The sequence below is a fragment of the Sphingomonas sp. Tas61C01 genome (assembly GCF_052567495.1).
Genome location: NZ_CP199583.1, coordinates 575,393 through 630,980, shown reverse-complemented (window position 1 = coordinate 630,980; position 55,588 = coordinate 575,393). Strand labels below are relative to the sequence as shown.

General features: G+C 68.3%; 57 protein-coding genes (2 of these 57 cut by a window edge). 21 read left to right on the top strand and 36 right to left on the bottom strand.

The annotated features are described in order from the left end of the window. On the top strand, positions 1 to 631 hold the 3' portion of the coding sequence (locus ACT009_RS02910; protein ID WP_445192892.1) for a Gfo/Idh/MocA family protein. It extends 302 nt beyond the left edge of the window; the window shows 631 of its 933 coding nt (coding positions 303-933); its start codon lies off the left edge, out of view; its stop codon occupies positions 629 to 631. Further along, entirely contained in the window at positions 624 to 2,204 is a 1,581-nt protein-coding gene (locus tag ACT009_RS02905; RefSeq protein WP_445192891.1) for an alpha-N-arabinofuranosidase, read from the top strand. Before ACT009_RS02910 ends, ACT009_RS02905 begins: the two co-directional genes overlap by 8 nt. Positions 2,205 to 2,376: 172 nt before the next feature. Here ACT009_RS02905 and treY read toward each other — a convergent pair whose 3' ends face one another. The 8 genes from treY to ACT009_RS02865 all read right to left on the bottom strand — a co-directional run bounded on the left by treY (position 2,377) and on the right by ACT009_RS02865 (position 13,019). Beyond that, positions 2,377 to 4,731 carry a malto-oligosyltrehalose synthase gene (treY, locus tag ACT009_RS02900; protein WP_445192890.1) on the bottom strand — a complete coding sequence of 785 codons (2,355 nt, stop codon included), beginning with the start codon at positions 4,729 to 4,731 and terminating at the stop codon, positions 2,377 to 2,379. Beyond that, positions 4,728 to 6,677, bottom strand: coding sequence for a 4-alpha-glucanotransferase (gene malQ / locus ACT009_RS02895; RefSeq protein WP_445192889.1), 1,950 nt, complete (start codon positions 6,675 to 6,677; stop codon positions 4,728 to 4,730). Before malQ ends, treY begins: the two co-directional genes overlap by 4 nt. Then, positions 6,674 to 8,374, bottom strand: coding sequence for a malto-oligosyltrehalose trehalohydrolase (gene treZ, locus ACT009_RS02890; RefSeq protein ID WP_445192888.1), 1,701 nt, complete (start codon positions 8,372 to 8,374; stop codon positions 6,674 to 6,676). The genes malQ and treZ overlap by 4 nt, the downstream gene beginning before the upstream one ends. Then, entirely contained in the window at positions 8,374 to 10,479 is a 2,106-nt protein-coding gene (glgX, locus tag ACT009_RS02885; RefSeq protein WP_445192887.1) for a glycogen debranching protein GlgX, read from the bottom strand. Before glgX ends, treZ begins: the two co-directional genes overlap by 1 nt. Positions 10,480 to 10,564: 85 nt before the next feature. Next, entirely contained in the window at positions 10,565 to 10,831 is a 267-nt protein-coding gene (locus tag ACT009_RS02880) for a DUF2934 domain-containing protein (RefSeq protein WP_445192886.1), read from the bottom strand. A 90-nt stretch (positions 10,832 to 10,921) separates the two neighbouring features. Then, entirely contained in the window at positions 10,922 to 11,161 is a 240-nt protein-coding gene (locus tag ACT009_RS02875) for a hypothetical protein (protein ID WP_445192885.1), read from the bottom strand. Between the two features lie 69 nt (positions 11,162 to 11,230). After that, a complete protein-coding gene (locus ACT009_RS02870) occupies positions 11,231 to 12,265 on the bottom strand; it encodes an ATP-dependent DNA ligase (RefSeq protein ID WP_445192884.1) in 1,035 nt (344 codons plus the stop codon). A 1-nt stretch (position 12,266) separates the two neighbouring features. Then, positions 12,267 to 13,019 (bottom strand): ZIP family metal transporter, encoded by a 753-nt coding sequence (locus tag ACT009_RS02865; protein ID WP_445192883.1) that lies wholly within the window; start codon positions 13,017 to 13,019, stop codon positions 12,267 to 12,269. Positions 13,020 to 13,128: 109 nt separating this feature from the next. Here ACT009_RS02865 and ACT009_RS02860 point away from each other — a divergent pair, with 109 nt between their 5' ends. Beyond that, the gene (locus ACT009_RS02860) at positions 13,129 to 13,404 is read left to right on the top strand and encodes a hypothetical protein (protein WP_445192882.1); all 276 of its coding nucleotides are present in this window, start codon (positions 13,129 to 13,131) and stop codon (positions 13,402 to 13,404) included. A gap of 102 nt (positions 13,405 to 13,506) precedes the next feature. Here the strand turns inward: ACT009_RS02860 and ACT009_RS02855 are convergent, their stop codons facing one another. The 4 genes from ACT009_RS02855 to ACT009_RS02840 all read right to left on the bottom strand — a co-directional run bounded on the left by ACT009_RS02855 (position 13,507) and on the right by ACT009_RS02840 (position 16,351). Beyond that, entirely contained in the window at positions 13,507 to 14,058 is a 552-nt protein-coding gene (locus tag ACT009_RS02855; RefSeq protein ID WP_445192881.1) for a DNA-3-methyladenine glycosylase, read from the bottom strand. A gap of 217 nt (positions 14,059 to 14,275) precedes the next feature. Continuing rightward, positions 14,276 to 15,040, bottom strand: a complete 765-nt coding sequence (locus tag ACT009_RS02850; protein ID WP_445192880.1) for a metallophosphoesterase family protein — start codon at positions 15,038 to 15,040, stop codon at positions 14,276 to 14,278. Positions 15,041 to 15,053: 13 nt separating this feature from the next. Then, positions 15,054 to 15,755: a hypothetical protein gene (locus ACT009_RS02845; protein WP_445192879.1), complete on the bottom strand. Its 702-nt coding sequence runs from the start codon at positions 15,753 to 15,755 to the stop codon at positions 15,054 to 15,056. 185 nt (positions 15,756 to 15,940) lie between these two features. Beyond that, positions 15,941 to 16,351, bottom strand: a complete 411-nt coding sequence (locus tag ACT009_RS02840) for a BLUF domain-containing protein (protein WP_445192878.1) — start codon at positions 16,349 to 16,351, stop codon at positions 15,941 to 15,943. 204 nt (positions 16,352 to 16,555) lie between these two features. Here ACT009_RS02840 and ACT009_RS02835 point away from each other — a divergent pair, with 204 nt between their 5' ends. Beyond that, entirely contained in the window at positions 16,556 to 17,080 is a 525-nt protein-coding gene (locus ACT009_RS02835) for a gamma carbonic anhydrase family protein (protein WP_445192877.1), read from the top strand. On the opposite strand, the gene ACT009_RS02830 is transcribed toward ACT009_RS02835, so the two are convergent. Continuing rightward, on the bottom strand, positions 17,081 to 19,657 hold the full coding sequence (locus tag ACT009_RS02830; protein ID WP_445192876.1) for a M1 family metallopeptidase: 2,577 nt from the start codon (positions 19,655 to 19,657) through the stop codon (positions 17,081 to 17,083). Between the two features lie 127 nt (positions 19,658 to 19,784). Here ACT009_RS02830 and ACT009_RS02825 point away from each other — a divergent pair, with 127 nt between their 5' ends. Continuing rightward, positions 19,785 to 20,753: an NAD(P)H-dependent flavin oxidoreductase gene (locus ACT009_RS02825; protein ID WP_445192875.1), complete on the top strand. Its 969-nt coding sequence runs from the start codon at positions 19,785 to 19,787 to the stop codon at positions 20,751 to 20,753. 97 nt (positions 20,754 to 20,850) lie between these two features. On the opposite strand, the gene ACT009_RS02820 is transcribed toward ACT009_RS02825, so the two are convergent. Then, positions 20,851 to 21,309: a DUF1465 family protein gene (locus tag ACT009_RS02820; protein ID WP_445192874.1), complete on the bottom strand. Its 459-nt coding sequence runs from the start codon at positions 21,307 to 21,309 to the stop codon at positions 20,851 to 20,853. Between the two features lie 91 nt (positions 21,310 to 21,400). After that, on the bottom strand, positions 21,401 to 21,598 hold the full coding sequence (locus ACT009_RS02815; RefSeq protein ID WP_445192873.1) for a YdcH family protein: 198 nt from the start codon (positions 21,596 to 21,598) through the stop codon (positions 21,401 to 21,403). Between the two features lie 173 nt (positions 21,599 to 21,771). Between ACT009_RS02815 and ACT009_RS02810 the strand changes: the two genes are divergently transcribed. Beyond that, positions 21,772 to 21,927 carry a YdcH family protein gene (locus ACT009_RS02810; protein ID WP_445192872.1) on the top strand — a complete coding sequence of 52 codons (156 nt, stop codon included), beginning with the start codon at positions 21,772 to 21,774 and terminating at the stop codon, positions 21,925 to 21,927. 11 nt (positions 21,928 to 21,938) lie between these two features. Here the strand turns inward: ACT009_RS02810 and ACT009_RS02805 are convergent, their stop codons facing one another. The 3 genes from ACT009_RS02805 to ACT009_RS02795 all read right to left on the bottom strand — a co-directional run bounded on the left by ACT009_RS02805 (position 21,939) and on the right by ACT009_RS02795 (position 23,970). Further along, positions 21,939 to 22,340, bottom strand: coding sequence for a PilZ domain-containing protein (locus ACT009_RS02805; protein WP_445192871.1), 402 nt, complete (start codon positions 22,338 to 22,340; stop codon positions 21,939 to 21,941). Between the two features lie 68 nt (positions 22,341 to 22,408). Beyond that, the gene (dksA, locus tag ACT009_RS02800) at positions 22,409 to 22,873 is read right to left on the bottom strand and encodes an RNA polymerase-binding protein DksA (RefSeq protein WP_445192870.1); all 465 of its coding nucleotides are present in this window, start codon (positions 22,871 to 22,873) and stop codon (positions 22,409 to 22,411) included. 518 nt (positions 22,874 to 23,391) lie between these two features. Next, positions 23,392 to 23,970 (bottom strand): hypothetical protein, encoded by a 579-nt coding sequence (locus ACT009_RS02795; protein ID WP_445192869.1) that lies wholly within the window; start codon positions 23,968 to 23,970, stop codon positions 23,392 to 23,394. Here ACT009_RS02795 and ACT009_RS02790 point away from each other — a divergent pair. Next, the gene (locus ACT009_RS02790) at positions 23,936 to 24,202 is read left to right on the top strand and encodes a PEP-CTERM sorting domain-containing protein (protein WP_445192868.1); all 267 of its coding nucleotides are present in this window, start codon (positions 23,936 to 23,938) and stop codon (positions 24,200 to 24,202) included. The genes ACT009_RS02795 and ACT009_RS02790 overlap by 35 nt on opposite strands. On the opposite strand, the gene ACT009_RS02785 is transcribed toward ACT009_RS02790, so the two are convergent. Beyond that, a complete protein-coding gene (locus tag ACT009_RS02785; protein ID WP_445192867.1) occupies positions 24,203 to 24,664 on the bottom strand; it encodes a host attachment family protein in 462 nt (153 codons plus the stop codon). It lies immediately after the preceding gene. A gap of 95 nt (positions 24,665 to 24,759) precedes the next feature. Between ACT009_RS02785 and serS the strand changes: the two genes are divergently transcribed. The 4 genes from serS to ACT009_RS02765 all read left to right on the top strand — a co-directional run bounded on the left by serS (position 24,760) and on the right by ACT009_RS02765 (position 28,950). Continuing rightward, on the top strand, positions 24,760 to 26,040 hold the full coding sequence (gene serS, locus ACT009_RS02780; RefSeq protein WP_445192866.1) for a serine--tRNA ligase: 1,281 nt from the start codon (positions 24,760 to 24,762) through the stop codon (positions 26,038 to 26,040). A 26-nt stretch (positions 26,041 to 26,066) separates the two neighbouring features. Next, positions 26,067 to 27,134 carry a peptidoglycan DD-metalloendopeptidase family protein gene (locus tag ACT009_RS02775; protein WP_445192865.1) on the top strand — a complete coding sequence of 356 codons (1,068 nt, stop codon included), beginning with the start codon at positions 26,067 to 26,069 and terminating at the stop codon, positions 27,132 to 27,134. 174 nt (positions 27,135 to 27,308) lie between these two features. Further along, positions 27,309 to 28,559 (top strand): tyrosine--tRNA ligase, encoded by a 1,251-nt coding sequence (tyrS, locus tag ACT009_RS02770; RefSeq protein WP_445192864.1) that lies wholly within the window; start codon positions 27,309 to 27,311, stop codon positions 28,557 to 28,559. Between the two features lie 76 nt (positions 28,560 to 28,635). Next, positions 28,636 to 28,950, top strand: coding sequence for a PilZ domain-containing protein (locus ACT009_RS02765; protein WP_445192863.1), 315 nt, complete (start codon positions 28,636 to 28,638; stop codon positions 28,948 to 28,950). Here the strand turns inward: ACT009_RS02765 and recG are convergent, their stop codons facing one another. Then, a complete protein-coding gene (gene recG, locus ACT009_RS02760) occupies positions 28,951 to 31,011 on the bottom strand; it encodes an ATP-dependent DNA helicase RecG (RefSeq protein WP_445192862.1) in 2,061 nt (686 codons plus the stop codon). 73 nt (positions 31,012 to 31,084) lie between these two features. Between recG and ACT009_RS02755 the strand changes: the two genes are divergently transcribed. Together ACT009_RS02755 and mfd are read left to right on the top strand one after the other, a co-directional pair. Next, a complete protein-coding gene (locus ACT009_RS02755) occupies positions 31,085 to 31,351 on the top strand; it encodes an FAD assembly factor SdhE (RefSeq protein WP_445192861.1) in 267 nt (88 codons plus the stop codon). Between the two features lie 343 nt (positions 31,352 to 31,694). After that, a complete protein-coding gene (gene mfd / locus ACT009_RS02750) occupies positions 31,695 to 35,162 on the top strand; it encodes a transcription-repair coupling factor (RefSeq protein WP_445192860.1) in 3,468 nt (1,155 codons plus the stop codon). A gap of 158 nt (positions 35,163 to 35,320) precedes the next feature. On the opposite strand, the gene ACT009_RS02745 is transcribed toward mfd, so the two are convergent. From ACT009_RS02745 to secG, 10 genes are all read right to left on the bottom strand, one after another. Continuing rightward, complete coding sequence (locus tag ACT009_RS02745) at positions 35,321 to 36,760, bottom strand: S41 family peptidase (protein WP_445192859.1); 1,440 nt, start codon at positions 36,758 to 36,760, stop codon at positions 35,321 to 35,323. Between the two features lie 28 nt (positions 36,761 to 36,788). Further along, entirely contained in the window at positions 36,789 to 37,523 is a 735-nt protein-coding gene (locus ACT009_RS02740; RefSeq protein WP_445192858.1) for a tetratricopeptide repeat protein, read from the bottom strand. Then, positions 37,448 to 37,852 carry a cytochrome c-type biogenesis protein gene (locus ACT009_RS02735; protein WP_445192857.1) on the bottom strand — a complete coding sequence of 135 codons (405 nt, stop codon included), beginning with the start codon at positions 37,850 to 37,852 and terminating at the stop codon, positions 37,448 to 37,450. Before ACT009_RS02735 ends, ACT009_RS02740 begins: the two co-directional genes overlap by 76 nt. After that, a complete protein-coding gene (locus ACT009_RS02730; protein ID WP_445192856.1) occupies positions 37,849 to 38,376 on the bottom strand; it encodes a redoxin family protein in 528 nt (175 codons plus the stop codon). Before ACT009_RS02730 ends, ACT009_RS02735 begins: the two co-directional genes overlap by 4 nt. After that, positions 38,373 to 40,289: a heme lyase CcmF/NrfE family subunit gene (locus ACT009_RS02725; RefSeq protein WP_445192855.1), complete on the bottom strand. Its 1,917-nt coding sequence runs from the start codon at positions 40,287 to 40,289 to the stop codon at positions 38,373 to 38,375. Before ACT009_RS02725 ends, ACT009_RS02730 begins: the two co-directional genes overlap by 4 nt. Beyond that, positions 40,286 to 40,732, bottom strand: coding sequence for a cytochrome c maturation protein CcmE (gene ccmE / locus ACT009_RS02720; RefSeq protein WP_445192854.1), 447 nt, complete (start codon positions 40,730 to 40,732; stop codon positions 40,286 to 40,288). Before ccmE ends, ACT009_RS02725 begins: the two co-directional genes overlap by 4 nt. Continuing rightward, positions 40,729 to 40,854: a heme exporter protein CcmD gene (gene ccmD / locus ACT009_RS02715; RefSeq protein ID WP_445192853.1), complete on the bottom strand. Its 126-nt coding sequence runs from the start codon at positions 40,852 to 40,854 to the stop codon at positions 40,729 to 40,731. The genes ccmE and ccmD overlap by 4 nt, the downstream gene beginning before the upstream one ends. After that, the gene (gene ccmC / locus ACT009_RS02710) at positions 40,851 to 41,576 is read right to left on the bottom strand and encodes a heme ABC transporter permease CcmC (protein WP_445192852.1); all 726 of its coding nucleotides are present in this window, start codon (positions 41,574 to 41,576) and stop codon (positions 40,851 to 40,853) included. The genes ccmD and ccmC overlap by 4 nt, the downstream gene beginning before the upstream one ends. A gap of 96 nt (positions 41,577 to 41,672) precedes the next feature. After that, entirely contained in the window at positions 41,673 to 43,307 is a 1,635-nt protein-coding gene (locus ACT009_RS02705; protein ID WP_445192851.1) for a CTP synthase, read from the bottom strand. A gap of 85 nt (positions 43,308 to 43,392) precedes the next feature. Then, positions 43,393 to 43,752: a preprotein translocase subunit SecG gene (secG, locus tag ACT009_RS02700; RefSeq protein ID WP_445192850.1), complete on the bottom strand. Its 360-nt coding sequence runs from the start codon at positions 43,750 to 43,752 to the stop codon at positions 43,393 to 43,395. A gap of 379 nt (positions 43,753 to 44,131) precedes the next feature. Between secG and ACT009_RS02695 the strand changes: the two genes are divergently transcribed. The 8 genes from ACT009_RS02695 (at position 44,132) to eda (ending at position 51,409) form a co-directional block, all read left to right on the top strand. Next, the gene (locus ACT009_RS02695) at positions 44,132 to 44,452 is read left to right on the top strand and encodes a MarR family transcriptional regulator (protein WP_375422309.1); all 321 of its coding nucleotides are present in this window, start codon (positions 44,132 to 44,134) and stop codon (positions 44,450 to 44,452) included. A gap of 58 nt (positions 44,453 to 44,510) precedes the next feature. Continuing rightward, positions 44,511 to 44,798: an SH3 domain-containing protein gene (locus ACT009_RS02690; RefSeq protein WP_445192849.1), complete on the top strand. Its 288-nt coding sequence runs from the start codon at positions 44,511 to 44,513 to the stop codon at positions 44,796 to 44,798. Next, positions 44,795 to 45,709, top strand: coding sequence for an N-acetyl-gamma-glutamyl-phosphate reductase (gene argC, locus ACT009_RS02685; RefSeq protein ID WP_445192848.1), 915 nt, complete (start codon positions 44,795 to 44,797; stop codon positions 45,707 to 45,709). Before ACT009_RS02690 ends, argC begins: the two co-directional genes overlap by 4 nt. A gap of 13 nt (positions 45,710 to 45,722) precedes the next feature. Beyond that, positions 45,723 to 47,186 carry a glucose-6-phosphate dehydrogenase gene (zwf, locus tag ACT009_RS02680; protein WP_445192847.1) on the top strand — a complete coding sequence of 488 codons (1,464 nt, stop codon included), beginning with the start codon at positions 45,723 to 45,725 and terminating at the stop codon, positions 47,184 to 47,186. An 85-nt stretch (positions 47,187 to 47,271) separates the two neighbouring features. Continuing rightward, positions 47,272 to 47,976: a 6-phosphogluconolactonase gene (gene pgl / locus ACT009_RS02675; RefSeq protein ID WP_445192846.1), complete on the top strand. Its 705-nt coding sequence runs from the start codon at positions 47,272 to 47,274 to the stop codon at positions 47,974 to 47,976. 5 nt (positions 47,977 to 47,981) lie between these two features. After that, entirely contained in the window at positions 47,982 to 49,799 is a 1,818-nt protein-coding gene (gene edd / locus ACT009_RS02670; protein ID WP_445192845.1) for a phosphogluconate dehydratase, read from the top strand. A 42-nt stretch (positions 49,800 to 49,841) separates the two neighbouring features. Next, on the top strand, positions 49,842 to 50,807 hold the full coding sequence (gene glk / locus ACT009_RS02665) for a glucokinase (protein WP_445193988.1): 966 nt from the start codon (positions 49,842 to 49,844) through the stop codon (positions 50,805 to 50,807). Then, a complete protein-coding gene (gene eda, locus ACT009_RS02660; protein WP_445192844.1) occupies positions 50,804 to 51,409 on the top strand; it encodes a bifunctional 4-hydroxy-2-oxoglutarate aldolase/2-dehydro-3-deoxy-phosphogluconate aldolase in 606 nt (201 codons plus the stop codon). Before glk ends, eda begins: the two co-directional genes overlap by 4 nt. A 117-nt stretch (positions 51,410 to 51,526) precedes the next feature. Here the strand turns inward: eda and mltG are convergent, their stop codons facing one another. From mltG to fabD, 6 genes are all read right to left on the bottom strand, one after another. Then, complete coding sequence (mltG, locus tag ACT009_RS02655; RefSeq protein WP_445192843.1) at positions 51,527 to 52,495, bottom strand: endolytic transglycosylase MltG; 969 nt, start codon at positions 52,493 to 52,495, stop codon at positions 51,527 to 51,529. Positions 52,496 to 52,500: 5 nt separating this feature from the next. Next, entirely contained in the window at positions 52,501 to 53,757 is a 1,257-nt protein-coding gene (gene fabF, locus ACT009_RS02650) for a beta-ketoacyl-ACP synthase II (protein WP_445192842.1), read from the bottom strand. A 159-nt stretch (positions 53,758 to 53,916) separates the two neighbouring features. After that, on the bottom strand, positions 53,917 to 54,153 hold the full coding sequence (locus ACT009_RS02645) for an acyl carrier protein (RefSeq protein ID WP_031393971.1): 237 nt from the start codon (positions 54,151 to 54,153) through the stop codon (positions 53,917 to 53,919). Between the two features lie 87 nt (positions 54,154 to 54,240). Next, entirely contained in the window at positions 54,241 to 54,981 is a 741-nt protein-coding gene (gene fabG, locus ACT009_RS02640) for a 3-oxoacyl-[acyl-carrier-protein] reductase (protein ID WP_445192841.1), read from the bottom strand. A gap of 13 nt (positions 54,982 to 54,994) precedes the next feature. Continuing rightward, on the bottom strand, positions 54,995 to 55,423 hold the full coding sequence (locus ACT009_RS02635) for a GxxExxY protein (protein ID WP_445192840.1): 429 nt from the start codon (positions 55,421 to 55,423) through the stop codon (positions 54,995 to 54,997). A 60-nt stretch (positions 55,424 to 55,483) separates the two neighbouring features. After that, positions 55,484 to 55,588: the 3' portion of an ACP S-malonyltransferase gene (fabD, locus tag ACT009_RS02630; protein ID WP_445192839.1), read on the bottom strand. It continues 831 nt past the right edge of the window; only the last 105 of its 936 coding nucleotides appear in the window; the start codon falls outside the window, past its right edge; it ends in the stop codon at positions 55,484 to 55,486.

Here is a 55,588-nt window from a genome sequence, read left to right as displayed (position 1 = left end):
AGTCGCTGCCTTGGTTGCCGAGGCCGAGGCGAGCGGCGCGACGTTGTTCGCCAGCTGGCATTCGCGTTACGCCGCCGGGGTCGAGCCCGCCCGCGCCTGGCTCGCCGATCGCACGATCAAGAGCGCGGCGATCGTCTGGCGCGAGGATGTCCGCGTCTGGCATCCCGGGCAGGCGTGGATCTGGGAAGCCGGCGGGCTGGGCGTGTTCGATCCCGGCATCAACGCGCTGTCGATCGCGACGCGCATCCTGCCGCGCCCGTTCTTCCTGCAGACCGCAACGCTGTTCACGCCCGCCAACCGCGCAGCGCCGATCGCCGCCGATCTCGGCTTCCGCGACACCGACGGCCTGACGATCACGATGGACCTCGACTGGCGCCAGACCGGCCCGCAGAGCTGGGACATCACGGTCGAGACCGACGCCGGCACACTCGCGCTGGCCAAGGGCGGCGCGGTGTTGACGCTGCCCGAGGGCGAGCAGCACGCCAAGGACGAGGAATATCCTGGTCTCTACGCGCGCTTCGCCACGCTGGTCCGCGAAAAGCGCAGCGATGTCGACGTCCGCCCCCTGCAACTCGTCGCCGACGCCTTCCTGCGCGGTCACCGTCAATCCGTGGAGGCCTTCGATGAATAAGCCCCTGTTCCGCTCCGTCCGTCGCTTCGTCGCGGCGCTCGCCCTCACCTCCGCCGCGATCGCACCCGCGCAGACCGCCACCCAGCCGGCGCCCGCCGCGGCCGAGCTGACGATCCAGGCCGATCGTCCCGGCCCGGTCTATGATCGTCGCATCTTCACCCAGTTCGCCGAGCATCTCGGCACCGGCATCTATGGCGGCCTGTGGGTCGGCCCCAATGCCAAGATCCCCAACACCCGCGGCTTCCGCAACGACGTGGTCGGCGCGCTGAAGACGCTCGGCGTACCCGTGATCCGCTGGCCCGGCGGCTGCTTCGCCGACGAATATCACTGGCGCGAAGGCATCGGCGCGCGCGCCAAGCGCCCGGTCAAGATCAACACCCATTGGGGCGGCGTCACCGAGCCCAACAGCGTCGGCACCCACGAGTTCATGGACCTCGCCGAACAGGTCGGCGCCGAGGTCTACATTTCGGGCAACGTCGGCAACGGATCGCCGCAGGAAATGGCCGAATGGGTGGAATACATCACCTCGCCCGCCGGCAGCCTGGCCGACGAACGCGCGCGGAACGGCCGCAAGGCCCCGTGGGCGCTGCCCTATTTCGGCATCGGAAACGAGCTGTGGGGCTGCGGTGGCAACATGCGTCCGGAATATGCCGCCGACGTCACGCGCCGCTACGCGACTTTCATCAAGGCGCCCGCCAACACCCGCATCATCAAGATCGCGAGCGGCGCCAACAACGACGACCTGAAATGGACCGAGACGATGATGCGCGAGGCATCGGGCCAGGTCGATGCGCTGTCGCTCCACTTCTACACCGTCCCCGGCGGCTGGCCGCCACGTGCATCCGCGACCGACTTCGACGAGGCGGGCTGGGCGCAGACGCTATCCGAGACGCTGCGCATGGACGATCTCATCACCCGCCACAGCGCGGTGATGGACAAGGTCGATCCGCAGAAGAAGGTCTTCCTCGCGGTCGACGAATGGGGCACCTGGTATGCCGGTGATCCCGGCACCAATCCGGGCTTCCTGCGTCAGCAGAACACCCTGCGCGACGCGATGGTCGCCGCGGTCAACCTCAACATCTTCGCCAAGCACGCCGACCGCGTGAAGATGACCGCGATCGCGCAGATGGTGAACGTGCTCCAGGCGATGATCTTCACCGATGGCGCCAAGATGGTGCTGACGCCGACCTACCACGTGTTCGAGATGTACAAGCCCTATCAGGACGGCACCGTGCTGCCGATCCAGCTCAAGTCGCCCTGGTACAACAAGGACGGCTGGGTGATGCCCGCGGTCAGCGCCTCGGCGGTGCGCGGCAAGGACGGCGCGATCCATGTCGGCCTCGCCAACCTCGATCCCAACCGCGCCACCACCGTGTCGGCCAACGTCGCCGGGCTTGCGACCGGGGCGACGGTATCGGGGCGCATCCTGACCGCACCCGCGATCACCGCGCTCAACAGCTTCGCAGCCCCGAACGCGGTAGCGCCGGCGGCGTTCGACGGCGCCCGGCTGGCGGGCACGACGCTCACCGTGACGCTGCCGCCGAAATCGGTGGTGATGTTGGCGGTGAAGTAGGTCGAACAGCCGCGTCAGAAAGGCCTTCTGAGCTTACGGGTTCATCGAGCCCCTCCCCTTTGGGGGAGGGGTTGGGGTGGGGCCTCTCCTCAGATGCCGTCAATTATGGAGAGACCCACCCCCGGCCCCTCCCCTGACGGGAAGGGGTGAGCAGGTGAGACTATGAGCTGGTTTAGCCGCCCGCCGCGAGCGAGAACCAGACCGGGCTCTCCAGCAGCACCGAGGGGTCGAGCGTTCGTCCATCCGCGAACACGATCGCCGATCCGGCCGCGTCACCTCCCCGCAATGCCACCGCCACGTCGAGCCGGATCCCGTCGAGCACCCGGCTGAACGCCAGCACCCGATCTGCCGCCGGCCCCGACACCGCTGCACGCACGAAGCCACCCTCCGAAAACAGGCGCGGCTGCGCCCGACGCAGGGCCAGCAGCGACGCGATTAGCGCCTGTTTGGGGTCGCTCCCGTCAGCCAGGGTCGCCGCCCGTGCGTCGTAATCCACCGCCCGCCTGTTGTCCGGGTCGACCAGACTGAGGTCGACCCCCTCGGTCCCCTGATACAGGTCGGGCACCCCTGGAAGTGTGTAGCGGAGCGCGACCTGAACGAGACTGTTGGCCATCGCCCGTGACGCGATCACATGGACGAAGCGCGCTATCGCCGCCCGCTCCACGGCGCCGTCGGCGAGCACGTGCGCCGCGAGCGCCTTGTACGCCGCCTCGTAACGCTCGTCCGGCGCTTCCCAAGACGATCGCAGCTTCGCCTCGCGCAACGCCTTTTCCTGCCAGGCATGGATCCGCGCGAGATAGCCCGAATCGGGCGCCTCGCCCGGCCAGCTGCCGACCAGCGTCTGCCACAACATATACCGGTCCGCGGCGTCGACGCCATGATCCGCAACCCCCGCATCCAACGCCGTCGCCAGCGCGATCCAGTCCGCCGCCCGCTCGCTCAGCACCGCGAGCCGCGCCCGGACGTCCTCGCCGCGCTTGTGATCGTGTGTCGCGGTGGCGAGCATCGCATGCGGCCAGTGCTCCGCCCGATCGGTCATCGCCGCGGCGAATGCATCGACCGATATCGACCAACGCTCAGCATCGAAGCCGACGTCGGTGCGCGATAGCAATCGCCCATAGCGATAGAAGCCGGTGTCCTCGACCGACTTGGCCGCGATCGGCGCGGAAAGTTGCTGGAACCGCCGCACCGCCTCCGCCGCCGCTACGCCACCCGCTCCCCCGAGCCAGCCGAGCACCAGGTCGATCACCCCGCCCTCGCCCGGCGGCACATGCGGCGCCACCCGCTCCCGCACCCAATCACAAATCGCTTCGTCCGCCGCCGGCGCGGTGTCGCCGAGCCCATAGGTTCGATACACCGGGAAAACCCAAAGCAACCGCTCGATCGCACGCCGCAGCATCGCGCGGGTCACGACCTGCCCCTCGGTCAGCAACGCCGTGAACGCCTCGACACAGCCGTCGAGCTGACCCGCGAACTGCCAGTCGAGCAGCTGTTGCCGCGCCAGCAATTCCTCGTCCGCGAAATGCGCCGATCGACCGCTCAGCGCCGCCCAATTCGCGGTCAGCGCGGCTTCGCCGGCCGGGTCGTGGAGCAAGGCGGCGACGTCCTCCATGAAGTCGTAGCCGCTGGTGCCGTCGATCCTCCAATCGCGCGCGAGCGGCTCGCCCGGACCGAGGATTTTCTCGACGACGAGATAGGCCGGCCCCGCGGGTGCGTCGGCGGGGCGATCTGTCGCGTCGAGCCGCGCGCGCAGCGTCCGGCAATAGCCCGCGGGATCGGCCAGCCCATCGACATGGTCGACCCGGACCCCGTCGATCAGACCCTCGCCATAGAGCCGCAGCACGAGCGCATGCGTCGCGTCGAACACCCGTCGGTCCTCGATCCGCAACCCGGCCAGCTCGTTGATCGTGAAGAAGCGCCGCCAGTTGAGCTCGTCATTGGCCGTACGCCACGAAGCCAGCCGATAATGCTGCCGGTCGAGCAACGCGCGCAGCGCGGCCTCGTCACGCGGTGGCTCGCTATCCTCGGGTCGCACCGGGAACCGGTGTTCGCCATAGGCGACGACCTCGAGTCCGCAGTCCCCCTCCGCCACCACGAGGTCGCCCGCCGCGATCACCTCGTCGCGCGGCCCGCCGAGCACCGGCAGCACGATCGGGCGGCGCCAGTCGATGTCGAAGAAATCCGCGAAGTCGCTGTCGCGGCCATTCGCCAGCACGTCGTTCCACCAACGGTTCTCGCCCCCGGCAACGCCCATATGGTTGGGCACGATATCGATGATCGCGCCCATCCCGCGCTTGCGAAGCGCCGCCACCAACCGTCGAAAGCCAGGCTCGCCGCCGAGCGCGGGATCGATCCGGGTCGGATCGACGACATCGTAGCCATGCGTCGATCCGCTCCGCGCGACCGTGATCGGCGACGCGTAGACATGGCTGATCCCGAGCGCATCGAGATAGGGCACGATCTTCAGCGCATCGTCGAAGGTGAAGTCACGATTGAACTGCAGGCGATAGGTCGCGCGGGGCGTCATGCGGTCTTGATCCGGTTGAGCCGCGCAATGCGCGCGGCGACGGGCGGGGACTCTAGCAGCGCCGCGGTGTCGCCGGGCATCCGCCGGCGCCAATTGGGATGTTCGTCGATCGTGCCCGGCAGGTTCGGCTGCTCGTCGAGCCCGAGCAGATCCTCCAACGGCACGATCACCAGCGGGCATCGCGTCGACGCAGCGAAGTCGATCGCCGCATCGACTGCAATGGCCGGGTCGGCGGGCGGCACGCCGTCACCGATCGCCTGCCACATCGCCGATCGTTCCTGCGCGCGCGAGACTTGGGCTTCGGCAAGCGCCGGCGGAGCCCAGTGCTCGATCCGCGAGCGCCATTCTAGGTCGCGGCCCTGCCACCACCCCGCGATGGTCGGTGTGTCGTGGGTGCCGGTCATCGCCACCGCCTGCCGCGACCAGGCGACGGCAGGCTTGAAGGTCGCTTCGTCGCGCTCGAACGGCAGCACCGCCAAGCCGAGGATGCCGCGCGCGGCGATCACGTCGCGGAACCCCGGCGGCACGGTGCCGAGATCCTCGCCGATCACGATCGTCTGCGCACGGAGGGATTCGATCGCGACGATCCGCAGCAGCTCCTCGAACGGCATCGCGAGATACGCGCCCTCCCCCGCCGGCGCGCCTTCCGGCACCACCCACAGTCGCGACAGCCCCAGCGCGTGATCGATCCGCAGCCCGCCCGCATGCGCCATCGACGCGCGGAGCGTCGCCTTGAACGCCGCGAAGCCGGTGCGCCGCAGCGCCACCGGCGACAGCGCGGTGATCCCCCAATTCTGCCCGCTCGGCCCGAGCGGATCGGGCGGCGCGCCGATCGACAATCCGGCCAGCAGGTCCCCGCGCCCGCTCCACGCCTGGCTGCCACCCGGATCGACCCCGACCGCGAGATCCGCGACCAAGCCGATCGCCATCCCCGCTCCCCGCGCCGCCGCCTGCGCCGCGGCCAGGCCATGGTCGGCGACCATCTGCAGATAGGCGAAGAAGTCGATCTCGTTCGGATGCTTGGCAGCGAAGGCGATCGCCGCATCGCCATCGGGATCGTGAAAGGCAGCCGGCCATTCCCGCCACCCAGGCGCGCCGATCGTGACGAAGAAGTACCCGTGCAGCGCATCGAACAACGCCTGTCGCTCGAGCGCCGCACCGCCTTCCTGCCGGAACGTGGTCAACGTGGCACGCTCGTCATCGCCGATCGCACCGAACGCGCGCCGCAGCCCCGCTAACCGCGCCGGGATCGCCGACGCCCAATCGATCAGCGGGCCAGACGCGCTCTCGGACGCCGCCTGTGCGAGCATCACGTTGCGGAACAGCCGCGTCGCGGGCGCATAGGGGCTGAACCGCGACGCGTCGGCCGGGAACAGTGCATGCACCGGGTTGATCGCCAGCGCCGCCGCCCCATGCCTGCCGAAGGTCGCCGCCGCTTCCGCCAACGTCGCCAAGTCACCGAACGGCGTTGCCGCGCGCCCCTGCAGCGCCGGGATCTGCACCGCCGCACCCCAGTGCCGCCCCGCCGGCGGTTGCCAGCACCGCTCGGGTGCGATCGTCAGCTCGATCATCCCCACCATGGTTTCGAGCCGGTGATAGCCGGGCTTGGCGACCGGCGGCAGCATGACGGCACCGTCACGCGCCGCCAGCGTCACCGCCGCGCGCCGCCCATCCTCGAACGCCAGCGCCGCTGCTCCCGCGGGAACGCCGGCCGGCAACGCCACGGGCCGCCCCACATCACCCGAGGCGTAGAGCAACCCCCGCGGCCGATCGCCCAGCCGAGCAAGGCTTTCCGCGACCTGCCGTTCGTCGTTCGCCGGCAGGCCCAGCGCCGCGAGGATCGCCAGCAGCGACGATCGCTCGACCGTCCGCGCCACTCCATCCGCGTCTTCCCATTCGGCGGACAGGCCCGCTGCGGCGACGAGCGCATCGAGCCCGCTGGTCATGTCAGCCAGGCCGCCAGGCTCGCCGCCCCGCCGATCTCTCCGACCGCGAAGAAGGGCGCGTCCGCCACCGGCGCAGCGACCGCCTCGTTCCCCAGGTTGAACAGCAGCGTCAGGACCCGCCCGTCGTTCATCGCCCAGCGCGCGAGCACCGCCTCGGCACCGACCACCTCCGCTCCGAGCGGACGGGCGCCCGCCAATCGCGGCACGATCTCGGTCCGGCGCGCCGCCAGCAGCCGCCGATAGAGCTCGCGCCACGCCGTCGCCGCCGGGCCCGGCTGCGGCCGCGACGCCTCGAACGTCGTCGGCGCATTGGGGTCGGGGATCGTCGCCCTCGCATCCTCGCTCGCGAACGCCTCGAATTTGGCGAACTCCCGCCGCCGCCCTTCGCGCACCGCATCGGCGAGTTCATCGTGAAAATCCGTAAAGAACAGGAATGGCGTCTCGCTTCCGCCCTCGTCGCCCATGAAGATCAGCGGGATCTGCGGCGACAGCAGCAGCAGCGCGGTCGCTGCTCGCAGCCGCGCCGGATCGGCGAGCACCGTCAGCCGTTCGCCGAGCGCGCGGTTGCCGATCTGGTCGTGGTTCTGGAGGAACGCGACGAACGCGGTCGGCGGCAGGTGACCGCTAGGAGTTCCGCGCACGGCCCCGCCGCCATTGGGCGACGCCTCGCCCTGATAGATGAAGCCTTCGCCGAGGCACCGCGCGAGCCGCTCCACCGGCCGATCCGCGAAGTCGCCGTAATAGCCGCTGGTCTCGCCGGTCAGAAGCACGTGGAGGACGTTGTGGAAATCGTCGTTCCACTGCGCGTCGTAGCGCCCGTCGCCGAGTCGGTCGGCGTCGTTGTGCTCGTTCTCCAGCACCAGATGCACCGACCGGTCGCCGCATTCCTCGCGAATAGCGCGCGCCATTTCGTCGAGGAACCCCGCATCGCCGATCGCGTGGACCGCGTCGAAGCGCAGCCCGTCGATCCGGTAATCTTTCAGCCACATCAGCGCGTTGTCGACGAAGTAGCGCGCCACCGCGGGCCGATCGACCGCGACCGCCCCGCCCCAGGGCGTCGCGATGTCGGCACGGAAGAACCCGCTCGCATAGCTGCCGAGATAATTACCGTCGGGACCGAAGTGATTGTACACCACGTCGAGCACCACCGAGAGCCCGAGCCCGTGCGCGGCGTCGACCAGCGCGCGAAGTTCGTCGGGCGATCCATATGCCTCGGCCGGTGCGTAGGGCAGTACGCCGTCATACCCCCAGCCGCGCGTCCCCCCGAACGCCGCGACCGGCATCAGCTCGATCGCGGTGATGCCGAGGTCGGCGATCGCGGGCAGATGCGCGATCACCCCGCGAAAGCCGCCGAGCGCACCGACATGGATCTCCTGGATCACATGCTCGCTCCATGCCCGGCCGCGCCAATCGGTCCGCCAGCGGAAACTTGTCGGATCGACGACCACGCTCCAGCCATGCACCCCGCCGGACTGCGCGCGCGATGCCGGGTCGGGCACGTCGTCGGCGCCCGCCACCCGGAACAGGTAGCGCGTGCCGGCGGGCGCATCCGCCTCGACCGTGAACCAGCCGTCGGCATGCGCCAGCATCGGCAGCGGCTCGCGCCCGTCGATAACCAGCGCGACCGTTGCGCGATCGGGCGCCCATAGCGCGAAGCGGGTGCGCCCTGCCGCGACGATCTCGGCGCCCCAGCGCATCAGTCCGCCGCCTCCGCATCGAGCTGCCACGCGATCAGCGCCGCACCCTGTGGCGCCACCACATAGCTGTCGCCGATTTCAGTTTCGCCCATCGCCGCGTCGGCGCTGTCGATCAGCAAGGTCCGCGTTCCCGCCGGGCCACGCAGCGCAAAATCGATCGGGTCCTCCGATCCGTTGAGCAGCAGCGAAACCATCTCCAGCCCGCCCGCCGTCCGTCGCGCCCGCCGCATCTGCATCGCCCGCCCGTCCGGGTTCTGCCAGTCGTCAGGCATCAACGTCTCGCCGCGTTCGTCGAACCATTCAATGTCGTTGACGCCATCGACCTGCTGCTGGTCGCCGTAGAAATATGTGTTGGAGCGCAGCACCTCGTACCGCCGCCGCAGCGCGATGAGCCGCGCGGTGAAGTCGATCAGCGACTGAGACTCCTCGCCATCGGCCGCGCTCCAGTCGAGCCAGCTGATCTCGTTGTCCTGGCAATAGGCGTTGTTGTTGCCCTGCTGGGTCCGCCCGAACTCGTCGCCCGCCACCAGCATCGGGGTGCCGAGCGAGGTGAGCAGCGTCGTCAGCATCGATCGCATCACCCGTGCGCGCGCCGCACCGATGTCGGCGTCGTCGGTCGGCCCCTCGGCGCCCCAGTTGCGCGAGTAATTCTCGGAATGCCCGTCGGCGTTGTTCTCGCCGTTCGCCTCGTTGTGGCGCTCCTCGTACATCACCGTGTCCGCGAGCGTGTAGCCGTCGTGCGCCGAGAGGATGTTGACGCTCGCCCACGGGCGCCGCGCGCGCCGGTCGAACAGGTCGCCCGATCCCGACAAGCGCGCCGCCAGATCGGGGCGCTGCCCGGGATCGCCGCGCCAGAACTTGCGCACGGTGTCGCGATATTTGTCGTTCCACTCGGCGAACCCGGGCGCGAAATTGCCGAGCTGGTAGCCACCGGGGCCGACATCCCACGGCTCCGCGATCAGCTTCAGCCGCCCGAGCACCGGATCCTGCCGCAACACGTCGAAGAACGCCGCGCCGGCATCGAACCCGTCGCGCTCGCGCCCGAGCGTCAGCCCGAGATCGAAGCGGAACCCGTCGATCCCGAAGCTGGTCGCCCAGTATCGCAGCGAGTCGGCGACCATCTGGATGACCCGCGCCTTGGTGAGATCGAAGGTGTTGCCGGTGCCGGTATCGTTGATCGAGTAGCGCTCGTCGCCTTCGACCAGCCGGTAATAGGTGGCGTTGTCCAAGCCTCGCCAAGACAACGTCGGGCCGCGTTCCGATCCTTCGCAGCTATGGTTGTAGACCACGTCGAGGATCACCTCGATGCCCGCCGAATGCAGCCGCCGCACGGCGCGGCGCAATTCATTCTGGTCGCTGCCGGCGAAATAGCGGGGTTCGGGCGTGAAGAAGCCGAGCGTGTTGTAACCCCAATAGTTGCTCAGCCCCTTCTCCTTCAGGAAGCGGTCCTGGGTGAAGGCCTGGATGGGCAGCAGTTCGATCGCGGTGACCCCGATCCGCTTGAGGTGCGCGATCACCGCGGGATGGCCGAGCGCCGCATAGGTGCCGCGTTCGCGGACGGGCACCAACTCCATCAGCTTGGTCAATCCCTTCACATGGCATTCGTAGATCACGGTCTCGCACCAGGGGGTGTGCGGGCGGACGTCGCGCGACCAGTCGAAATGATCGTCGACCACTACCGCCTTCGGCATCGCCGCGGCACTGTCGCGTCGGTCGAAGCTCAGATCCTCCTTGGCCGATCCGATCCGGTAACCGTGCAGCGCGTCGGTCCAGCGGATCTCGCCGGCCAACTTGCGCGCATAGGGATCGAGCAGCAGCTTGTTCGGATTGAAGCGATGGCCCCGCTCCGGCGCATAGGGCCCGTGAGCGCGGTAGCCGTAGAGCAGCCCCGGCCCGGCGTCGGGCAGATATCCATGCCAAACCTCGTCGGTCCATTCGGGCAGCGCCAGCCGCTTCAGCTCACGCCGGCCCGACGGATCGAACAGACTCAGTTCCATCTTCTCGGCGTTGGCGGAGAACACCGCGAAGTTGATGCCATCGCCGTCGAAGGTCGCGCCCAGCGGGTAGGGCGAGCCCGCCTCGAGCGTGTCGGGGAGCGAATTCACGTTTGGTTCCGATCGTTCAGGTAGCCAACTCCGCGCCGACGGGCGCGGGTCGCCGATTGTCATGCAGGACGGTCGGACGTCGCGGTCAGAGCGACTTGACGACCTTTGCCGTCTTCTTCTTGAGCTTGGTCAGCGGACCGGTATCGTCGGTCTTGGCGTTCGCCGCGGGCATGCTCGGCGCGCTGTCGGCCGGCACGGCACCGTCGCCGCCCATTTCGGACTCCGCGCGGCGCCAATGGTCCGCATCCTGCCCCTCGGGCTGGCCCTCCTCCTGCCAGATCGCATAGGCGCGATCCCGGATCGTGCCTTCCCGGTCGGTCCCGGTGCCTTCGTTTCCAGCCCCATCAGTCATCGTCGACGCCTCCATTACCAGATTAGGCAAACCGACGACGGGGTTTTCGGTTCAACGCCAGATCCGAGAATCTGGTTAACGCGATCAGGCTCAGGCGTCTTCCAGGTCGAAATTGGCGGAGACTTCCTCCACCGCGCGTCGCGCGATCTCGTCCAGTTCCTCGGGACATTCGGCTTGAACGTCCCAGTTGGGCGCCGAGGTGTTCACCGGTTCCGCCGGGGTCGGCAGCAGAAAATCGATCTTCGATCCCTCGCCGTCGAGCGAAAAGCGGAGAGCTGCCTGGTTCAGTTCGTCGCGGATCTCCTCCGCGGTGAGGCTCGGACGTCGCATGCGGTTTACTCCTGAGAGGACTCGCGTACCGAAGGAACGATCATACGCCTGTTTGGACGCGCTCCGGAGTCATTTCGACCGATTGAAATCGGCCAGCTGGCGCGGGCGCAATTCGTGGACAAGCTGGGCGGTGGTGCAGGCCGCCGCAGCCTTGTCGGGGCGCCAGCGGAGCAGCCTGGTGCCGTGGCGGAAGCGTTCCGCGGTGACCTGGTCGTAGACTACCTCGACCACCAGCTCCGGGCGCAGCGGTACCCACTCGCTGGTTGCGCCGTTGTTCCACCTGCTCGGCCCGCCCGGCGCCTTGCCGCTGAACCCCTCGCCCCCCGCCAGCGGCTCCAGCATCGCGGTCAGCGCCGCGCGATCGGCATCCGCGATTGCCGAGGTGAAGCCGACATGGTCGAGACGGCCGTCGTCGCGGTACAGCCCGAGCAGCAGCGACGCGACCCCGTCGCCGCCCTTCACCCGCCTGAAACCGCCGACCACGCAATCGGCGGTCCGGTGCTGCTTGACCTTCAGCATCGCGCGCTCGCCCGATCGGTAGGGCTCGTCGAGCCGCTTGGCGACGACACCGTCGAGCGCACCGCCGCTCTCCGCCAGCCAGCGCTCCCCCTGCCCGCGCTCCGTGCTGGCGGGGGACAGCAGCAGCGACGGGCCACCATGGTCGCGATGGAACGCCTCCAGCGCAGCCCGGCGGTCGCCCAGCGGCCGGTCGCGATACGCGTCGTCGCCGATCGCGAGGCAATCGAAGATCATCAGCTGCGCCGGCGTCTCGACCGACAGCTTGCGGATACGGCTTTCCGCCGGATGCAGCCGCTGCTGCAACGCGTCGAACGACAGGATCTCGCCGACCGGCAGGATCAGCTCGCCGTCCATTGCGAAGCGCGGGGCGGCAAGCGACGCGACCAGCGCCACGACTTCGGGAAAATAGCGTGCGAGCGGCTTGCCCGATTTGGAATGAATCCGGATCTCGTCGCCATCGCGCACCACGATGGCGCGGAAGCCGTCCCATTTGGGCTCGAACTGCCAGCCACCCTCCTCGGGCAGCGCATCGACGAGTTTGGCCTCCATCGGTGCGATCGGTTCGTCGATCGGATGCGTGGTCATCTCACCCACCGATCTTGCTGAGCACGAAGGCGAGCAGGAACCCCACCACCGCGATCAATCCGCTATACTCGTGCGATCCCTCGGTCGCCTCCGGGATCATCGTGTCGACCAGCATCGCCAGGATCGCGCCTGCCGCCACGGCGGTTACCGCTGCGACGATCTCCGGGCTGTTCCCCGCCAGCGCGACGTTGCCGACCATCGCGGCGATCGCGGACGCCACCGCGATGCCGAACCACACCCCGAAGATATATCCGCGCCCGCGCCCCGCCTTCTTCATGCCCGCCGCGCTCGACAAGCCTTCGGGGACGTTGGACAGGAACACCGCGGCGACGGTGACGACACTCACCCCGCCGCCACCGAGCAGGCTGACCCCGATCACAACCGATTCGGGGATACCGTCGAGCAGCGCACCGATCGCGATCGCCAACCCGCCGCCGCCTTCGGTGCTCGGCTGGCTCTGTTCCTCGTTCGATCCCGATCGCTTGCGGTGCTTGGCGCCGCGCCGCGACACGACGATGTTCGCGATCGTATAGACCAGCGCGCCGCCGACGAAACCACCCGCAGTCGAATCGAACCCGCCCTGCTTGAACGCCTCGTCCATCAGGTCGAACGCAACCGCGGAGATCAGCACGCCCGAGCCGATCGCCATTACCGCCGCAATCAGCCGCTGCGGCAGCGTCGCGTAATAGCCGATCGCCGCGCCGAGGATCAGCGCCGATCCGCCGACAAATCCCCAGAACCCCGCTTGCCACACGATACGCGTCCTCCCTCGTCCTCCAACGTACCGCCTCGAACGTTCGATCCGCGCGCGCAACCGCCGGCAAGGTCGGGCGTTTGCGCGTCTTCACCACGAAGGGTTTCGCATGTCACACGGTCTCACGGTCCCCGAAGCCAACCAGTCCCCCTACCCACTCCAGGAGCCGCCCCACACCCACAAGCCGGAGGTGAGGGGTCTGCCCCCGGTTGCCGGCAAGAAGAACAAGCCGCCCAAGCCCGACAAGCGTCCCGCCGCCCCGACGGGCAACGCGCTGGCGCTGCTCGGCGCCGCGCTCGGCCTCGGCGCCCTCGCGATCGGCGCGGTGCTCTACGAACGCCAGTCCGCGCCGACGAAGAAGAAGGGCAAGAAGGCCAAGCGTTAGGTTAGCGGAGAGTCACTCCCTCGCAGGAAGTGCTCCCGCGAAGGCAGGAGCCCAGTACTGGGTCCTCGCCTTCGCGGGGACACAATCGGCACGGCTAGCGGGCTACTTAAGCCGCACAGCCCTGCTCAGAAACCGCGACCCGACGGCGCAGAACCGCCAAGGCGTATCCGTCCCCCGCGTGATCCCGATCCGCGAACCCGCCGTCACCTCCGCCCGATCGCCCTCGATCAACGCGAACGGCGCGCGGTCGATCGGCAGCCCGTCATGCGTCAGCGTGACCCCGAGTGCTTGGCAGAGCCGCCCCGGCCCCGCGCACAGCAGCTCGCGCTTCGCCGTTCCGCGCCGCGCTTGCATCGCCGCGACCCCGAACATCGGTTCGATCGCGCGGATCAACACCGCGCTGCCGTTGCCGCAGGTGACGTTCAGGCACAGGTGCAACCCGTAGATCCGGTACACATAGGCGCACCCCGCCGGCCCGAACATCGCCGCATTCCGCGCGGTAAGGCCGTTAAAGCTGTGCGAAGCGGGATCGTCGGCGGCATAGGCCTCGGTCTCGACGATCCGACCACCGACCCCGTCGAGCGTCAGGGTCGCTCCGACCAGCGCCTCCGCCACGACCGCCACGTCGCGCTCGTAAAAGGCTAGGGGCAGCATCGTCGGCCGAGTAAAAATGGCGCCCGGTCGGCATACGGCCGGACGCCAGTCGAACGCTCGGCACAGTCCGAGCGGCGAACGACCGGGTTGCAGCTCGATCGATCACGGCCGTATCTAACAGCGCTTTCTATAATTACGAGCATCGCCCTATACTGCCGCCGGCCATATCAATTCTGGATGGTGCATTGTGGATGCTCACCGTCATCCTTCCTAACCATCATGTCGCCGCGACGAAGACTCGCCCGTCTTCGATCCTGATGCAGGTCAGCACGCCGGTCTCGTAAGCGCCGGTATCGATTCCGATACGGTTGTTGCGGACGACCGGCTCCGGCCCGTCCCAGCTATGCCCATGGACGATCATTTTCTCGAACGGCTTGGTGCTTTCGAGGAAGGGCTGCCGGATCCACAACAGATCCTGCACCGTCTGGTCCGCCAACGGCCGCCCCGGCCGCGCGCCGGCGTGACAGAAGGCATAGTCGCCGATCGTCACCAGCGTCTCGAGTGATTGCAGCAGATCGAGATGCGATGCCGGCATCGCATCGAGCAGGCGGTCGCGCGTTTCGACATGGATCTCGGTATCGTCGGCGACATCGGGCGGCGCCACGCCGTAGGCGGCGAGCGTGTCAGCACCACCGAAGCCCACCCAGGGTCGCCCGCTCTCCGGATCGGCGAGGTAGCGCAGCATCGCCTGTTCGTGGTTGCCGATCAACAAATGGGTCTCGTAATCGGGCCGGCGCCGCAGCCACGCCAGCGCGGCGAGCACCTCGGCGGAGGCGGGTCCGCGATCGATATAGTCGCCGCAGAACACCAGCACCGGCCGCCGCCCGTTGGCCTGGACCGCTGCATCGGCGACGATCAGCCGCAGGATCGACTGGAGCAGGTCGTAGCGGCCGTGGATGTCGCCGATCGCATAGACGAGCTGGCCCTCGGCCCGGCGCACCGCGACATCGGGCAGCGGCACGAAACCGCCGCTACCTCGCATCGTCGGTCCGCCATCATTCATCGTCGCGAAGCGCACGGCGCCGGGCCGTCCAGAGCTCGTCGGTGAGATCCTCATAGGATCGCAGCGCCTCTGCGGGGTCGTCCTGCGCACGGTCGCGCGCACGTTCCCAGCGGCGATTGATCCCGACCAGGTAATTGCGCGGCACCCCGGCATCGGTCGCCGACCCATAGGCCTCGACCAGGTCGCGATCGGCGCCGTCGAGCTGCGCGGCCAGGCACGCGAAGCTCGCCGATCCGCGCCGGCCATCGCACGCGGTCGCGCGGCCCCGCTCGTCCGCCAGCCGGTATCTGCGCGGCTGCACGACAGGCGATGCCCGTTCGACCGTCTCAAGCCGCTCGCGCGGCAGCGTCGCCGCGACCTCGCTCACCGGCGTGCTCGCATCGCTCGGTTCGGTATTATTGATCGGCGGCGCGACCGCGACATTGGCCTGGGGCACGGGCTGCGAGATCACCGGCGCGGGTTGGCTGCGCGCCGCAATCTGTACCGCCGGCTTGCGCTCGGCCTCGGGCTTGGCGTCGTCGAGCACCGTCACCCCCATCGCCACGCCCGCCACTGCGGCGACCGCGGCCAGTACCGCGCCGCCGAACACCCGCCGGCCGCGACCTTGCCGACGCGGCGTCACCACCACCGGCATCGCATAGCTCGGCAGGTCGCGCGCACCCGCCACCCGCGGCGCACCGAAGATCGAATCCATCGCCGACCCGACTTCGCCGAAGCGTCGCGGGCCCTTCCCAGGATTGGCGCCCCCCATCGGCGGTCGTGCGAAAGGGTCGCCGGATTGTTCTGACATCGCTGCCGTTCCCATAATTCGACATGAACTATCGGAACCGAACGCTTAATTACAGCTGTACGTTGCGCCCCGTCGCGGCTGCGACCGGATCAAGCTGCATGCTGCAGCGCGAACTGGTGGAAATAGGCATGGACGACCGGATCGTCGATCGGCGCGATCAGCGCCTGTACGTCGGCCGCGACGCTCGCCTCCACGCCCAGCGCCGCACCGGGCTGATAGCCCATCGACCAGTCGCCGAACTGCCGCTCCGTAATCGTCGATCGGCCGAGGATTACCACCGCGAAGTGGCGCGGATCGGCCCGGATCCGCTCGAATGTCGCAACTACCGCAGCCTCGGGACCCTCGAGCGCCTGAAGGAAGCGGCGACCGCCGACGACCAGCAGCCCGGTCACGCCGACCGCGCGATTGTTGCGGCGAGACACCCGCAAGATGCCGTCGAGTTCCGCGCTCAAGAGCGGCGCGCGGGCAGTACTGATGTAGAGCAGGCGGATCATCTGCATGCACTCCGTGAAGTTGATGCCTGCTACCGCGCAACTGCGAAACAGGTAGTTAAAGACGGCTTTGACTTACATCAACCAGATCGGTTGTTTTTGCGCTTGGGCGGGCACGGGACGGGCGAAACAGGATGAGCAAACCGGGGTTCGGCCGAAAGTCCTTGATCCACCGAACATGGCGGCGATGCTCGCGCGCCAAGGAGACCCGCAATGCCCCAATACGAACTCGACGGAAAACGCCCGGCGTGCCACCCCTCCGCTTGGGTCGCCCCGAGCGCCGACCTGATCGCCGACGTCGTGCTCGGCGAGGATGCCAGCGTCTGGTTCGGCGCGGTGATCCGCGGCGACAACACGACCATCGCGGTCGGCGCGCGCACCAACATCCAGGAAGGCGCAATGCTCCATTCCGATCCCGGCGCGCCGCTGACCGTCGGAGCGGACTGCACGGTCGGCCATCATGCGATCCTGCATGGCTGCACCATCGGCGAGCGCACCCTGATCGGCATGGGCGCGGTGATCCTCAATCACGCGGTGATCGGCGCCGATTCGATCGTCGGCGCCGGCGCGCTGGTCACCGAGGGCAAGACTTTCCCCGCGGGCAGCCTGATCATCGGCTCACCCGCGAAGGCGGTGCGGCAACTCGACGCGGCGACCCGCGCGTCGCTGCTGCTGTCGGCGCAGCATTACGTCGCCAGGGCACGACGCTGCGCCGACGGCCTCAGGCAGGTCGGCTGATCACTTCGCCAGCCACGACGTCACCGCAGGGCGCAGCTTGTCCGCGGTGCCCTTGCGCACCGCAATCGTGGTCAGCGCCCGCTCGGCGCCAGCGCGCTGGCCCGCGCCGAGATACTTGGCCGCGAACGCCCCGATCTTGCCGGGCATCGCCGGATCGTTCGATCGCGATCCCAGCGAAACGATGTAGCCCGGCCGCGCGCCCTCCTCGATGAAGCTCTCGGCCAGCGCGCGGTGGGCGACAGCCCAGTCGAACGCGAGCTCGGGATGCTTGAACGACACCGTCCGCAGCAGCGTGCCTTTCTGCGGCGCGGTCAGCGTAATCGCCTCCAGCAGCCCCAACGCCTTGTTGGCGAGCACGTCCGAGCGCCCCGCCCCCAGCAATCCAACCAGCGTGTTCTTCGCGACCGGGCTCGTCTCCGCGATCGCCAGCGCCAGCAGCGCGTCCCATTCCGCGGGCGTCGCGTTGGTCGCGTAAGTCGACAGGATCGGCTCGCGTACCGCGGGCGGGATCGCGGTCGGATCGGTCTTCAGCGCCGCGACATAGCGACGCGCCCGGTCCGCAACCGCCGGATCGCCGTCCGCGCCGAGCCGGCCGAGCAGTGCCTCGCGCAGGTTGGTCACCAGCACCGGCTCGCCCGCGGCCGCATCGACCCCGATGCGTGCAAGCACCGGCGACAGCAGGGCCCGATTGCGCGCGCGTAGCGGCGCCTCCAGCGGCGTGCCGAGATACAGCCCGGTCAGGCTGCCGAGCTGCCCCGACACCATCGACCATTCGAGCGGGTCCGCGGCCTCGCCGACCCGGCCCATCGTCGTCACCCAGCGCGACAGGTCCTGGTAACCGCCCGCCGCCAGCGCGTAATCGTCGCCCAGCGTACCCAGCCGGTCCTCCAGCGTCAGCTTGCCATAGTCGCGGACGATCGCGGCATGCCCCGCATCGTCGTACATCGCGCGGAGATAGCTGCCCTTGCCGCGGTTCAGCACCAGCGTCCCGCATCCCTTCACTGCGACGTCGGTGGTCGCGCCCGAGACGACCGCCCGGGTTTCTCCGCCGCCGAGGGTCGCGACGACCAGCGGCACGTGCCAGGTCTGCGCCGCCTTCGACGCCGCATCCAGCCCGAAGCGACCCTGCGCCAGCGTTGCCGTCGTGGTCCCGCCGGCGCATGTGGCGCCGGTCATCGTGACCAGCGGCACGCCGCCCTGCAGCGTGAAATCGTGCGCGATCGTCGTCACCGGCTTGCCCGCCGCGGCCGACAGCTCGGTCCACAATTGGTCGGTGACGGTGTTGCCGTATTTGTACCGCGCCATGTAGCTGCGGATGCCCTTGCGGAACGTGTCGGCACCCAGCGTCGATTCGAGCATGCCGATCACCGCCTGCCCCTTGGCGTAGGTGATCTGGTCGAAGGCATCGCTGATGTTCTCGACCGTCTCGATCGGACGGATGATCGGGTGTGATGCCGCGGTCGCGTCTAGGCCCATCGCGGTCTCCCGTTCGAACGCGATCGCCGATGCCTCGGCCTTCCAGGTCGGATTGAGATCGGCGGCGGACTTGCCCTCCATCCACGATGCGAAGCCTTCGTTCAGCCACAGGTCGTCCCACCACGCCATCGTCACCAGATCACCGAACCACTGGTGCGCCATCTCGTGCGCGACGACGGTGAAGATGCGCTGGCGGCCGCTCTCGGTGGTGCGCTTGGGATCGAACAGCAGCTCGTTCTCGAAATAGAAGATCGCGCCCCAATTCTCCATCGCGCCGAAGGTCTGGCTCGATCCGGGGCCCGCGATCATGTCCATCTTCGGTAGCGGATAAGGCTGGCCGAAATAATCGTTGTAATAGGTCAGCAGACGCTTGGCTTCCGCCAGCGCATAGTCGCCCTGGTCGACGACGCCGCGGCGGCTGATCACTCCGATCTCGGTCTTGCCCGCCATCACCGTCTTGCGCTCGAGATCGCCCATCCCGAGGAACAGCAGGTAGGACGACATCACCGGAGTCGGCGCGAATGCGTAGCGCTGGCTGCCGTCCGCGGCCTTGGTGATCGTCGCGGGCATGTTGGAGAAGGCGAGCTGCCTGGCGGGTGCGGTGGTGGTCAGCTTGAACGTCGCCTTGAACGACGGTTCGTCCCACATCGGCGCGAAGCGGCGCGCATCCGGCGCCTCGAACTGGGTCGCCAGCATCCGCGACTTGGATCCGTCGGTGTTGGTATAATCGATCGCGAACAGGCCGAGCGGCTGCTGGTTGATCTTGCCTGTCCAGCGCAACGCCAGCTTGTGGCGACCGACCGTCGCCGGCTGTGTCAGCGACAGCGTCACCCGCTGCTGCGCGGCGTCGTACGCCAACGTGGCAGGCCTGCCGTCGACCGTTGCCGACGAGATGGCGAGATCGGCGGCGTTGAGCGTGATCGTCCGGGTGGCCTGCTTGACGTCGACGTCGATCGTCTCGCTGCCCGCGAAGGTCATCTTCACCGCATCGGGCACCACCTCGATGTCGTAGGCGATCGGCGCCACCGTCTTCGGCAGTTGCCCCGCCGCGATCGCGGTGGAGGACGTCGTAAGGGCAAGCAGAACGGCAGCGATCTTCATGGGATATCGGGCTCCGGTAGGGCGTCGCCCGGCGTCTTACGCCTTTGCTACACCGGTGCAAGCGACCCTGGACATGGTCCGCAGGCGTCCAACTGGACAGCAAGATCGGTTTCGGTAAGAAACGGGTATGACGATGCCATCCATATTCGATCGCCTGCGCCTGCCCGTCATCGGGTCGCCGCTGTTCATCATCTCCGGTCCCGAACTGGTGATCGCGCAGTGCAAGGCGGGCATCGTCGGATCCTTTCCCGCGCTGAACGCCCGGCCGCAAGCACTGCTCGACGAATGGCTGCACCGCATCACCGAGGAACTGAGCAGTCACAACCGCGACCATCCCGATCGCCCCGCGGCGCCGTTCGCGGTCAACCAGATCGTCCACAAGTCCAACGACCGGCTGGAGGCCGATCTCGAAACTTGCGCAAAATGGCAGGTCCCGATCGTGATCACCTCGCTCGGTGCGCGCGAGGACCTCAACACTGCGGTCCATGCCTGGGGCGGCATCACGATGCACGACGTGATCGACGATCGCTTCGCGCGCAAGGCGGTCGAAAAGGGTGCCGATGGCCTGATCGCGGTCGCGGCCGGTGCCGGTGGCCATGCCGGGCGGCTGTCGCCCTTCGCGATCATCCAGGAGATCCGCATGTGGTTCGACGGTCCGCTCGCGCTGTCCGGTTCGATCGCGACCGGCGGCGCGGTGCTGGCGGCCGAGGCGATGGGTGCCGACTTCGGCTATATCGGCTCGCCGTTCATCGCCACCGAGGAGGCGAACGCCGAACCCGGTTACAAGCAGGGCATCGTCGACGGCCGCGCGTCCGACATCGTCTATTCGAACCTCTTCACCGGCGTGCACGGCAACTATCTCCGCGGCTCGATCGAGGCCGCGGGCATGGACCCCGACAACCTCCCCGAGGGCGATCTCAAGACCATGAACTTCGGCGGCGGCAACAGCAGCAAGGCCAAGGCGTGGCGCGACATCTGGGGATCGGGCCAGGGCATCGGCGTGGTCGACCGCGTGGAAAGCGTCGCTGACCGAGTCGACCGCCTGGAACGCGAATACCGCGCGGCAAAGGAACGGCTGGGGATTACGAGAGGCTGACCATGCCGGGCGTGTCCCCGCGAAGGCGGGGACCCAGTACTGGGCTCCCGCCTTCGCGGGAGCACACCCCGGACGGGCTACAGCCCTGCCGCGTACGTCAAAACGCCGCCGCGATCCGGCTCTGCAGCGACCGCGCCGGGCTCGGCGTCGCGAGCCCCTGTTGCGCCTCGTCCAGTCGCGCCACGCGGCGGTGCAGGTCCGCGCTCGCCGCAATCATCGCGCGCGCGGTGGCCGGCAATGCGCTTACCAGGTCGGCGTCGAACACCGGCGCATGACCCAGTCGACGCGACGGGTGGAGCAGGTCCGACCGGTCGAGTTCGCCGACATCGGCGGCACGCTGGGTCATCAGCCAGGCGATCACGTGCATCAGCCGCGTCGTCACCTTCAGCGATTCGCAGGAAAACCCCACCCGCACCAGCGGATCGAGCGCCTCGCGCTCGGCACGGCCGGCTTCGTCGAAATAGCTCCGCGCCTCGTCCGCCAGCAACATCGCCTCGGTATAGAGCCCATCGATCAGTCGGCGGTGGATGGCGGTGTCGTTGGCAGCCTTCATCATGCCGCTCCTTTGCCACAGCGGCGCTCACCTGCACAGGCTCCGCGGCACCTCGCTGGCACTCGTTACTGTGCCGCAACGGGCCAGCGCTGGCTCAGGCGATAATGTCCGGGATCAGCTCGTCCTCGATCATGGCGATCTCGTCACGCAGCCGCAGCTTGCGCTTCTTCAGCCGTGCCATCTGCAGCTGATCGGGCACGCCCGTCCCCGCCAGCGCCGCGATCGCGGTATCGAGATCGCGATGCTCGAGCCGGAGCAAGTCGAGCCGAGCTTCCAATTGTGCGTCGTCCATCGTCGCCCCCGCCTGCCCGTCCGATGACGATGCCCTAGCGCAGCGGCGGCGGCAAAACCAATCGTCGCGCGGTTCGGCTCGGCTAATCGCTTTAAGCCAATTCGTGCACGACTTTTTCGCGCGTCGGTGGTTTACTCGGTCCCCCCAACGATTGCATCAGGAGGTATACCGCCATGCAGACAACGCATCAGACGGCCTTGGCAACGAAGCATGCGACGCTCGATCGACGGATCGTCGAGGAAACGCATCGCCCGAAGCCCGACGACCTGATCCTGGCGGACCTGAAGAAGCAGAAACTTCGCTTGAAGGAAGAACTCGACGGCGCCTGAGCGTCGATCGATCAGGTCGGGTTCCTGCCGCCACGGTGGCGGGGGCCCAGGCCGACCGGCGTCGCATAGACCGGCGTCCGCGATCCCTGGCCGACCGGCTTGCGCGCCTTCTTGGGATCGATCGGATGATCGAATGCGATGCCCACGCGACCTTCGGTACACCAGGCGATCCGGCCGGTGACCTCGCCGATCCCGCGCAACTCCAGCGTCACCGGAGTCGCGGCGTCGACCACCCGGTCGACCTCCGCCATCATCCCGCCTTCCGACAGGTTGCGCACCCGCACTTCGTGATTGTCGGTGGTGCCGACGAACGTCAGCCGCGCCGTCAGGAACAGGCTGTCCCGCTTGCGCGGACGCTGTGCCGATCCGGCGGGGGATCGGTCGGCGATCGGGTCGCGGTTGAAGCTGTCCATCCTACCGATCTCGTAACACGAATAATGATGGAATTCGCGTAGGCTGCAAACCTTAGCGAATTGCTTACTCAATCTTCGCGCGACACCTTTTCGTTGCGTTCGTGACGCTCCTGCGCCTCGACCGTCATCGTCGCGATCGGCCGTGCCTCCAGCCGCCCCAGGCTGATCGGCTCGCCGCTGACTTCGCAAAAGCCGTATTCGCCCTCGTCGATGCGGCGGATCGCGGCGTCGATCTTGGCGACCAGCTTGCGCTGGCGATCGCGGGTGCGCAGCTCGATAGACCAATCGGTCTCGCTCGACGCGCGATCGGTGAGATCCGCCTCGCGCAGCGAATCGACCTGCAGCTGCGACAACGTGCTCTGTGCCTCCAGCAGGATGGCGTCCTTCCACCGCAACAGCTTCTTCCGAAAATAAGCCTGCTGCTTCAGGCTCATGAAGGGTTCGTCGGCGGTAGGACGATAGCCGTCGTCGGCATCGTTTGCCGGCGGCGGGGTCGATACTGAATCGGGTACTCGATTGATCACCGTTGCCATACCACTCTCCCTTCGGCCCTCTATGCCTCGGGGCCGCCCCCAAATGGTGACCGGGCCTATAATCGTGCGTCGTCGTGCCGACAAGCGAGCAGGCTTGCGTAAATGTCCCACGTCGCGACAGATTGTTGCGAATGCGCTATTTGCGCATCACTCGTCGCGTTGCGCCACTGCGCACAAATGACCCCGCGGGTTAACCATGAATCAGTGTCAACGCGGCACGTTAACGATACTATTGCCTGTGCTGATCATACGAACGCGTAAGTATTCGGCAGGATCAGGGTAAATGTCGTTGCACTTAATAGTTTCTTTTGCACTCTGCGCCATAGCGGCAACGCATACGGGGACTGGCAAGCAGCTCCCGTCTGCCAGCAACGAGAGAGTGTCCCTATGTCTGTGCGGATGGCGATGGCCAAATTGTGCGCGTGCGCATGCGGTGGTGCCGTGATCGGCGGTGGCGCGGTCCATGTCGCGGAAAGCCCCAAGCGCGCGCCGCACTTCACCAAGCAGGTCAAGCCGGTCTACACCAAGCCGGTCCGCCGCGTCGCCCTGGCCCGCCCGGCGCCGCGCCCGATCCGCCCGCGTACCCGAGTCGTGACGACCACGACGACCACCGGCTGCGCGCCGACGGTGATCGCGGTCGCCAACCAGCCTGCCCCCGCACCGATGCCGTTCGGCGACAGCTTCGGCGGCAGTGGCGGCGGCGTGCCCGTGGTGGTCGGCGGCAGCGGCGGCTTCTTCGGCGGCAGCGGCGGATTCGGTGGTGGGTTCTTCGGCGGCGGCAGCTCGGGCTCGAGCGGCAGCATCGTCGTTTCGTCGACGTCCAGCGGCGGCTCCACCTCCAGCAGCGGGGGCTCGACCTCGAGCAGCAGCAGCGGCGGATCGACCTCCAGCGGCAACGTCAGCAGCACCTCGTCGACCGGCGGGTCCTCGACGTCGACCGGTGGCGCGACGGTGTCGAGCACCTCGTCATCGGGCGGCTCGAGCGGCAACGTCTCGTCCTCGACCTCGTCCTCCTCGTCGGGCAACGTCGCCTCGTCGACTTCGTCGAGCTCGAGCGGCAACGTGTCGTCGTCAACCTCGACCAGCTCGAGCAGCAACGGCTCCTCGACGTCGACGTCGACCAGCTCGTCTAGCTACGGATCGAGCAGCAAGGGCTGGAGCAGCGGCGGCCACTGGTCGTCCAACGGCGGCTGGAGCTCCAACGGCGGCACCGGGTCGAGCGGCGGCAAGCCCGCGCCCGTCCCGGCCCCGCCGATGGTTTTCCTGTTCGGCGCGGGGGCAGCGGTGCTGATCGCACGCCGCCGCTTCGCCAAACCGGTCGAGGCCTGATCAGGCCGCGCTCAGCGCCTTCTCGATATCGGGCACCGGGTGCCCGGTCAGGTCCTTCGCGAGCTCGCCCGCCAGCCGGTTGCTGACTTCCTTGTGGTAATGCTTGCGCAGCTCGCCCAGCGTCTTGGGCGGCGCGACGATGATCAACGACTCGTATTCGTTGGCCAGCGCGCGCCGCTTGAGCATTTCCGCGGTCTCGGCGGCGAAGCGATCCTCCTCCTGCTGGTGGTAATCGGTCTCGTCCATCGATCCGCGCGACCCGGCGAACTGACCCCCGGCACCGCTTTGCGTCGACGATGCACCGCCCGCGGCGTCGGTCTTCTGGTCGCGGTCGGCCGGGTTCGGGTGCTCGACCGCGTGTTCGACCTGTAGGTTGGGGAACTCGGCATCGCCTTCGTTGCGGAAGAACAGCGCCTTGCGGCCATCCGCGACCAGCACGAACGCATTATGGGGAACCTGCATCGTCTCATACTCCCGGTCGTTGCAATCGGGGGCTCAACGCAAGGGGAGGCAGCCGGGTTGCGCCTGCGCGGGTGCCTCGGCATAGCCCGTGCATCATGCACGACATACGCGCCATCCGGGACGATCCCGCCGCCTTCGACGCCGCCCTCGCCCGTCGCGGCCTGCCCGCCAACGCCGTCGGGCTGCTTGCCGCCGACGATGCGCGCCGCGCCACGATCGCCGCCGCGCAGGAGGCGCAGACCCGCCGCAACGAACTATCGAAGCAGATCGGCCACGCGAAAGCACAGAATGACGAGGCGCGTGCCCAGTCGCTGATGGCCGAGGTCGCGGCGCTGAAGGACGCATTGCCCGGCCTCGAAGCCGCCGAGGGCGAGGCCGCCGCAACGATCGACGCCGCGCTCGCCGCGCTCCCCAATCTGCCCGCCGCCGACGTGCCCGAGGGCGAGGACGAGACCGGCAACGCGCTGGTCCACGAGCGCGGCACCCGGACCACCTTGCCATTCCCGGTGCGGGAACACGACGCGATCGGCCCCGCGATCGGCCTCGATTTCGAAACCGGCGTCGCGATCGCCGGCGCACGCTTTACGCTGGTCCGCGGCCCCGCCGCGCGCCTGCAGCGAGCGCTCGGCCAGTTCATGCTCGACACCCTCACCCGCGACCACGGCTATGAGGAGGTCGCGCCGCCATTGCTGGTGAAGGACGAGGCGGTGTTCGGCACCGGCCAGCTTCCCAAGTTCGCCGAGGACCTGTTCCGCACCACCGATGGCCGCTGGCTGATCCCGACAGCGGAAGTGTCGCTGACCAACATCGTCCGCGAGAAGATCCTTCCCGCTGGCGAGCTGCCGATGCGATTCGCCGCGCTCACCCCCTGCTTCCGCTCGGAGGCGGGCTCGGCGGGGCGCGACACCCGCGGCTACATTCGCCAGCACCAGTTCGACAAGGTCGAGATGGTCTCGATCGTCGCGCCCGACGTGTCCGAGGTGGAGCATGAGCGCATGACCCGCTGCGCGGAGAGCATCCTCGATGCCCTCGCGCTGCCCTATCGCCGGATGCTGCTCTGCGCGGGCGACATGGGCTTCACCGCGCGGCGTACCTATGATCTGGAGGTCTGGCTGCCCGGCCAGCACGCCTATCGCGAGATCTCCAGCTGTTCGACCTGCGGCGACTTTCAGGCCCGGCGGATGAACGCGCGCTATCGGCCGGAGGGCGAGAAGGCGACCCGCTTCGTCCACACCCTCAACGGCTCGGGCCTGGCGGTCGGCCGGACGCTGGTCGCGGTGATCGAGAACTACCAGCAGCAGGACGGCTCGGTCGCGGTGCCCCATATCCTCCGCCCCTATCTAGGCGGGCTTGAGCGGCTGGCGCCGATCGGATGATCCGGCGGGCGGCGATCGGGGCAGCGATGCTGACGCTCGCCGGCTGCATTCCGGGCGAGGACCCGCCCCGCGTCGCGGTCCGCCAGCCGCCGCCCCGCGTCGAGGAACGCCGTCCGGTCCAGGACGCCGGCCCGCCGCTCGACGATTATCAGCGCCGCCCGGTCGACGACGAGGTTTCGATCCTGCCCGCGCCAAAGCCCGCCTGGGAGGCACGACCGGTCGAGCCCGATGCGCGCATGGTGCCCGATGGCAGCTACGTGGTCCGGTCCGGCGACACGCTCCGCGCGGTCGGCGATCGCACCGGTGCGGGCAGCGAGGCGATCGCGCGCGTCAACGGTCTGCCGCCGCCCTTCACGATCCGCGCGGGCCAGCGCCTCGCCATTCCCGGCGGCCGCTACCACCTCGTGCGCCCGGCGCAGAGCGGCATCGCGATCGCGCGCGCCTATGGCGTCGAATGGTCGCGGATCGTTGCCGCCAACGCGCTCGCCGAGCCATACATCCTCCGCGTCGGCCAGCGCATCCTGATCCCCGGCGACAGCCAGAGCGGTCCGACCCGCGCCGAGCGCGCCGCCGCGTTCAAGCTCGACATCGACGACATCATCACCGGCGGCGAACCCGCCCCCGCGCCCAGCCAGCAGCCTGCCCGCCCGGTCGCCAGCGCCAGGCGCGTGTTGCCCGCCAACGCGGTCGTGGTCGCCCCCGCGCGGCTGACCGGCGGCGCCTTCATGTGGCCGGTCGACGGGCGCGTCGTGAAGCGCTTCGGCCCCGGCGCCAGCGGCGAACGCAACGACGGGATCAAGATCGCGGTCGCACTCGCCTCTCCGATCCACTCGGTCGCCGACGGCGTCGTGGCCTATGTCGGCGACGGCATCGCCGCGCTCGGCGGCCTGGTCATCATCAAGCACGGCGGCGGCTGGACCAGCGTGTACGGCCACGCCTCCAAGCTTCTGGTCCAGCGCGGTCAGAGCGTGAAGCGCGGCCAGACCGTCGCGCTGTCGGGCGACACCGGCTATGCCGACCAGCCGGAATTGCACTTCGAACTCCGCAAGGGGCGTACCCCGGTGGATCCGCAGACGCAGTTGCCGCGGAGTTAAACCTAGTAGCGATTATCGGACATCCTCGCGCTCGTTGTGTCCCCGCGGAGGCGGGGACCCAGTACTGGGCTCCCGCCTTCGCGGGAGCACGCGACGCAAGCGGCACACTCATGATCAATCGCCCACCATCCCCAAACACGTGACGCCCGCTCCCTCGCTTGCTAACCGCCCCCGATGACCTACCAGTCCGACCTGCTCACCACCCTCGCCGCGCGCGGCTACATCCACCAACTGACCGATGCCGCAGCGCTCGACGCGCTCGCCGCCAAGCAGGTCGTGCCCGGGTATATCGGCTTCGATCCGACCGCGCCGTCGCTCCACGTCGGCAGCCTCGTCCAGATCATGCTGCTCCGCCGGCTCCAGCAGACCGGGCACAAGCCGATCGTGCTGATGGGCGGCGGCACCGGCAAGATCGGCGATCCGAGCTTCAAGGACGAGGCGCGCAAGCTGCTCGCCGCTGACGGCATCCAGGCCAATGTGGCGTCGATCAAGCGGATCTTCGGACGCTTCCTGACCTTTGCGCCCGCAGGCGAGATGGGCGGCCCCAACGACGCGGTGCTGCTCGACAATGCCGAGTGGCTCGACGCGCTCGAATACATCCCGTTCCTGCGCGAGGTCGGGCAGCACTTCTCGATCAACCGCATGCTGTCGTTCGACTCGGTCAAGCTGCGGCTCGACCGCGAACAATCGCTGTCGTTCCTCGAATTCAACTACATGATCCTCCAGGCCTACGACTTCCTGGAGCTGTCGCGTCGCGCCGGCTGCCGCCTGCAGATGGGCGGATCGGACCAGTGGGGTAACATCGTCAACGGTATCGAACTGGCGCGGCGGATGGACGGCACCGAGGTATTCGGCGTCACCACCCCGCTGATCACCACCGCGGACGGCGGCAAGATGGGCAAGACCATGGCCGGCGCGGTCTGGCTGCACGAGGACCAGCTGCCGCACTTCGACTATTGGCAATTCTGGCGCAACACCGACGACCGCGATGTCGGCCGCTTCCTGCGCCTCTTCACCGATCTCCCGCTCGACGAGATCGCCCGGCTGGAGTCGCTCGGCGGCGCCGAGATCAACGACGCCAAGAAGATCCTGGCCACCGAAGCCACCGCGCTGTGCCGCGGCCGCGACGCCGCCGACCAGGCCGCGGAGACCGCCCGCCGCACCTTCGAAGAGGGCGCCGCCGGCGATTCGCTCCCCCGTTTCGCGGTCGCGCCGGGTCCGATCGGCATCGTCGACGCGCTGATCGGGATCGGCTTCTGCGCCTCGCGCGGCGAGGCCCGGCGCCTGATCGCGGGCGGCGGTGCGCGCATCGATGGCGAGCGCGTCGGCGACGAGACAGCGACCGTCACGATCGGCGAGGCACCGGTGCGCATCTCCGCGGGCAAGAAAAACCACGGCCTGATCGAACCGATCCGACCGATGTAAGTATCTGTAAACCGGTGACCCCTAATCGTTCCTGCAACGACCGGCGCGAATCCGCGAACGGTCGGCGGAGAAGAGCGTGAAACAGGGCGCAGTCAGGGGATCGCTCGACGATCGCGTCGAACCGCGCGAAGAGGTGTATCACCGCACCCGAGCGACCATGCCCGATCGGCAGACCTGCTCGGTGCTGATCGTCAACATCTCCGCCAGCGGCCTGATGCTGCGCAGCGATGCGGTCGTGACCGTCGGCGATCGCATCCACGTCATCCTGCCCGGCGCCGGCGAGGTCGCCGCGACGATCCGCTGGGCGCTCGGCGGCCGCATCGGCTGCCAGTTCGATGTCTCGATTGCCGGGCCACGCTACGCGGCGCTGCTGGGCAAGCTCGACCGCTGATCAGCCCGACCGGAGCAACGCCACCCCGGCGTCGCGCTCGAAGAGATACAGCAACGTTCGCGCCGCCTGCCCCCGCGGGCCCGCCAGCCCGCCGTCGCGATCGATCAGCAGCCGCGCATCGTCTTGCGCGCATTGCAGCAGGTCGTGGAGCAGATCCGGCGTCGCAATGCGGAACGCCGCCTCGCCCGATTGCCGCGTGCCCAGCATCTCGCCCGCGCCGCGCAGCCGCAGATCCTCCTCCGCGATCCGGAAGCCGTCATTGGTCTCGCGCATCAGCGCCAGCCGTGCCCGCGATGTCTCGCTGAGCGCCGATCCGCGGATCAGCAGGCACACCGACCGCCCAGATCCGCGCCCGACCCGCCCGCGCAGCTGGTGGAGCTGCGCCAGCCCGAAGCGGTCGGCATGCTCAATCACGATCAGCGTCGCGTTCGGCACGTCGACCCCGACCTCGATCACCGTCGTCGCGACCAGCACGCCGACCTGTGCCGCGGCGAACGCCGCCATCACCGCGTCCTTTTCGGGCGGCTTCATCCGGCCATGGACCAGCCCGACCCGGTCGCCGAACCGCGCCGCCAGCGTCTCCGCCCGCGCTTCCGCGGCGGCGACGTCGGACTTTTCGCTCTCCTCGACCAGCGGACAAACCCAATAGGCTTGCCCGCCGTCGGCCAGATGCCGGCCGAGCGCGTTGACGACATCGTCGAGCCGGTCTTCGGAGATCACGCGGGTCTCGATCGGCTGGCGGCCCGGCGGCATCTCGTCGAGCCGGCTGACGTCCATCTCGCCGTATTGCGCCAGCGTCAGCGTCCGTGGGATCGGCGTCGCGGTCATCGCCAGCAGGTGCGGTGCGCGCCCCTTTTCCTGGAGCAACAGCCGCTGCGCCACCCCGAAGCGGTGCTGCTCGTCGACCACCACCAGCGCCAGATCCTTGTACACCACCGCCTCCTGGAAGATCGCATGCGTGCCGATCAGGATGTCGATCTCGCCCGCCGCCAATCCCATCAGCGTCGCCTCCCGCGCCCGCCCCTTGTCGCGCCCGGTCAGCACCGCGATGTTGATCGGCAGCCCGCCCAGCGTCTTGCGCAGCGTCTCGTAATGCTGGCGCGCGAGGATCTCGGTCGGGGCGAGCAACGCCCCCTGCGCGCCCGCCTCGACCGCGATCAGCAACGCCATCGCCGCCACCAGCGTCTTGCCCGACCCGACATCGCCCTGCAGCAGCCGCAGCATCGGCGCCTCCTGTGCCAGATCGCCCTCGATCTCGCGTACCGTTCGCGCCTGCGCCCCGGTGAGGTCGTAGGGCAGCCGCAACGCATAGCGCAGCCGCCCGTCGCCGTTCAGCGCCCGCCCGCGCCGCTTGCGGGTGTCCGCACGAACCAACGTCATCGCCAGCTGATTGGCGAAGACCTCGTCATAACCCAATCGCTCGCGCGCGAGCTTGTCGGCGGGATCGGCATGGATCCGCGCCAGCGCATCGCGCCAGTCGGGCCACTCGCGCTTGGCCTTCAATCCGGGCTCGATCCATTCGGGCAACACCGGCGCGCGGGCGATCGCCTCCAGCGCGAACTGCCCCAGCCGCCGCGACGTCAACCCTTCCGACAGCGGATAAATCGCCTCGCGCGCGCGGAACTCGTCGGCGGCGCCGCTATCCGGCTCGGACACCTCCGGATGGACGATCTGCAACTCCTGCCCGTACGTATCGAGCCGCCCGCAGACCAGCCGCGCCTCGCCCAGCGGCAGCAGCTTCTTCGCCCAGCCGGGATGACCGCCGAAGAACACCAGGCTGACATGATTGCCCTTGGCATCGGCCGCCTGCACCCACGTCGGCCCGCGGCCGTTGCTGCCGCGATGCTCGCGCGGGGTCAGCGTGATCGCGACGATCCGCCCGGCATCCGCAACGTCGAGCTCGTCGCGCTTGACCCGATCGATCCACCCGCTCGGCATGTGGAACGCGACGTCGACCACCCGCGCCAGGCCCAGCCGGTCGAGCGGCTTGGCCAGCGACGGGCCGATGCCCTTCAACGCCGTCACTTCGGCAAACAGCGGATTGAGGATATCGGGTCGCATGACTATCTGGCAGCTATACCGAACCCGACCGGCGCCGCCAGCGCCCGCCGGGCAATCTTGCATGGGATGCCGCATGGATCACGACATTCGCCTCAAACGCCTGCGCTTCCGCAGCTGGCACCGCGGCACCAAGGAGGCCGACCTGATGATCGGCGGCTTCTTCGATATGCACAGTTCGCGCTGGACCGCGGCGGAACTCGACTGGTTCGAGGAACTGCTGGAGGAACAGGACGTCGACATCATGGGCTGGGCGATCGGCTCCATCCCCTGCCCCGCGCGCTGGGACGGCGCGATGATGCAAACGATGCGGTCGATCACCTATGTGCAAGTGGCGGAGTAGGCGGGCGCTCCGCTGGCCGAGCCACTCCCCAAACCGTTCGCCTCGAGTAGCCGTCGAGCTTGTCGAGACGGCGTATCGAGAGGTCCTCTCTTGAGGCAGTGTCTCTCGATACGGGCTCTCGGCTTCGCTCGATCCCTACTCGAGACTAGCGGGAGTGGGGCGCGGGGCGGAGGCTTGGTTCACGCGAAGGCGCGAAGGCGCAAAGAAGATTGTTCACGCGGAGGAGAAGAGAAAGCCTGCGGCGGCCCACACCCACTCCGCGTCTCCGCGTCTCCGCGCGATCCCCCTTCTTCATCGCGCCTTCGCGCCTTCGCGTGAACACACCCACCAGCCTAGGACCAAGATGCCCGACCTGAACTCGATCCTCTCCGCCGCCCGCGCGCTCACCCTCTCCGGCGTGCCGACCGGCTTCCAGCCGTCGCTGCTCGCCGATCTGGCGCGGGGCGCGAAGGGGCGGGTCGTGTTCGTCGCGCCCGACGAGGCGGCGATGCGGGCGATCGCGGCCACTGCGCAATATTTTGCGCCCGAGCTGGAGGTCGTCAGCTTCCCCGCGTGGGATTGCCTTCCCTACGACCGCGCCTCGCCGACGCTCAGGACGATGGCCGAACGCGTCGCCGCGCTCCACCGGCTGCAGGTCGCAAGGAAGGCGCCGCAGCTCTTCCTCACCACCGCCAACGCCGCGACCCAGCGGGTGCTGACGCCATTCCGCATCCGCCAGCTGGTCGCCCGCCTCGCGCCCGGCGAGCGGATCGGCCGCGACGCGCTCGGCACGCTGCTCCAGGCCAACGGCTATGTGCGGACCGAGACCGTCCACGATCAGGGCGAATATGCGGTGCGCGGTGGCATCGTCGATCTCTACCCCTCGGGCGAGGACCATGCGCTGCGGCTGGATTTCTTCGGCGACGAGATCGAGACCGTCCGCACCTTCGATCCCGCCGACCAGCGCACCACCGGCCGGATCGACGGCTTCGTCCTGCTCCCCGCCTCGGAGGCCCTGCTCGACGAGGAATCAGTCAAGCGCTTCCGCAGCCGTTACCGCGAGACGTTCGGCGCGACCGCGACCGGCGACCCGATCTACCAGGCGATTTCGGAGGGGCGCCGCCTCGCGGGCATGGAGCATTGGCTGCCGCTGTTCGAGGACAAGCTGGCCACCCTGTTCGATCATCTCGGCACCGACGACGTCGTGATCCGCGACACCGGCGTCACCGCCGCGACCGAAAGCCGGCTCGAATCGATCGCCGACTATTACGAGAACCGCAAGCGTGCCGAGGCCGCGCAGCCCGGCAGCTACCGCCCGCTTCCAGCCAAATCGCTCTACCTCGACGACAAGGAATGGAACGCCGGCCTCGCGGTGACCACCGCGCACGTCACATCGCCCTTCCACGAACCCGAAAGCGCGACGGTGCTGGACTTTGCGGTCGACGGCCCGCGTGATTTCGGTCCGGAGCGATCCGCTGGCGGCAACCTGTACGAGGCCGTGGTCAAGCACATCGCCAAGCTTCGCAAGGACGGCCGCAAGCCGATCCTCGCCAGCTATTCCACCGGCTCGCGCGAACGGCTCGGCAATCTGTTGAAGGACCACGGCCTCCCCGGCGCGAAGGCCGCGGAGACCTGGCACGACGCGTTGAGCATCGCTGACACCACCAAGAGCGCGGGCGTCGCGTTGGTCGTGCTGCCGCTCGATCACGGCTTCGCCGCGCCCGGCGTCGCGTTGCTGACCGAACAGGACATGCTCGGCGACCGGCTGGTGCGCCGCGCCAAGCGCAAGAAATCCGCCGACGCCTTTCTCGCCGAACTCGCGACGCTGTCCCCCGGCGATCTCGTGGTCCACGCCGATCACGGCATCGGCCGATACGAGGGATTGACCTCGATCCCCGTCGGCAAGAGCCCGCACGATTGCGTCGCACTGAGCTATGCAGGCGGCGACAAGCTCTACGTGCCCGTCGAGAACCTCGAGGTCCTCTCGCGCTACGGATCGTCGGAAGAGGGCGCCACACTCGACCGGCTCGGCGGCGAGGCATGGCAGCGCCGCAAGTCGAAGATGAAGGAGCGGATCCGCGAGATTGCCAGCGGGCTGATCGCGGTCGCCGCCGAACGCGCTCTCCACCCCGGTGACGTCGTCGAGCCCGATGCGAGCGGCTATCCCAGCTTCGTCGATCGCTTCCCTTACGAGGAAACCGAAGACCAGGATCGTGCGATCGAGGACGTGCTCGCCGATCTCGCTGCGGGCAAGCCGATGGACCGGCTGATCGTCGGCGACGTCGGCTTCGGCAAGACCGAGGTCGCACTGCGCGCCGCCTTCGTCGCGGCGATGGCGGGCAAGCAGGTCGCGTTGGTCTGCCCGACCACCTTGCTCGCCCGCCAGCACTACAACAACTTCGTCGCCCGCTTCGAAGGCTTCCCGATCCAGCTCGGTCGCCTGTCCCGCCTCGTCACCGCCGGCGAAGCGAAGGCGACCCGCGACGGCCTCGCGGCGGGCACGATCGATATCGTTATCGGCACCCACGCGCTGCTCGCGAAGAGCGTCGAGTTCAAGCAGCTCGGGCTGGTTATCGTCGACGAGGAACAGCGATTCGGCGTCACCCACAAGGAACGTCTCAAGACGCTTCGCGCCGACGTCCATGTCCTGACCCTGACCGCCACCCCGATCCCGCGCACGCTGCAGATGGCGATGAGCGGCATCCGCGAGCTGTCGGTGATCCAGACCCCGCCGGTCGATCGCCTCGCGGTCCGCACCTATGTCATGCCCTGGGACCCGGTCGTGCTGCGCGAGGCGCTGCTGCGCGAACACTATCGTGGCGGCCAGAGCTTCGTGGTCACGCCCCGCGTCGCCGACCTGCCCAACATCGAGGAATATCTGCGCAGCGAAGTGCCCGAGATCCGTTACGTCGTCGCGCACGGCCAGATGACGCCGACCGACGTCGAGGAGCGCATGTCGGCCTTCTACGATCGCAAGTTCGAGGTGCTGGTCTCGACCACGATCGTCGAGAGCGGCATCGACATTCCCAGCGCCAACACCATGATCATCCACCGTGCCGATCGCTTCGGCCTGGCGCAGCTATACCAGCTCCGCGGCCGGGTCGGACGGTCGAAGACCCGCGCCTATGCCTATCTCGTCACCCCGCCCGAACGGCAGATGACCGATGCGGCGGAGAAGCGGCTGAAGGTGCTGTCCGATCTCGACAGTCTCGGCGCCGGCTTCCAGCTCGCCAGCCACGATCTCGACATCCGCGGCGCCGGGAATCTGCTCGGCGACGAACAGTCGGGCCACATCCGCGAGGTCGGCTACGAACTCTACCAGGCGATGCTGGAAGAGGCGATCATGGACGCCAAGGCCGGCGGCATGCGCCTGCGTCCGCGCGATTTTAGCCCGCAGATCACGGTCGACGCGCCGATCCTCATCCCCGAGGATTACGTCCCCGATCTCGACCTGCGCATGGGCCTGTACCGCCGCCTCAACGAACTCGACGACAGCCGCGAGATCGAGGCGTTCGCCGCGGAGATGATCGACCGCTTCGGCGCGCTGCCCGACCCGACCGAGAACCTGCTGCGCGTCATCGAGATCAAGCTCCATGCCAAGCGCGCTTGCATCGCCAAGATGGATGTCGGCGTGAAAGGCGTGCTGGTGTCCTTCCACGACGACAAGCCGCCCAACGTCGACGGCCTGCTCGCCTATGTCGACCGCCTCAACGGCCTCGCCAAGCTCCGCCCCGACAGCAAGCTCGTCCTCCAGCGCGCATGGCCCGACGCGAAAACGCGCCTCCACGGCGCGCTACAATTGTCGAAGGGGCTGGCGAAGGCGGCCGGGTGAGGCTGCATATACGCTCGTTCCATCCCTCATATTCTAGCCGTGGCACACTGCTCTCGTGGACGCAGCGGACATCCTGGCTAGCCGCGTTGATCCAACGCTGACTGCAACCAGTCTGCGCTGGGTTGATGGAATTGGGGGCGAGATCCATTTTTCGGGCCCTAGAACAACCCCGGCACATCCCGCTGCGCCGTGGTCGGGCGCGAGGGGGTCAGCAACAGACGGCGGCCGCCGCCGTCGGTGGACAATGCCGCGGTCGCCGTCACCGGGATCGGGGTGCACGGCTTGCCCGCCAGATAGTCGAGCGCTTGCCGGGTCGATCCTTCGGCCGGATCGCCCATCTGGTGCGTCAGGTCGTCGCCGGCCGAACAGCTCGCCTCGACCGTCTTCGCCAATCCCTGGAAATAGGCGCCCTGCCTCGCCGCGTTCTGCACCGCCAGCGCGATCACCCGCAGGCGATCGTCGCACTGCGCGCGGTCGAGGCCGATCTGCCCCACCGGCTTGCCATAAGTGTTGGTGCCGATCAGCGCGGCATTGGCATGGAGGTACGGCACGAAGGCGTTGATCACCAGCTCGCTCGCCGACGCGGTGCCGCCGGTGCCGATGAAGGCGATCTTGGTCGCGGCGATCGACTGCGGCTGCGCCATGAAAAAGCGGGTCGTGTTCTCCGCCGATTTCTCCGGGCGGAAGGTGATGTAGTCGACCACGTCGGTCGAGCTCCGCCCGCCGCCGAGCAGGTCGCTCATCAGCTCGGCGATCGCGATCGCGCCGCCGCCATTGTACCGCAGGTCAACCACGACCTGGGTGATCCCCTGCGCCCGGAAGGTGGCGGACGCGGCACGGAGCGCCGGGTCGGCGGTGGAGATGAAGGTGCGCAGATTGACGTAGCCGACCTTGCGGCCGCCATCGTCGATGATCTTGGCTCCGTAGCGGGTCGATACCGGATCGAGGCTGTAGTCGGTCTTCGCGATCGTCACGGTGCGCGTGCCTGCAGCGTCGGTGATCTGCAGCGTGCGGGTCGTGCCCGTGGTGCTGGGGCCGAGCGCGTCGGAAACACCCGCCGTCCCGTTCTGCGCGATAATGTCGCTGACCGACCGCAGCGCGCCAGCGGTGGTGCCGATCGCGAGAATCTCGGTGCCGCGATCGAGCCCCGCGGCGAACGCGGCGGTGCCCTCGAACGCCTCGCTGACGAAGGCGCGGCGGGTCACCGCATCGGTCGACAGGCGAATGCCGAAGCCCGCGCTCGATCCCGACGCGTAATAGGCGTCCTCCCCCTTGATCGAGGTCAGATAGGTGAAATAGCGATCGCGCTGCTGGCTGCGCGCGGTGGCAGTGAGCGCATCGATATAGTCGTCGACGGTGGTGTAACGCGACGGATCGAGCGTCGCCGGCAGCGTTTCCGGGAACAGATACCATTCGCGCAACTGCGCCGCCGCCCAGTCCTGACGATCGCGCAGCGAACACACCGCGGCGGTGGTCGGCGTCGGCGTCGGTGCGGTCGCGATCGGCGTGATCGCCGCCGATCCGCCGCCGCCATCCCCGCCACATCCGGCGAGCAGCGCGAGGATCGAGGCAAGGGCAGTGTTACGCCTGAACTTCATCGTCGCTCTCCGGGATCCGAGGACGACGCTAGCGGCTCCGCAAGCCCTTGTCATTACGGTCTTCTACCTGCCGCTTGGCCGCAAGCAAACGGTCGAGCAGCGCCAGCCGCACCGCGATGTCCTCGCGGTAGGAGGCGCCCGGCGGGGTCAGCACCAGCGCGCGCGCCCAATATAGCCGCGCGCTGTCGAAATCGCCGGTGCGGATATAGGCTTCGCCGAGGAAGAAGGGCGGCGCCGGGTGCTTGGGCGACAGCCGCGACGCCTGCTGAAACGCGAACAGCGCCGGCGGTGAAACCTGCCCGCCGTCATGTGCGACCATGGCGTTGCCGAGCCCGGTCCAGAGCAGCACGCTCTCCGGCACTTTCGAGATGCCCGCGAGGATGACCTGCACCGCGGCGCCGCGATCGCCCGCGCGACTCATCGCATCGGCGGCGACCAGATAGGCACCGTCGCCGCTGAAGCGCCCGAGCATGCGGTTGCGCAGGTCGATCGTCGCAGGATCGGTGGCGCCGGTCGTGATCGGCTCCGGCGCCTTGCCGGGCAACGTCGGTCGCCCTTGCAGCGCGTAGCCCGCCGCGCCGAGCATCATCGCCGACGCGATCATCGACCACAGCGCGCGCCTGACGCCGAGCGCCGCGAGCGCCGCGAACGCCGCCGCCCCGATCGCCAGCAGCCACACCCACCCCATCAGCGCGTGCGCCGCTTGAAGCTGGATCGCGCCAGCAGCCCGCCCGCGACCAGCATGGCGATCGGCGCCAGCCATAGCGGCCAGGTCGTCGCGCCCAGCGGCGGATCATAGGTGACATAGTCGCCATAGCGCGCGATCAGCCAGCGCCGGATCGCAGCCGGGCTCTGCCCCTCCGCAATCCGCTCGCGCACCATCGCGCGCATATCGGCGGCAAGGCTGGCATCGCTGTCCGCGATCGACTGGCCCTGGCACACCAGACAGCGCAGCCTCTCCATCAGCGCGCGCGCTTGCGCCTCCTTGGCGGGATCGCGCAGCTGGGTATTGGCGAGCGGCGCCGGCGGGGTGGTCGGATCGGCCGCCGCGGATGTGGGCAGCAGCAGCAGAGCGAAGGCGAGCCGCTTCATCGCGCGTTCCGGACCGCCGCCGCGATCGCCTCGACCTCGTCTGCGCGGATGTCGCCGACATGCTGGAGGACGATCCTGCCCTGCCCGTCGATCACGAAGCTTTCGGGCACGCCCGATGATCCGATCGCGAGCTGCACCGCGCTGCGGCTGTCGTCGCCGATCCGCCGATAGGGATCGCCGTTGCGCTGGATGAAGTCGCGGAGCGCTGGCGCGGTGTCGCGAATCGCGACGCCCTCGATCGGCACGCCCATCGCCTTCAACCGCATCAGCTGCGGGGCCTCGGCGATGCAGGGCACGCACCAGCTGGCGAAGACGTTGAGCAGCCGCGGCTCGCCGTTGCGGAACGCCGCGCTGGTCAGCCCCGGCTTGCCCGGCACGATCGACGGGAGCACGAAGTCGGGCAGCGGCTTGCCGATCAGCGCCGATCGGACGGTGCGATCGGCTGGCCGCAACAGCCCGCTCGCCACCACCACGAACAGCAGCGCGAACACCGCGAGCGGTGCCCACAGCGCCCAGCGCCTCATGCCCACACCGCGCGGGCGGCCGCCCGCCCCTCGCGCCGGACGCGTCCGACCAAAGCCAGCAACCCGCCTAGTGCGATCAGCGCGCCGCCCAGCCAGATCAGCGTCACCAACGGCTTCCACCACAGTCGCAGCTGCCAGCGCCCCTGCGTGTCGGGCTGGCCGAGCACGGTGTAGAGCTGGCCGTCCCACTGCGTGTCGATCGCGCTCTCGTTGGTCGAGGTCGGCGGGTCGGCGAAGAAGCGCGATTGTGGACGCAGGACGATCGTCGTGTCGTCGCGGGTCGCGGACAATCGCGCCTCCAGCCCCGACCAGTTCGCGCCGATCACCGGCTTGATCCCGTCGAGAACCACGGAGAACGGCCCCGCACGCACCGGCACGCCGGGCTGTGCCGCGACCAGCGTCTCGGTGGTGAAGGCGCTGCTCGCCGCCATCCCCGCCAGGCTGACCGCGATGCCGAGGTGCGAGACGACCATGCCATAGGTGAACAACGGCGTCCGGCGCAGGTTGCGACCCCAGAGCGGCGCGACGCTGGCGACCGCGAGTCCGACGGCGAGCGCGATCCCCGCGAGCGGCAGGACGCCGATGTCGGCGAACACCACCAGTCCCGCCGCGGTGAAGGCGGCGGCGGCGATCGGCCAGGTCGATCGCGAGATCACCGCGCCGGCATCGTCGCGGCGCCAGCGCAGCAGCGGCCCGACCGCCATCGCCGCGACCAGCACCAGCGCGATCGGCCCCGCCGCCTTGTCGAAGAATGGCGCGCCGATCGACAGCTGCACGCCCATGCCGGCGGCGACGATGGGGTAGAGCGTCCCGATCAGCACGATGCCGAGGATCACCGTCAGCAGCAGGTTGTTGAGCACCAGCGCGCCTTCGCGACTGACGAGTTCGAATGCCGTACCGGCGCGAACCGTGCCGATCCGCGCCGCGAACAGTGTCAGCGCGCCGCCAATATAGATCGCCAGCAGCACGAGGATGAAGGCCCCGCGTTCGGGATCGACCGCGAAGGCGTGGACGCTGGTCAATATGCCCGATCTCACCAGGAAGGTGCCGAGCATCGACATCGAGAATGCGACGACCGCGAGCATCACCGTCCAGGCGCGCAGGCCGTCGCGGGTCGCCAACACGGTCACCGAATGGAGGAGCGCGGTCGCGGCGAGCCACGGCATCAGTGACGCGTTCTCGACCGGGTCCCAGAACCACCACCCGCCCCAGCCGAGCTCGTAATAGGCCCAATAGGATCCGGCGGTGATGCCGAGCGTCAGGAAGATCCACGCACCCAGCACCCAGGGCCGCATCGCCCGCGCGAAGCTCGGCGCGACGTCGCGGGTGATCAGCGCCCCGACCGCGAACGAGAAGGCGACCGAGATCCCGACATAACCGATATAGAGCGTCGGCGGATGGAAGGCGAGGCCGGGGTCTTGCAGCAACGGGTTCAGCCCCATCCCGTCAGCCGGCGCCGGATCGACCCGCGCGAACGGATTGGAGGAGAATAGCAGGAACGCATAGAAGCCGAGCGCGATCGCCGCCTGCGCACCGAGCGTGGCGATCAGCGTCGGCTCCGCCAGCCGCCGCTCAAGCACCGCCACCGCGCCGCCGGCGAGCCCGAGGATCGCCACCCATAGCAGCATCGACCCCTCGTGATTGCCCCACGCGCCTGCGAACTTGTACAGCCAGGGCTTGGCCGAATGGCTGTTCTCGACGACCAGCTTCACCGACATGTCCGACGCCAGGAACAAAGCGATCAGCAGCGCCAGGGAGAGCGCCACCACGACGCCCTGCACGATCGCGATAGGGCGCACCGCCGCAACCACGTCCTCACGACCCCGCGCTAGCCCGATCGCGGCGGCGACGAGTTGGAGCGCGGCGAGGGCGGCGGCGAGCCACAGCGCGGCGAGGCCGGCTTCGGCGGTCATTGCGCGAGCGACTTGATCTGGTGCATTTCGCCCGCCGCGGTCTTCACCATCGGCGGCGGCATGTATTTCTCGTCGTGCTTGGCGAGCAGATTGGTCGCGGTGAAGCTGCCATCGGCGTTGAACTGCCCCTCCGCGACCACGCCCGATCGTTCGCGGAACAGGTCGGGGACGATGCCGGCGAAGCGCACCGGGGTAGTCGCCCTACCGTCGGTGACGGTGAACGCAACGGTGACGCCGTCAGCGGCGCGGCGGACCGATCCGGCCTCGACCATCCCGCCGAGCCGCACCGCCTTGCCGAGCGGCAGCCCGTCGCGCTCGACATCGGCGGGCGCGTAGAAGAACGCCGCCTTGTCCTGCAAGGCCGACAGCGCGAGCAGCCCCGCCGCGATCACCGCGCCGACCGCAAGCAGCGCGAGCGTCAGCCGCTGATGCTTCGCCTTCATGCGCCGCGATCCGCGACCGCGCGTTCGGCCCGGCGCATCGCGCGGTGACTCGCGATGGTCAGCACCGCGGCGGCGAGCAGCGTCACGGCATAGGCCGCGGCGACGAACGGCCACGGGTTCATGGCCGCGCCATCCGCCGCAGCCGCGCCTCGGCCTTCACGGTCGCCAGTTGCGCGCGCATCCGCATCAGCACGATGCCTGCGAACAGCAGCGAAAAGCCCGCGACCATGATCGGCAGCGGCCACAGGATCGACGCGTCGATCGACGACCGGGTCAGTCCGATGCTCGGCCCCTGGTGCAGCGTGTTCCACCACACCACGGAATAGCGGATGATCGGCAGCAGCACGCTGCCCGCGATCCCGAAGATCGCCGGGATTCGCCCGTCGCCGCCCCGGTCTGCATCCGCCCGCGCCAGCGCGAGGTAGCCGAGATAGACGAAGAACAGCAGCAGCATCGAGGTCAGTCGCCCGTCCCATTGCCACCAGGTGCCCCAGGTCGGCCGGCCCCAGATCGATCCGGTGGCGAGGCAAACCGCGGCGAACACCGCACCGGGCAGCGCGATCGCGCGCGCCGCGATCTGCGCCAACGGATGCCGCCAGACCAGGAACGCGATGCTCGAGATCGCGATGCCGCTCCACCCGCCCATCGCCAGCCACGCCGCCGGCACATGGATATAGAGGATCCGCACCGTCTCGCCCTGCAGATAGTCCGCCGGCGTCTGCGTCAGCCCCGCCCAGCAGCCGATCGCGATCAGCGCCACGCCGAGCCACGTCAGCAACGGCGTCAACGGCTTGGCGATCGTCAGGAAGCGCGCCGGATTGGCGAAGGCGTGGAGTGTTGGCACGATTAGGCGGCGATACGGATATTTACGGCAGAGGTCACGCGGGAGTTGTGCGGCCGTCAGCTTACGCTTGTTCGAGGCGGAAGCGTCCCGCTCGGGTCAGACCAGCCGGCTCTGCTTGACCGCGGCTTCGATGAAGCTCGCGAACAGCGGGTGCGGATCGAACGGCTTGCTCTTCAGCTCGGGATGGAACTGGACGCCGACGAACCAGGGATGGTCGGGCCGTTCGACGATTTCCGGCAGCATGCCGTCGGGGGACATGCCCGAGAACACCAGGCCGCCCTTCTCCAGCGCCTCGCGGTAGTTGGTGTTTACCTCGTAGCGATGCCGATGGCGCTCGCTGATCGACGAGGTGCCGTAGATCGACTGGACGACGCTGTTGCCGCTGAGCGACGCCTCGTATGCGCCGAGCCGCATCGTGCCGCCGAGATCGCCGCCGGCTTCGCGGATCTGGACGCCTTCGGGCGACATCCATTCGGTGATGATCCCGACCACGGGCTCGCTGGTCGGGCCGAACTCGGTCGACGATGCCTCGGCGATCCCGGCGAGATCGCGCGCGCCCTCGACGCAGGCCATCTGCATGCCGAAGCAGATCCCGAAATAGGGGATCTCGCGTTCACGCGCGAAGCGGACGCTGGCGATCTTGCCTTCGGCGCCCCGCTCGCCGAACGCGCCCGGCACGAGGATCGCGTCGCAGGGCTCCAGGTGCACCGCGATGTCGCCGTCGTCCTTCTCGAACAATTCGGCGTCGATCCAGCGGATGTTGACCTTCACCTTGTTGGCGATCCCGCCATGGACGAGCGCCTCGTTCAGCGACTTGTACGCATCCTGCAGCCCGACATATTTTCCGACGACGCCGACCGTCACTTCGCCCTCCGGATTGGTGAGGCGATCGACGATTTCTTCCCAGCGGCCGAGATCGGGCGGCGAGGATGGCGTGATGCCGAACGCGCGCAGCACCTCCGAATCGAGCCCTTCGCCATGATATTGCAGCGGCACCGCGTAGATGCTCTTGGCGTCGAGCGCCGGGATCACCGCGCTTTCGGGCACGTTGCAGAATAGCGCGATCTTGGCACGATCGGACACCGGCAGCGGGTGTTCGCAGCGACATACCAGGATGTCGGGCTGCACACCGAGTGCGGCAAGCTCGCGCACCGAATGCTGGGTCGGCTTGGTCTTCAGTTCGCCCGCCGCGGAGATGTAAGGCACCAGCGTGACGTGGATGCTGATCGCGTTGCCGCGGCCGACCTCGTTCTTCAGCTGGCGGATCGCCTCGATGAACGGGAGCGATTCAATGTCACCGACGGTGCCGCCGATCTCGCAGAGCACGAAATCGAGATCGTCGGTCTCGGCCTTGGCGAACGCCTTGATCGCGTCGGTGACGTGCGGGATCACCTGGACGGTCGCGCCGAGATAGTCGCCGCGACGTTCGCGGGTGATGATCTGCTGGTAGATGCGACCTGAGGTAACGTTGTCCGACTGGCGCGACGCGACTCCGGTGAAGCGCTCGTAATGACCGAGATCGAGATCGGTCTCGGCGCCGTCGTCGGTGACGTAGACCTCACCGTGCTGGTACGGGCTCATCGTGCCCGGATCGACGTTCAGGTAAGGATCGAACTTGCGGATGCGGACACGGTAGCCGCGTGCCTGCAGCAATGCGGCGAGCGATGCCGCCATAAGACCCTTGCCGAGCGAGGAGACCACGCCGCCGGTGATGAAGATGAACCGCGCCATGGGAATAATCGCCTAGCGTGTGAAAGGTACGAACGACAAGCGCCCGCGTCGCACGCGAGCGCTAATTTACGGCCAAGCGCCGGGATCAGTTGGCGAGCGGAACCGCGCCGTTGTCTGCCGGCGGTGCCGGTGCGGCAGTCGGTGCGGCGTTCGGCGCCGGCGCGGTCTGCTGGATCGGCGCCGGGGTTTTCGCAAGCGAGGTATCGATCGTCGCGGTGCCGCTACGGGTCGCGGCGAGGATCGCGAGCACGATCGAAAACATCACGAACAGCGTCGCCAGCACCGCGGTGGCGCGGGTCAGGAAATCCGCCGCACCGCGCGCCGACATCAGCCCCGACGGGCTGCCACCCATGCCGAGCCCACCGCCCTCCGATCGCTGCATGAGGATCACGGTCACCAGCGCGGCGGCGATGACGGCGTGGACGACGAGCAGAAAGGCGAACATTCATTGGTCCCGGACATGGCGGCGAAGGCGGGCACATAGGCCGGAGTGGGTCGGCGATCAATGGCGGGGGTTTCTGGACGTCTTGGCCGAGATGCCACCCCCGACCCTTCTACCACCCCGGCGGAGGCCGGGGCCCAGGTGGGAGACGATCGTGGCGGCGTGCAGCGCTTCGTTTCCGCTGTTTCGCGACTGGGCCCCGGCCTTCGCCGGGGGTGGAAGAAGAGCTGCGAGCAAGCGGCCTCCGTCCCAATCGTTAATTAATGGCAACCCGCGAAACTCGCGCCGAACGAAGGCGTTATGACTGCGAAACGACGCCCGGCAACGGCGCATTTGCGGATAGAGATCAGTGTCAATCGCGGCCAACTCGCTCTCGACCTGGATGACTGCCCTGGTCGATTACGTCCGATCGGGCGAACCCGATCTCACCAATCGTCAGATGGCGTTGCTGCTGCTCGTCTACCTCAAACCGGGGCCGCATACGGTTCGCGGACTGGCGCGGGCGCTCAACGTTTCGAAGCCGGTGGTGACGCGCGCCTTGAATAGGCTGGGCGCGCTCGGCTATCTGCGCCGCCAACGCGACGACAGCGACAAGCGAAACATCTTCGTTGCACGCACGTCGGAAGGGGCAAATTTCCTTGAAGAGTTCGGGCAGTTCATCGGCGAGACCACCGCGCCCGCCCTCCGCCGGGTCCCCGCCTGAAGCGGACCTGGGCGCAGCATCGCCGCGCCAGTCGTTCGCGCTGACCGGACGCTCGGCGGTGCTTGATCCATCCACCCACGCGGTGCGCGGCGATCTCGCCGACGTCCGATTGGCATCGCTGGTGTTCGCCCCGCATTACGCCGCGCCGCTGCAGTGCGTCGCGACGCGTGCAGTCCCGCTGCAATCGACCCGCGACTCGGCGTCGGCGCCGCTCGCGGCGATCGCGGTGGGCGATCGGTTCGAGGTGCTGGAACTGGCGGGCGGCAATGCCTGGGGCGTCGCACCCGATCACGGGCTGGTCGGCTATGTCGATCGCACCGCGCTGGACGTGGCGGCCGCGGCGTGACCGTCACGGTGTTCATCGACGGCGCGGTCGGCACCACGGGGCTCGAGATCCGCGATCGCCTCGCCGGTCGCGGCGATCTCGCGGTGGTGACGCTCGCCGACGATCGCCGCAAGGATGTGACGGCGCGGCGCGAGGCGTTGAACGACGCCGACATCGCGATCCTCTGCCTGCCCGACGACGCCGCGCGCGAGGCGATGGCGCTGATCGACAGCGGCACCCGCGTGATCGACGGATCGAGCGCGCATCGCACCGCCGATGGCTGGACCTATGGCTTTCCCGAGCTCGGCCTCGATGTCGCGGGCGCGGCCAACGTCTCCAATCCCGGCTGCTACCCCACCGGCTTCCTCGCGCTGGTCGCGCCGCTGGTCCGCGCCGGGCTGGTGCCGCACGACTGGCCGCTGACCGTCAACGCCATCTCGGGCTATTCGGGCGGCGGCAAATCGCTGATCGAGCGGTTCGATGACGACGAGACGCTGGCGTTCCGCGACTATGGCTTCGCGCTCGAACACAAGCACGTGCCCGAGATGCAGCGCCATGCCGGGCTCGCTCATCCCCCGGTGTTCGCGCCGATGGTCGCGCGGGCGTTCCGCGGCATGATCGTGGAGGTGCCGCTGCCGCTCGCGGCCTTGCCGACCCGCCCGTCGCGCGCGGCGATGCTCGATGCGCTCCACGCCGCCTATGATCACCAGCCGGTGATCACGGTGCACGACGAGGCGCCGGGCGAGTTGCTGATCGCCCGCGACGCACCGCTCAGCGATCGGCTCGACCTGTATGTGTTCGCAAACCGTAGCGGCGAGCAGGCGCGACTGGTTGCCTGTCTCGACAATCTGGGCAAAGGGGCCGCGGGTGCGGCAGTCCAGAACCTCAACCTGATGGCCGGTCTCGATCCGCTCGCCGGTCTCGTCCTCTAAGCGAAGGTACGTCATGCAGCGCAATCCGGTCGGCAAGATGCTCCTGTTCGGGGCTACCGGGGATCTCGCGCAGCGCATGCTGCTGCCCTCCCTCTACGGCCTGCACGCCGACGGCCTGCTGCCCGAGGGGCTCACGATCACCGGCGCCGCGCGCGCGGATCATGACGACGCGTCGTACCGCGATTTCGCGAAGGCCGCACTCGACCAGTTCCTGCCCGACGATCGCGCGGGCGAGGAAGCCGTCGGCTCGTTCCTCGAGCGCATGTTCTATCACAATGTCGACCTGTCGGACCCCGGCAGCTTCGCATCGCTGGCGGAGAAGGTCGGCGACGTGTCGGGCGGCCTCGCGATCTTCCTGTCGACCGCGCCGTCGCTGTTCGAGCCCGCGATCGCGGGGCTCCACAAGGTCGGGCTGGCGGGCGACACCGTACGGATCGGCCTGGAAAAGCCGCTCGGCTACGATCTCGCGTCGAGCAAGGAGATCAACGACGCGGTCGCCGCGGTCTTCCCGGAGAACCGGATCTTCCGGATCGACCATTATCTCGGCAAGGAGACGGTCCAGAACATCCTGGCGCTGCGCTTCGGCAATTCCTTCTTCGAACCGGTGTGGAACGCGCGCGGGATCGACAACGTCCAGATCACGATCGCCGAGACGGTCGGGCTGGAGGAGCGCGCCGGATATTACGAGAGCGCGGGCGCGCTGCGCGACATGGTCGCCAACCACATGCTCCAGCTGCTCGCGCTGATCGCGATGGAGCCGCCGTCGCATTATGACGGCACCGCGATCCGCGACGAAAAGGCGAAGGTCATCCGATCGCTGCGCGCGATCAAGCCGGAGGAGACGCCGCAGGTCACCGTGACCGGTCAATATGCCGATGGCGCGGTGAAGGGCGCGATCGTCAAGAGCTATGGCGACGAACTCGGCAAGCCGTCGACCACCGAGACCTTCGTCGCGATCAAGGCGCATGTCGACAATTGGCGCTGGCAGGGCGTGCCGTTCTACCTGCGCACCGGCAAGCGGATGGCGGCACGGCGGAGCGAGATCGCGATCCAGTTCAAGGCGGTGCCGCATTCGATGTTCGCCGGGCGCGGCGGGTTGCTCCAGCCCAACATGCTGATCATCCGCCTGCAGCCCGAGGAATATGTCCAGCTGCTGGTGATGGCCAAGGAGCCAGGGCTCGACCGCGAGGGCGTTCGCCTGCGCGAAGTGCCACTGAACCTGAGCCTCGACGCCGCCTTTGCTGGCTCGCGCCGGCGGATCGCCTATGAGCGGCTGCTGCTCGACCTGATCGAGGGAGACCAGACGCTGTTCGTGCGCCGCGACGAAATCGAGGCGCAATGGACCTGGATCGACGCGATCCGCGCCGGCTGGGCAGCGAACGACATGAAGCCGAAGACCTATCCGTCGGGCAGCTGGGGGCCGTCCGCCGCGATCGCGCTGACCGAGCGCGACGGCGTGACCTGGCAGGACGATTGATCTATCCGCTTCGTCGACCGGGTGGACACGGGCCTGCACCACCGGCGCCCCGGCTCGCCACGAACGGACCCAATGGGAAGTTGCTATGACCGAGATCGAATGGTGGGACTATGACGACGCCGAGGAGATGGCCGCCGCGGTAGCGGGCGACATCCAGTTCATCATCGAAAGCGCGATCGATGCGCGTGGTGGTGCGGTGATCGCGCTGTCGGGCGGCAAGACCCCGGTGCCGATCTACGCGAAGCTCGCCGCGGCGAAGCTCGACTGGAAGCGCGTGACGATCGTGCCGACCGACGAGCGCGTCGTGCCGCTCGGCGATCCGCTGTCCAACGTGACGATGATCGCCAAGGCGTTCATCCCGAAGGGTGCGCGGGTGATGCCGATCGTCCCGACCGCGACCGCCGACTACAAGGCCGCCGGGCGTTCGGCCGACGCGCTGATGCAGGACCTGCACTGGCCGCTCGATCTCTGCCTGCTCGGCGTCGGCGGCGACGGCCATACCGCGTCGATCTTCCCCGGCCCCGATCTCGATGAGGCACTCGCCGGTCCGCGCGAGCGCCGCGCGCTCGGCGTGATGCCCGAGCCGCTGCCGCCCGAGGCACCGGTGCCCCGCGTCACGCTCAGCCGCGAGGGCATCGTCACCGCCCGTGCGCTGCTGATCGCGGTAACGGGCGCGGAGAAGCGCACGGTGATCGAGGCCGCGATCAAGCAGGGCGCGGGCTCCGCCTATCCGATCGGCCGCGTGCTGGCGGACGTCGAGCTCCCGGTCGACATCCACTGGGCGGCCTGACCACGATGGCGATGAACCCGGACGTCACCGCGGTCACCGACCGGATCATCGAACGGTCGCGCGACAGCCGCGCCGCCTATCTCGCGCTGATCGATCGCGAGCGCGAGAACGGCGCGCGTCGGCCGTCGCTCGGCTGCGCCAACCTGGCCCACGCCTATGCCGGCACCGAGGAAGATCGCGACACGATGAAGTCGGGCGCGGGCATGAACATCGGCATCGTCACCGCCTATAACGACATGCTGTCGGCGCACGCGGTCTATTACCGCTATCCCGAGCTGATGAAGGTGTGGGCGCGTGAGGCCGGCGCGACCGCGCAGGTTGCGGGCGGCGTGCCGGCGATGTGCGACGGCGTGACCCAGGGCTATCCGGGCATGGAGCTGTCGCTGTTCAGCCGCGACACGATCGCGCTATCGACCGCGATCGCTCTCAGTCACGGCACGTTCGAGGGCGCGGCGCTGCTCGGCATCTGCGACAAGATCGTGCCGGGCCTGCTGATGGGCGCGCTGCGCTTCGGCCACCTGCCGATGGTGCTGATCCCCGGCGGGCCGATGCCGACCGGGCTGCCCAACAAGGCCAAGGCCGCGGTGCGCGAGCGTTTTGCCGAGGGGCTGGCGGAGCGCGAGGAACTGCTCGACGCCGAGATCGCGGCCTATCATTCCAAGGGCACCTGCACCTTCTACGGCACCGCCAACACCAACCAGATGATGATGGAGGTGATGGGCCTGCACATGCCCGGCGCCGCGTTCGTCAATCCGGGCACCAAGCTGCGCCAGGAACTGACCCGTGCCGCGGTGCACCGGCTGGCCGAGATCGGCTGGCACGGCAACGACTATCGTCCGCTCGGCCACTGCGTCGACGAGCGCGCGATCGTCAACGCCGCGGTCGGGCTGCTGGCGACGGGCGGATCGACCAACCACCTGCTCCACGTCCCCGCGATCGCGCGGGCCGCCGGCCTCGTGATCGACTGGGAGGATTTCGACCGGCTGTCGCGCGCGGTGCCGCTGATCGCGCGGGTCTATCCCAACGGCTCTGCCGACGTGAACGCGTTCGAGGCGGCGGGCGGCATGCCCTATGTCGTGCGCGAGCTGATCGCGGGCGGCTATCTCCACCGCGACATCATGACGATCGCGCGCGACGATCTCTCCGCCTTCGCCGAAAAGCCGGTGATCGAGGACGACCGGCTCGCCTGGCAGCCGGTCGGCAAGAGCGGCGACGAGACCATCCTGCGATCGATCGACGCGCCCTTCTCGCCCGATGGCGGCATGCGGATCCTCGCAGGCAATATCGGGCGCGCGTGCATCAAGGTGTCGGCTGTCGAGCAGGACCGCTGGGTGATCGAGGCGCCCGCGCTGGTGTTCGACGATCAGCTCGACGTGATCGAGGCGTTTCGCCGCGGCGAACTGGAGCGCGACGTGGTGGTCGTGGTGCGGTTCCAGGGGCCGCGCGCCAACGGCATGCCCGAACTCCACAAGCTGACCCCCCCGCTCGGCGTTCTGCAGAACCGCGGGTACAAGGTCGCGCTGGTGACCGACGGTCGGATGTCGGGCGCGAGCGGCAAGGTGCCGTGCGCGATCCATTGTTCGCCCGAGGCGCTCGGCGGCGGCGCGATCGGCCGGATCCGCGACGGCGACGTGATCCGCGTCGACGCGGTAAACGGCACGCTTGAAGCGCTGGTGGACGATGCCGAATGGGCAGCACGCCCGCTCGCCGCCGATCCGCCCGCTGCCACCGGCATGGGTCGCGAATTGTTCGGGATGTTCCGCGGCCTGGCCGACGAAGCCGAAAAGGGCGCGTCGGCGATGCTGGCGGGCGCCGGGCTATGACGACATCGCTTCCGGCCTGACGATCGAACTCTGGAGACAATGATGCAAGTCGTCTGTGCCGATATCGGCGGAACCCATGCCCGCTTCGCGATCGCGGAGGTCGATGGCGGGCGTGTCGTCTCGCTCGGCGAGCCGGTGACCCAGAAGACCGCGGACCATGCCAGCCTCCAGACCGCGTGGCAGGCGTTCGAGAAGATCCACGGTGGCCCCCTCCCCCGCAACGCCGCGATCTCGGTCGCTTCGCCGATCGCGGGCGACGTGATCCGGCTGACCAACAATCCCTGGATCATCCGCCAGTCGCTGATCCCCGAACGGCTGGGTGCCGACACTTATACCGTGATCAACGATTTCGGCGCGGTGGGCCATGCCGTGGCGCAGCTGCCAGCGGCCGACTTCGTCCATCTCTGCGGCCCCGACACGCCGCTGCCGGGGCTCGGGGTCACCACGGTCTGCGGGCCCGGCACGGGGCTGGGCGTCGCGCAGGTGCTGAAGACGGCCGACCGCTATCACGTGCTGTCGACAGAAGGCGGGCATGTCGATTACGCGCCGCTCGACGGGATCGAGGACGCGCTCGTGCAGCGACTGCGGCGCAGCTTCACCCGCGTATCGACCGAGCGGATCTGCTCGGGCCCGGGCATCGTCGCGATCTACGAGACGCTGGCGACGATGGAGGGCCGGCCGGTCCCGACCCATGACGACCGCACGATCTGGACCGAGGCGCTCGACGGCACCGATTCGATCGCGCTCGCCGCGCTCGACCGGTTCTGCCTCGCGCTCGGCGCGGTGGCGGGCGATCTCGCGCTCGCACACGGCGCCAAGGGCGTCGTCATCGCAGGCGGGCTCGGCCTGCGGATCAAGGACCGCTTGCTGCGATCGGGGTTCGATCAACGCTTCGTGGCCAAGGGCCGCTTCCAGACGCTGATGGCCGCGATCCCGGTCAAGCTCATCACCCATCCCCAGCCGGGCCTCTTCGGCGCCGCCGCCGCCTTCGCGCAGGAGCATTCATGACAAACATTGCCGACATCATGCAGACCAGCGCCGTCATCCCGGTGCTGGTGATCGACGACGCCGCGACCGCGCTGCCGCTCGCCCAGGCGCTGGTCGCGGGCGGATTGCGCGTGCTCGAGGTGACGATGCGCACCCCCGCCGCAATCGACGCGATCGTCGAGATGAAGAAGGTGCCCGGCGCGATCGTCGGCGCGGGCACGGTGGTGAACACCGAACAATTCGCCGAGGTGATGGACGCGGGCGCCGAGTTCATCGTGTCCCCGGGGCTGAGCGACCGCCTCGCCACCCCGATCATCGAGAGCGGCGTGCCGTTCCTGCCCGGCATCGCCAACGCCGGCGACATCATGCGCGGGCTCGACCTTGGACTGACGCACTTCAAGTTCTTCCCCGCCGAAGCGAGCGGCGGGCTGACGGCGTTGAAGGCGCTGGCGGCGCCGTTCTACCAATGCCGCTTCTGCCCGACCGGCGGCATCACCGAAGCGACCGCGCCCGACTGGCTGGCGTTCAAACCGGTGCTCTGCGTCGGCGGCAGCTGGGTGACCGGCGGCACCATGGCCGAGGTCGAACTGAAAGCCCGCGCGGCGAACGCGCTACGGCATTAGGGGCGGCCCGCGCCGCGGCACCGTGCTCCTGCGCACGCAGGCGCCCAGCGCCGAGATCGTTGCCCTCCGTAACCCTGGGTTCCTGAGCGCGCAGGAACACGGGTGCTCACCCGCCGCTCACATCTCGCCGCGGGCACGCCTGATCGCGTACCATTTCTTCACGTTGGCGTTGTGCTGTTCCAGCGTGTCCGCGAACGCATGCCCCCCGGTGCCGTCCGCGACGAAATACAGCGCCCTGCTCTGCGCCGGGGCCAGCACCGCGTCGATCGAGGCGCGGCCGGGGTTGGCGATCGGCCCGACCGGCAGCCCGCGCTCGGCATAGGTGTTGTAGCCGTTCTTCGCGGTGAGTTCGGACCGCAGGATGCGGCGCCCCAGCGGCTTGCCCTTGGTGATGGGGTAGATCACCGTCGGATCGGCCTGGAGCGGCATGCCGACACGCAGCCGGTTGCCGTACACCGCGGCGACCGTGGTGCGCTCGGCGGGCTTGCCGGTTTCCTTCTCGACGATCGACGCGAGCACTATCGCCTCCTGCGGCGTGCGCACCGCGATGCCGGGTTTGCGCTTCGCCCAGGACGCGGCGAGGTAATCGCGCATCGCCTTCTGCATGCGTGCGACCAGCGCCGCCCGGGTATCGCCGCGCTGGAAGGCGTAGCCGTCGGGCAGCACCGATCCTTCCGCGATCGACGGCACTGCGCCGGTCAGGCCATCGGTCCGTGCCAGGACCTCGGCGACCATGATCGACGGGTAACCCTCCGGTACGACCACGAGGCGCTGGCGGACCTTGCCACCTTGCAGCATCGCGAGGATCTCGGCAGCGCTCGCATTCGCCGAAATGCCGTACTCACCCGCCTTGATCGGCTCGCCCGAGCCGAGAAAGCGAGCATAGAGCCGGAAGCGCCGTGCCGAGCCGATCGCCCCTGCCCGCTCCAGTTCGGTCGCCGCACCGGCCAGGCTGCTGCCCTCGGCGATCTGGACCGACAACGGCCTGGCGGCCGGCCCCGCGCCCCGCCAGTCGTGCCACGCGAACAGCACGGCCGCCACTGCGACGAGGCCGAGGATCAGGACGAGGCAGCCCGGCTTACGCACAAGCGTCAGACCGCGCGCATCACCAGCGAGGCGTTCGTGCCACCGAAGCCGAAGCTGTTGTTGAGCACCGCCTTCACCTCACGCTTGCGCGCCGTATGCGGAACCAGGTCGACGCCTTCCGTGCCGTCGTCCGGATTGTCGAGATTGAGTGTCGGCGGCACGATCTGGTCACGGATCGCCAGGATGCAGAAGATGCTTTCCACCGCGCCGGCGCCGCCCAGCAGATGCCCGATCGCCGATTTCGTGCTCGACATCGACGCGCCCGACAGATCGTCGCCGAACACCCGCTTCGCTGCCGCCAATTCGATGGTGTCGGCCATCGTCGATGTGCCATGCGCGTTGATATAGTCGATGTCCGACGGCTCCATGCCCGCCTTGCGCAGCGCCATCCGCATCGCGAGCTCGGCGCCCTTGCCTTCGGGATGCGGGGCGGTGACGTGGTAGGCATCGCCCGACAGCCCATAGCCGACGACCTCGGCGTAGATTTTCGCGCCGCGCGCCTTCGCGTGCTCATATTCCTCCAGAACGACGACCCCCGCGCCCTCGCCCATCACGAACCCGTCGCGGTCCTTGTCGTAGGGCCGGCTCGCCTCGGTCGGCCGATCGTTCATGCTCATGTTGAGCGCGCGCGCCTGCGCGAACCCCGCGACGCCGAGCGGGTTGACCGTACTCTCGGCACCGCCGGCCAGCATGATGTCGGCATCGTCGTCCTTGATCATCCGCGCCGCGTCGCCGATCGAATGCGCGCCCGTCGAACAGGCGGTTACGACCGCGTGGTTGGGACCCATCAGGCCGTATTTGATCGACACCTGACCGCTGATCAGATTGATCAGGCGTCCGTGAACGAAGTGCGGGCTGACCCGGCCGGGGCCGCGTTCGTGCAGGTTGATCGATTCGATCTCGATGCCCGGCAGGCCACCGATCCCCGATCCGATCGAGACACCGGTGCGCAGCTTGAGCGCCTCGTCCATATCCTCGAGGCCCGCATCCTCGAGCGCCTGCCCCGCGGCATCGATGCCGTAGATGATGAAGGGATCGACCTGGCGCTGAACCTTGTGATCGACGCGCTTGTCGGGATCGAAGCCATATTCATGATCCTTGGGCTTCACCTCGCACGCGATCCGGCACTTCTGGTCGCTCGCATCGAAATGCGTGATCGGCCCAGCGCCCGACTTGCTGGCGAGGATGTTCGCCCACACGGTCTCGACGTCCGCGCCGAGCGGCGTGACCATCCCCAATCCGGTTACGACAACGCGCCGCATGCCAAGCTCCTCAACTCACGTCGTTTCACGAAAAACGGCTTCCCGCCCTCGAACACGGGGACGGAAAGCCGTTCATATCCTGCCCTCGCGGGCGGGCCAAGGCACCGGTCCCCGGACCCGACCCGTACCGTAAGCCCCGGACCCTCAGGCCCCAGACCCTTAGGCCTTGTGCTCGTCGATATAGGTGATCGCGTCCTTCACGGTCGCGATCTTCTCGGCGGCGTCGTCGGGGATCTCGACCCCGAACTCTTCCTCGAACGCCATGACGAGCTCGACGATGTCGAGACTGTCTGCGCCGAGATCGTCGATGAAGCTCGCATCCTCGGTCACCTTGTCGGCTTCGACGCCGAGATGCTCGACGACGATCTTCTTCACGCGGTCGGCGGTCTCGCTCATGTCATTCCCTCTTTCGATCTTGGGGTTTGGATTTCCTGAACGCACGTAGAACGGGGTCGTTCACGTGGCAAGCATCAGATCACCCCGTCAGATCATCGCCATGCCGCCGTTCACGTGCAGCGTCTGACCCGTGACGTAGCCGGATTCGCGGCTGGCGAGGTAGACCACCGCCGCGCCTATGTCCTGCGGCGAACCGAGATCGCCGGCAGGGATGCGGCCGAGCAGCGCGGCCTTCTGCGCCTCCGGCAGCACGTCGGTCATCGCCGATCGGATGAAACCGGGCGCGACGCAGTTGACGGTGATGTTGCGGCTGGCGAGCTCCTGCGCGAGCGCCTTGGACATGCCGACCAGCCCCGCCTTCGATGCGGCGTAATTGGCCTGGCCGGGGTTGCCGGTCTGCCCCACCACCGAAGTGATCGAGACGATCCGCCCGAACCGCGCCTTCATCATCGGCTTGGCGGCCGCGCGAACCAGCCGGAACGCGGCTTCGAGGTTGACGCGGATAACGCTGTCCCACTCCTCGTCCTTCATCCGCATCACCAGATTGTCGCGCGTGACCCCGGCATTGTTGACGAGGATGTCGAGCCTGCCGCCCAGCGCCCCGACCGCCGCGGGCACCAGCGCATCGACCGCGGCCCCGTCCGACAGATCGCACGGCACCGCGACGTGATCGCCGTCGAGGCCGGCGCGGAACTGCTCGAGCTTGTCGCGATTGGACCCCGACACCGCCAACCGCGCGCCCTGCGCGGCGAGCGCCTGCGCGATCGCGGACCCGATACCACCCGACGCCCCGGTGACGAGGGCGGTCATGCCTGTGAGGTCGAACATGTTGTACTCCAATTTAAGAAGATTGTTCGCGCAGAGACGCGGAGGACGCAGAGGGTCGGTGATTGTTGACGAGACGCCTGACCCCCTCCTTCAGCGTCGCTCCGCCGAAATTGATGAGCAGTCCGACGGGCTGCCCGGTCAGCCGCAAATAGGTCAGCAGTTGTTTCGAATGAACCGGCAGAAGATGCTCGACGGACTTGATCTCGATGATCAGGCGACCGTCGACGAGTAGGTCGATCCGAAAAGCGGCATCGATTTTGACGGTCTCGAACTCGATTCCCACAGGCTGCTGCCGCGCGACGGGATAGCCGATGGACGCAAGTCGCGCTGCCAGAACGGCTTCGTAGACGCTTTCGAGCAAGCCGGGCCCAAGATCGCGATGCAATCGCAAGGCGATATCGACGACATCCCCGCTGATCACGTCGATATCGCGCGAACCCACTTCTTCCTCCGCGTTCTCTGCGCCTCTGCGCGCAACACCTTCTCTACGCCTTTGCGTGCACTATGAATCCCGCACCAGCGCCTCGATGTCGTCCATCGTCACCACGCTGATCGCGTCCACGTCCGGCGCGATGCGCTTTACCATTGGGCCGAGCACCTTGCCGCC

What these genes read in the sequence shown, in the direction of transcription:
- ACT009_RS02905 (WP_445192891.1), top strand. Translation starts at nt 624, where the DNA reads ATGAATAAGCCCCTGTTCCGCTCCGTCCGTCGCTTCGTCGCGGCGCTC.
- treY (WP_445192890.1), bottom strand. Translation starts at nt 4,731, where the DNA reads ATGACGCCCCGCGCGACCTATCGCCTGCAGTTCAATCGTGACTTCACC.
- malQ (WP_445192889.1), bottom strand. Translation starts at nt 6,677, where the DNA reads ATGACCAGCGGGCTCGATGCGCTCGTCGCCGCAGCGGGCCTGTCCGCC.
- treZ (WP_445192888.1), bottom strand. Translation starts at nt 8,374, where the DNA reads ATGCGCTGGGGCGCCGAGATCGTCGCGGCAGGGCGCACCCGCTTCGCG.
- ACT009_RS02880 (WP_445192886.1), bottom strand. Translation starts at nt 10,831, where the DNA reads ATGACTGATGGGGCTGGAAACGAAGGCACCGGGACCGACCGGGAAGGC.
- ACT009_RS02875 (WP_445192885.1), bottom strand. Translation starts at nt 11,161, where the DNA reads ATGCGACGTCCGAGCCTCACCGCGGAGGAGATCCGCGACGAACTGAAC.
- ACT009_RS02870 (WP_445192884.1), bottom strand. Translation starts at nt 12,265, where the DNA reads ATGACCACGCATCCGATCGACGAACCGATCGCACCGATGGAGGCCAAA.
- ACT009_RS02860 (WP_445192882.1), top strand. Translation starts at nt 13,129, where the DNA reads ATGTCACACGGTCTCACGGTCCCCGAAGCCAACCAGTCCCCCTACCCA.
- ACT009_RS02855 (WP_445192881.1), bottom strand. Translation starts at nt 14,058, where the DNA reads ATGCTGCCCCTAGCCTTTTACGAGCGCGACGTGGCGGTCGTGGCGGAG.
- ACT009_RS02850 (WP_445192880.1), bottom strand. Translation starts at nt 15,040, where the DNA reads ATGCGAGGTAGCGGCGGTTTCGTGCCGCTGCCCGATGTCGCGGTGCGC.
- ACT009_RS02845 (WP_445192879.1), bottom strand. Translation starts at nt 15,755, where the DNA reads ATGGATTCGATCTTCGGTGCGCCGCGGGTGGCGGGTGCGCGCGACCTG.
- ACT009_RS02840 (WP_445192878.1), bottom strand. Translation starts at nt 16,351, where the DNA reads ATGCAGATGATCCGCCTGCTCTACATCAGTACTGCCCGCGCGCCGCTC.
- ACT009_RS02835 (WP_445192877.1), top strand. Translation starts at nt 16,556, where the DNA reads ATGCCCCAATACGAACTCGACGGAAAACGCCCGGCGTGCCACCCCTCC.
- ACT009_RS02830 (WP_445192876.1), bottom strand. Translation starts at nt 19,657, where the DNA reads ATGAAGATCGCTGCCGTTCTGCTTGCCCTTACGACGTCCTCCACCGCG.
- ACT009_RS02825 (WP_445192875.1), top strand. Translation starts at nt 19,785, where the DNA reads ATGACGATGCCATCCATATTCGATCGCCTGCGCCTGCCCGTCATCGGG.
- ACT009_RS02820 (WP_445192874.1), bottom strand. Translation starts at nt 21,309, where the DNA reads ATGATGAAGGCTGCCAACGACACCGCCATCCACCGCCGACTGATCGAT.
- ACT009_RS02815 (WP_445192873.1), bottom strand. Translation starts at nt 21,598, where the DNA reads ATGGACGACGCACAATTGGAAGCTCGGCTCGACTTGCTCCGGCTCGAG.
- ACT009_RS02810 (WP_445192872.1), top strand. Translation starts at nt 21,772, where the DNA reads ATGCAGACAACGCATCAGACGGCCTTGGCAACGAAGCATGCGACGCTC.
- ACT009_RS02805 (WP_445192871.1), bottom strand. Translation starts at nt 22,340, where the DNA reads ATGGACAGCTTCAACCGCGACCCGATCGCCGACCGATCCCCCGCCGGA.
- dksA (WP_445192870.1), bottom strand. Translation starts at nt 22,873, where the DNA reads ATGGCAACGGTGATCAATCGAGTACCCGATTCAGTATCGACCCCGCCG.
- ACT009_RS02785 (WP_445192867.1), bottom strand. Translation starts at nt 24,664, where the DNA reads ATGCAGGTTCCCCATAATGCGTTCGTGCTGGTCGCGGATGGCCGCAAG.
- serS (WP_445192866.1), top strand. Translation starts at nt 24,760, where the DNA reads ATGCACGACATACGCGCCATCCGGGACGATCCCGCCGCCTTCGACGCC.
- ACT009_RS02775 (WP_445192865.1), top strand. Translation starts at nt 26,067, where the DNA reads ATGCTGACGCTCGCCGGCTGCATTCCGGGCGAGGACCCGCCCCGCGTC.
- tyrS (WP_445192864.1), top strand. Translation starts at nt 27,309, where the DNA reads ATGACCTACCAGTCCGACCTGCTCACCACCCTCGCCGCGCGCGGCTAC.
- recG (WP_445192862.1), bottom strand. Translation starts at nt 31,011, where the DNA reads ATGCGACCCGATATCCTCAATCCGCTGTTTGCCGAAGTGACGGCGTTG.
- ACT009_RS02755 (WP_445192861.1), top strand. Translation starts at nt 31,085, where the DNA reads ATGGATCACGACATTCGCCTCAAACGCCTGCGCTTCCGCAGCTGGCAC.
- mfd (WP_445192860.1), top strand. Translation starts at nt 31,695, where the DNA reads ATGCCCGACCTGAACTCGATCCTCTCCGCCGCCCGCGCGCTCACCCTC.
- ACT009_RS02745 (WP_445192859.1), bottom strand. Translation starts at nt 36,760, where the DNA reads ATGAAGTTCAGGCGTAACACTGCCCTTGCCTCGATCCTCGCGCTGCTC.
- ACT009_RS02740 (WP_445192858.1), bottom strand. Translation starts at nt 37,523, where the DNA reads ATGGCTGGCGCCGATCGCCATGCTGGTCGCGGGCGGGCTGCTGGCGCG.
- ACT009_RS02735 (WP_445192857.1), bottom strand. Translation starts at nt 37,852, where the DNA reads ATGAAGCGGCTCGCCTTCGCTCTGCTGCTGCTGCCCACATCCGCGGCG.
- ACT009_RS02730 (WP_445192856.1), bottom strand. Translation starts at nt 38,376, where the DNA reads ATGAGGCGCTGGGCGCTGTGGGCACCGCTCGCGGTGTTCGCGCTGCTG.
- ACT009_RS02725 (WP_445192855.1), bottom strand. Translation starts at nt 40,289, where the DNA reads ATGACCGCCGAAGCCGGCCTCGCCGCGCTGTGGCTCGCCGCCGCCCTC.
- ccmE (WP_445192854.1), bottom strand. Translation starts at nt 40,732, where the DNA reads ATGAAGGCGAAGCATCAGCGGCTGACGCTCGCGCTGCTTGCGGTCGGC.
- ccmD (WP_445192853.1), bottom strand. Translation starts at nt 40,854, where the DNA reads ATGAACCCGTGGCCGTTCGTCGCCGCGGCCTATGCCGTGACGCTGCTC.
- ACT009_RS02705 (WP_445192851.1), bottom strand. Translation starts at nt 43,307, where the DNA reads ATGGCGCGGTTCATCTTCATCACCGGCGGCGTGGTCTCCTCGCTCGGC.
- secG (WP_445192850.1), bottom strand. Translation starts at nt 43,752, where the DNA reads ATGTTCGCCTTTCTGCTCGTCGTCCACGCCGTCATCGCCGCCGCGCTG.
- ACT009_RS02695 (WP_375422309.1), top strand. Translation starts at nt 44,132, where the DNA reads ATGACTGCCCTGGTCGATTACGTCCGATCGGGCGAACCCGATCTCACC.
- zwf (WP_445192847.1), top strand. Translation starts at nt 45,723, where the DNA reads ATGCAGCGCAATCCGGTCGGCAAGATGCTCCTGTTCGGGGCTACCGGG.
- pgl (WP_445192846.1), top strand. Translation starts at nt 47,272, where the DNA reads ATGACCGAGATCGAATGGTGGGACTATGACGACGCCGAGGAGATGGCC.
- edd (WP_445192845.1), top strand. Translation starts at nt 47,982, where the DNA reads ATGGCGATGAACCCGGACGTCACCGCGGTCACCGACCGGATCATCGAA.
- glk (WP_445193988.1), top strand. Translation starts at nt 49,842, where the DNA reads ATGCAAGTCGTCTGTGCCGATATCGGCGGAACCCATGCCCGCTTCGCG.
- eda (WP_445192844.1), top strand. Translation starts at nt 50,804, where the DNA reads ATGACAAACATTGCCGACATCATGCAGACCAGCGCCGTCATCCCGGTG.
- fabF (WP_445192842.1), bottom strand. Translation starts at nt 53,757, where the DNA reads ATGCGGCGCGTTGTCGTAACCGGATTGGGGATGGTCACGCCGCTCGGC.
- ACT009_RS02645 (WP_031393971.1), bottom strand. Translation starts at nt 54,153, where the DNA reads ATGAGCGAGACCGCCGACCGCGTGAAGAAGATCGTCGTCGAGCATCTC.
- fabG (WP_445192841.1), bottom strand. Translation starts at nt 54,981, where the DNA reads ATGTTCGACCTCACAGGCATGACCGCCCTCGTCACCGGGGCGTCGGGT.